The sequence below is a fragment of the SAR324 cluster bacterium genome, from assembly GCA_015232315.1.
In the GTDB taxonomy this organism is placed as follows: domain Bacteria; phylum SAR324; class SAR324; order SAR324; family NAC60-12; genus JADFZZ01.
Genome location: JADFZZ010000004.1, coordinates 1 through 57,671 on the forward strand (window position 1 = coordinate 1; position 57,671 = coordinate 57,671).

A 57,671-nucleotide genomic window follows, 5' to 3' on the forward strand; every position below is an offset into this window, starting at 1 on the left:
CTCCTGAAGTTTTTGGTATTCATTCATGAGCGTTTCCATCTGATTCAGTAGTTTACGTAACGATGTTGGGGAAACTCCGAACTGCTCTTCGACATGAATTCGCTTCAGAAAACTCGATATCCGTTCCGCTCCCTGACAACCCTTGATTCAAACTCATACAATACCGCCAGAAGCATTTTAACCTGCCATTCATCGCCGACCTGACTCGCCCAAAAAGAATACTCCGGATACTGATTTCTCTTGGACAAGGCGGTTTGTCCTCGTTGAACCTGTCCTACAGAAAGTCCGATCTCTGTGGCCATTTTCCGGATGGATGACGTGCCAAATTCCTTTATTCGTTCCAGGATACGCCAATCCTGTTGACGAACTTGCATGCTTTGTGTGCCCATGGTTACCTCTCTCAATTCCAAGTGTTTGAGAGAGGTTCAATATTCATTTTTTTATCCCGAAGGAAGTCCTTTTTTCAAAAAAGTGTATCGGCTTACGTTGATAGCCCATCCACGAAAGAAAAAAGGCGCAGGATGCCTTCTCAGTGAAATACCGCGATACACTTGATCCTGAAGCCCATCACTGGGAACGCTGCGCGGAGGTCCTTTCCAGAAGGAATATTATCAAGGTATTGAGTGAACTGTGGTAACAGGAGGTTATAATTTCTAAAATACACAGTTGATTGATTAAAATGGTAGTTTGCTTCATTGGAAGGGAAGATGTTGGAAGCATTTTCGCAGGCTCCAAATCTGGTCTGGAGCCTGAATGGTCTATGGTTCAGAAAGCCTGATTATTTCCCGGCTTTGGGATGCATTCCAGACTTGGGATGTGTTTCCGCATGAGTTTCTTCCAGGGCAGAGTCTTCAGCTTTGGAGGAAGCTTTGGCTTTGGTTGTTACAAGGATGACCCTGATTTCCGCGACGGTCAGGGTGTTGGTTTCCGCATCAAAGGCTCCTCTGGCAATCATGGTTTTTATATTGATGGCGTTTTCAAATTTCTGATTCAGCGCTTCAACGAAATTAGCGAAATCCGTGAAAGTTTGCAGAGTGCGCGCCTTACCGATCACAAACACACCTGTTCCACTGGCCGTCGGAACGATGGTGAACGTATTTCCATAGCTTGCCAGATCACTATTTGAGGGAAACAAATGATGATGTTTCCCGAATTCTTCAAGTGTCATATCTATTGCGATAGAACTGGCATCCGCGCTAACAAACGGTTGGTTACTGCCTTGTTCTTTCCAGTCAATTTTTGCGGTAATCGCGACATTGCTCACATCAATCAGGGTTTGAGCCGAAAAAATTTCTCCCGCATTGAAAAAGCCTTTGACACGAATCAAGCTTCCGTTTTCCAGGGCACTCACATCCAGATTGCTGGTATTGACCGTCAACGCATTGATTGAACTGATGTCATACACACTGCTTCGGCGTTGATTGATTTCTTTGGTATCAAGAACCAGACTTCCAGAAGCAACCCCCTGCACCGTTCCTGCTAAATAGGACATCTGAATTCGGGCGGTTTGAGGAGCGGACATGACAAAGCCGTCTGCCTTTTCTGCCAGCGTTCCACTGATCCACAACAGTGTCCCCGGGAGTATTTCATCTTTGGAAACGGTTTCCCTGCTCAACTGCTTGTTGACTTTGGTCAGATTGGTCAGATCAATCGTCACATGATCGTTGAAAACACAGGAACCATTACTGCGAACAATGGCCGCGCCCAAGACCACAATCTGGTCACCATCACGTTCAATCACACTACCCCGAACCACATCCAGGGTTCCATCTGGCACACTGCTTCCGACATAAACTTCTGCGGCCTGAATGGTTTTTGTTTCAATATCCATAGTGCCAACCACAATCACCCCTGTTGTTGAATCCTTTTCAGCAAGTGCCTGAAGTCCTGACTCAGCGTTGAATGCGATGCCATCAATTTCAAAGGTGGTTTCAGTCGAAGTATGAATCGTAATCTCGCCAAAATCACCTGACTTGACCCACAGTGGCCGAACCTGTAACTCAAACGTACCAGCGGCAGTATCAGCGGATTTGAACAACCCCCGTATCCGGTTGTCTTTCAGGTTGGTCGGATTGATTTCTGTGACCAGCATGGGTGTTACTGTGACCACAGGAGTTCCGGAAGAAAGATCAACCGCATTGGTTGCTTCCAGATCAAAATCGAGTTGCAGATGGGAGGGAACCCCTGGAACAATCACCAGAGGATGATCTCCGGACAGTTGCATTTCCATACTCAAATCACCATTCAGCGATGTGCCGTCGCTATTGAGCATTGTCGCTACCCGGGCAACGCCATTCAGTTCAACAAGGATCTCGGAATTAGAATAATCCAGAGTCATTTTTCCGCTGACATACTTTCCCGGAGGAACAGTTGCCGCAGTGAGTAACTCTGTCATATTGGTGTATTGAGCAAAATCAATCCGGCTGGAGAGTGGCAGAACTTCCACCTGTGCCCCATCGGCTTTGGTGAGTGACAAGGATTTTACATCCACAGTGTACGTTAAAAAATCACCATCCGCATCCGTCAATCCGACCAGCAACGTTCCAGTTTCATCGCTTGTGGAAATTTCCTTGTCTCCAGTTTTTGACGGTGCGTCTTCAGCCGTAACATTGAATGTTTCGCTGTTCATTTCACCACACCCCATGAGAAAGGCCAGCACCAGCATGACAACAATAAAAACATGTTTTTTTGTTCCCTTATTATTTTTCATAACGCCTCCGAATTAAATGATCAGGTGAACATCTGATTTAAACCTTAATTTGTTAAACTCATGCTTAACATGAGTAAAATACTATACATCTATGCATTAACAATAAATCCAAATCAATATTTGACATGATTTTTATGTTCACTATTGGTGAACACCATGATATACGGTTAGCACATCATTCTCTGAAAGATAAGTATGGTTTATGGAATCGTGTTCACTGAACCTGATATGAACATCAACGCGGGAATTCATCATGAACAGCCTGAAATATGAGGATCTCAATCTGGATATCTACCAGTACCAGGATTGCAGATCGTTGCTGAAAGATTATTTTGAAAAATGTCAGGAACTGGATAAACGTTATTCATTCCGGTATTTCAGCAAAACCCTTGGACTCAGCTCTCCCGGATACATTCAGGCAATGCTCCAGGGTAAAAAACCGGTTTCAGACAGGTTGATGGAAAACATGATCCATCTTCTCGGTTTGAAAAAAGAAACGAGGGCCTATTTTGAAATGCTGGTGCGACTGGACCGGGTGGACTTCAACAGTCCGCTATATCAGGAATATTATCAGGCCATTCAGACCATTCGTTCCAAACATCTACAGGTGAAATCTCTGGATGAGGCCCAATACAACTGCATTTCATCGTGGTACCATTGGGTGATTCGTGAAATGGCCATGATGCAAGGTGCCAGCCTCAAAGTTCAATGGCTGAAGCGTTGTCTCAATCGCTTTGTTCCTATCACTGGAAAACAAATCATGCGCATCGTCGAGGATTTGAAAGAGGCCAGACTGCTGGAAGAAACAGATGGAAGCCTTGTGGTCAAGGACCCTGTTGTGAATCTGGGTGATGAAACCAGTGCGATGATGTTGAAACGCTATCACATGGGCGCCATGGAGCAGGGTATTTTAAGCCTGAACAATAAAGCAAAAGACAGAGATTATGGTTCTGTTCTGGTTGCGACCAATCCTGAGAAAATTCAACTGGCCCGTGAAAAACTTAGAAAAACCCGCAGGGAAATCATGGAAATTTTACAGGCATCGCCAGAAGAAGCGTCCCTGGTGGTTTCCTGGTCCTATCAGTTTTTTCCTGTGGCAGAACTGGTCGAAAACGCTGATGAATAATCAAACCGGAGAGTTATGAATAGCTGGATTTTGTTGAAACTCAGGGCACCTCAACTGTTAATTTTTATGGTTCTGGCCGTATGGTTTTCGGGATGCGGCGTGGAATTTGGAAATCCGTCTGACGATGGTGGCGGAACCACAACAGCCTCTTTGCGTGGTATCGCGGCCCAGGGATCCGCTGTCGCAAACACCGCACTGAGCATTTGGGATTCCAGCGGAAATCTCTGGCAGAACACAACTTCCAAGGCCAGTGGTGAATACAGATTTTCCATTCCTGACAACGCGCAATTCCCGTTGCTGATGTGCATGTTCCCTGAAGAAAAATCACCCTTGTGCGGACTGCTGGAATCCTCACCGAATACAGGAGAAACAGCCACGCGACACATGAACCCTGTCACGAGTCAGTCCATTGAACAGTGGTTAGGTGTTGATCTTGAGGATTTACCAGACATGACCAGCACGGCGATTTCAGAAAAGCTTGCGGCAACACCCCCCCAAACCCTGATGGATGCGGGAAACAGTTTGAGTGGCAAAGTGTTGGGAGATGCTGTCGCTTTCAGCCTGTTTCATGAGGATCCGGAATTCACCGCGAAATCGGCTACAACAGCGCCTTCGGTCGCAGACTTGATGATCGATGGCTTGAATGATCTGGCGAATGAGCAAAATCAGAATCTTGACGCCTACCTGGATGATGTCCTGAAACAGGGAATCTCTGTCAAGGCGGCATCTTCAGCAGGATTTCAGGTAAGAATGATGCTCCATGCTCTTTCGGGAGGCATCTCGAAGGAGACCAGCGAACAAGTTCTTTCCCCCGTGTATAAAGATGCTGACGCACGCGGATTTTTGACAGAGATCCTGACAGCCCTCAAATCAGCTCAGGATTCCGTTGCGTTGAGTATTTCTGATGAGGAAAGCCGAACGCTGGCAATCGACAGCATGGCTGAAACACTGTCAATTGCGCTTGAACAGGAGCAAACCTGGAACACCCTCAAAAAAGAAACCGGCAGGAAATTGATCGAAAATGTGCTGAACATCACTCAAGGCAGTCTGATTGAGGCGACCCGGTCACAACAAACCAAACTGGATGTGTACCTCCGAAAGACCGCTCTCCAGAACGCGGCCCGTTTCGCCGGATATGTGATGGCCTATGTTGACGCAAAAGACAGTCTGAGTGAGCGGGCAAAAACGAAACTCACGCTCAAAACGCAGACTATGATCAGCCAGGTCAATCAACGAATTCTGGAAAAACTGGCCAACGATACAGACGCCGATGCCATGCTTGGTTCGCTTCAGACCGCTAAAACCGAAATCCATCAGATTTTTGAGACTGCCCTGGCAGAAATACTTTCCGACAACGATGTGAAAGCGCATTTAAAACCGGAGTCACATCGACCACAAAACCACCCGGGCTTGAAAGCTTCTGTTTCAGACAAACACAGTATGTCCCTGGATCAGGTTTCGGATATACCCTTTGAGGCCTCCAGCAAGGTGTTGACGGTTGACGCCATGAGTCATGAGATTACGATGCAGATCAATTTCACTTATCTGGAAGGACAAGGCGTGTTGGCATTGCAGGGAATAATGAATCCCCGCCGGTCGAATGCACTGGGAACCTTCACCCTTGAGTGGAGCAACACATCCGCCGCCAAAAACTTCAAGGGGCGTTGGAGTTCAGAATATTCAGGAAATGAATTGACTAAATTTATGTTGAAAGATCACCGTTTCCAGCCATTGCGGGAAATTGAGATTATAACAAAGATCACTGCCAAAACAAATGAACCAATTTCAGGTAAGATCATCATTTACAAAAAATTCAAATAACAACCCACATTGAGCAGGTGGCTATGATGTTTTAGAAGCCTTTTGGTAAAAAATAGTATATTTACCTTATGGCCGTTTAAGATACTGATAATTTTTTGGCACCTTTCAAAATCAGTCAATGGCTCCATCAATATATCTGCCAGCCAGGTTATCTCTATGAGTTTTGATGAAGCACTGCTGCCGGACGGGGTCAATCACAGCAATTTCATCATGAGTGATGGAGTGGGGAAGATCGAGGGAGCTTTGTTTTATTCCTGAAAAACGGTGACATTCACCCCTTATGAATCGCTTGCATCTGGACAAACCTACACAGTAACCTTAACAATCGGCATTATGGACATCTGCGGGAATCCTGTCGCCAGTGATTATTCCTGGAGTTTTACCACTTCAGCCAATTGATCGCATGAAAGAGTCTGTTTCAACTTCCGGTATCGTCCAGTCCGGCTTGCACCACTCACAGGCGACACGACGACTACGGCCCCAAAAGCATTACCTGTGCAGCACGACCCCACAGCCTTTAGTGTGTGTTCAGATGTCGTTAAGTTACTATTTTCTCACATACTATTTCAAATATGTCAAATAGTGGTTTGGCGGCAATATTGGACTCTCCTCATCTTGAATGACACAGGACATCCAATATGGTCCAGCATATTTCATGAATAGTTCGTATTGCTCTTCCGTGGAAGGTGCCTCAAAGTAATATAATTTGTTTATGACCATATTTTCTATGTGAACCTTAAATTCTTTGGGCCAACATTTTGGATGACCAAATGAAAAAATTTTCCCTCCAGTTTCAACAAGTCGTGTTAGAAATATTTCACCGCTCTCAAATTCAGGTATTGAATTTTCAATTTTTATGATTTTTCCCGTGAACAGTTCACGGAATGTTATTGTTTTTTTGGTGCTGGCTATTTCTTGATAAAGTCCTAACCGGGAAATTCTCATCTGATCTATAAAATATTTACAATCGTTGAATAGTTCTTTGTTTGTTAAAAATTCTTCAAAACAGTCCAAAACCGTTTTTTGATCAGCAAAGGGAAAATCACAAAAGATCCACGATTGCACAAAGACTTCATCATCAAACATTTCATCATGAATAAACAATCGGTCTAACTCTTCCCAACATTTCGATAATGAAGGAAACTCCTTTTCATATATTGTGATCATGGCAAATGATGTTAATAATCTAAAACTTCGAATTAAGTATTCCCACTCTTTTGGACCTCTAATAGGTGCATTTAAATAACGATCCACATCTTTGAAGGCTTTCAATTCTTTTAGACTTAATTGATCTATATCAATGTTCATTCCATTTAATGTTTCAATCCATGTAGGCGAAGCCTGTTTTTTCGTTCTGATTTTTTTCATTTTTTTCCTGATTCATTGTTTTTAATTTAAATCATGAGTCAGAGGAACCCGAAGACTCCATCCGCTCACAGGTTTTTGATCCGGAGTGAATGCGAAGGAACATCAATTTTCATGTCACACTTGGGGAATCCAAAAAGGGCCATCTTTAAAGTTGATCCTGTTTAATTCACTTTTTAATGTACTTCTCAACCACTGATGCATAGAATCAAATTTTCTTCGTTCATGCCATACTAAAGAAAAATTCAGTAGTTGGGCCTGAAATGGAAGTTCAAAATAGGCGATCTTTCCATGGGCTTTATAGGTTTGGGCTAAAATACTTGGAGCGGTTAAGATCAGGTCACTTTTAGAAGTGATGTCAAACGAAGTGGAAAAATTAGGTACCTTGATGGCTACCTGTCGCCGCAAACCTTTGTTCTCAATTCCCATATCGATCAATCCCTTGCCCGCACCGATCACCATAGTCAGGATATGCTGATAGCCCAGATAATCGTTTAACGCTAAATCAGAACTCAAAATCGGATGATCTTTTCTGACAATGCCGACCAAATGGTCTTGGAACAAATGCGTCTGGTAAATCCCGAGCGGCGAATTAAACAGGACGCCAATCGCAATATCAATGCTATTTTGCTCCAACTCTTTCAGTGTATGAACGGTCCAGTTCACAACTTCTATTTGAATTTGAGGAGCCATTGAATGCAGCTTGATGTAGATATCGGATAATATCGGAAAACTGGCGAAATCCATGGTTGCGATTTTGATTGTGCCCGTTGCGGTTGCAGGGGAAAAATTCGGTTGCTTAATGATTTTGTCTACAGATTGAAGCGTGTCTAATAATTGAACTCTTATTTCTTCAGCTCTGGGCGTTGGAATTAAGCCTTTGGACGCACGGATGAATAACGGATCATTCATTAATTCCCGCAGTCTGGCCAATGTCCTGCTCATGGCAGATTGACTGATTCCTAACTGTTTAGCGGCTTTACTGACATTTTGTTCTTCCAGGAGTACCTGTAAACTTACCAGTAAATTGAGGTCAATATTTCGAAGAGGATATTTCATAACCTGTGATATGCGTTAGATGCATGGTGAGTATGACTATTTTGAATTATGACCGATAACAAAACCATGTTACAGTCGCCTCCAGTGAATTAACTTCTGGAACAACAAACTTCAGCCTGAAAAGGAGTTTTATGAGCCATTCAGTATCGACAACCCAGACGGTTTCTCACCGAACCGCTTGCATTTTATGTCCGGAAAACTGTGGTTTGGTGATTGATACACTAGACGGAAAATTTGTCAAAGTTCTCGGGGATAAAAATCACCCGACATCCCAAGGATACATGTGTCAGAAACCCACCAGATTGAATTATTATCAAAACCATGAGGATCGCTTGACTCAGCCGTTAAAACGACAGGAAGATGGTTCTTTCGTGGAAATTTCATGGGATCAGGCTATCAGGGAAATCGCGGATAAACTAAACCACTTACGAGATACGTATACAGGTCGTTCATTGGCTTATTATGGTGGCGGTGGACAGGGAAATCATTTAGGGGGCGTTTATTCTACAGCCTTGCGAGCCGCCATGGACACCCGGTATCTCTATGGCTCTTTGGCTCAGGAAAAAACAGGTGGCTTCTGGGTCAATGGAAAACTGTTCGGGAGACAAAACATCCATCCCACTGAGGATGTGGAACATGCTGAAATTTCAATTTTCATTGGAACCAACCCCTGGCAATCTCATGGTTTCCATCATGCCAGAAAAACATTGAATGAAATTAAAAAAGATCCCACTCGAAAAATTGTCGTGATTGATCCAAGAAAAACAGAAACGGCTGAAATGGCGGATCTATTCATTCAGGTCAAACCGGGAAAAGACGCCTATCTCATGACCGCGTTATTAGCCATTTTAGTCCGTGACAATTTAGTAGATCATGATTTTATTAGAGAAAAAACAACTGGCTATGAAACGGTTGCCAAGTATCTGAGTACCGTTCCCATAGCCCGATTCGCAATTTATTCAGGAACCGATGAGGCAACATTATCTGGTTTGGCCAGGGATATCTCAACAGCATCCAGTGTGACAGTGAGAACCGATCTGGGCCTGGAACAGAGCCGACACAGCACTTTAAATGGTTATCTTTCCAGGTTGATATTTCTAATAACCGGAAATTTTGGAAGAAAAGGATGTCACAATCTCCACACTTCTTTTATTCCGGTGATTGGCCATTCAGATGAACCTGAGGTCAATAAAAAAGTATGGAAGACACAAGTCACAGGGATGAAGGAAATTGCCAAAATTTTTCCACCTAATATCCTACCCGCTGAGATCGACACAGACCATCCCAATCGAATACGGGGTCTGTTTGTGGATAGTTCCAATCCAGTGACAACAGCGGCAGATACTAACGCGTATCGCAAAGCTTTTAAAAAACTGGAACTGTTGGTGGTCATTGATGTTGCTTTAACAGAAACCGCAGAACTTGCTCATTATGTGCTTCCAGCGTCTTCCCAATTTGAAAAGTGGGAGGCTGCGTTTTTTAATTTAGGGTTTCCCACCAATCACTTTCATTTAAGAAAACCCATTGTTCCCGCAACGCCGGGAACGCTGCCAGAGCCGGAAATCTATAGAAGATTAGTTGTTGCAATGGGAAAAATTCCGGCTTCATTTCCCGAATTAAAGGCCATTGCCAAGCTGGATCGAAAATTTCCAAAACTTAAATTATTTCCCCTTGCACTGAAGGCCTTTCTAGCGCTAAAGCCCAAATTGCGGCCCTACTTCACGATCATTCTTGCGGAGACATTAGGGGAGGCTTTGCCGGATCAGGCAAAAGCCGCCGCGGTTTTCTGGGGTGCCGCACAGATCTATGCCAAACAACATAAAGAGGCAATTCAACGTGCTGGTATTATTGATCAGGGAAACGGCCTTGGAGACGCGCTGTTTGAAAAAATTCTTCATAGTCCGTCAGGCACAAATATCAGTGTTCATAACTACGAAGACCAATGGAAATGGATCAAGCATCCTGATGGTAAAATCCATCTATGCATTGAAGAAATGTTTGAAGAAATGGGACGCTTGGAAAATGAAATCCAATTAGACCTTCATTCCAAGAAAGACTTCCCTTTTCTGCTGAGTGCCGGAGGCCGTCGAACTTATAACGCAAACGCCATTTATCGAGATCCGGAATGGAGGAAAAGTGAAAAGGAAGGCGCTCTGTATATCCATAGTGATGACGCAAACATGTTGGGACTTAAAACAGGGGACCCTGTGATCTGTGAGTCGAAAGTAAACTCCATGACAGTCGTTGTTGAAGTGAATGATTCAACTCAGCCGGGATATGTGATGCTACCTCATGGCTATGGCTTGCGTTTTCCCCTCAAAGGAACAAAGCAACGCGGCTCTCAAGGTCCAGTGATTAATCATTTAACCTCCAGCGATCACTGTGACGAGTTAGCTAAAACCCCCTTTCATAAAAACGTTCCGGTTCGACTGAAGGCCGTGAGCAATCTTTAGCAGTTTGCAGATCAAAACATCGCCTTGCTGAATTGGCGCTGTTCTGTAAACGGGGTACTTTCTCCTCCAGTTTGATTGATTTCAAACCTCTTGTGTTTTCTCATGGTAGCTTCTAATTACAGTGATCCTGTCGAGTGGCTTGTGGATATTTCCCGCATCAATCGATATGGGATGTGACCCCTTATGATTTTCTTTTGGGAGAAACTATGGCAAAAATTGAAGAAATTCTGCAAACAGAAGTGCTGAAAAACCTGGAACTGGACAAAATTGTGAAGGTTCCCAAATCCATGTCGATGCGTGACACGATCACCAAGCTCAACGATTCCCGAATTCAGACAGCGCTGGTGACTGAAAATGACAAAACGGTTGGCATATTGACACAAAGCCATGTCGTTCAAAAAATGGCTTTGGGGAATGAGGCCTCGCTGTCTCAGTCTGTAGAAAGTGTGATGTTTCCCATCACAGGTAAATTGACGGCGAATTCAACGCTGGCTGAAGCGATGAGCCACTTGAAATCGCACCGGCAGAAATCGTTGCCGGTTATTGACGATCAGGGCAACACCGTTGGAGTTGTTTCATACAAAACACTGGTGCGTTTCATTGCCGCACGGTTCTCAGACAAGGTTTATAACCTGCCCCCCAATTTACATCAAACCAGTATGGCCAAAGAAGGGGCCTGAAATTGTTGATACACTTTAATTCCAAAGCACCTTGACCTAGAGGTTTCATGACAACCACCAATGTTAAACGTATCGAACTGGACACAGTGAATATCCGTTTTGCGGGAGACTCCGGAGATGGAATGCAACTCACTGGAAGTCAGTTCACCCACACTTCCGCACTTGTAGGCAATGACATCAATACCTTTCCTGATTATCCTGCTGAAATCCGTGCACCAGCCGGAACACTTCCCGGCGTTTCAGGGTATCAACTCAGTTTTTCAAATCGTGACATCAGAACCCCGGGCGATAAGGTCAATGTTCTGGTCGCCATGAATCCGGCCGCGTTAAAAGTCAACCTGGCAGATCTCGAACCGGGCGGGATTCTGATTGTCAACTCTGACAGTTTCAGTACCAACGATCTGCGAAAAGCGGCGTATGACACCAGCCCGCTGGAAACAGGAGAACTCAAGGGTTATCGAGTGATTCAGATTCCGATAACAACACTGACCATCAAGGCCGTTGAAAGTACGGGTATTTCACGAAAAAACGCGGGCCGCTGCAAAAATCTGTTTGCGTTGGGCGTGAGTTTCTGGCTGTTTGATCGTCCGCTCGAACATACCATGGAATGGCTCCAGGAAAAATTTGGCAAAAAACCTGACATTCTCAGCGCCAATGAAGCCGCGCTCAATGCCGGTTATAATTATGCGCTCACCGCGGAAATTTTTAATGATCATTACAAGGTTCAACCCGCGGTTCTACCTCCTGGACATTATCGTCAGATCACCGGAAATGAAGCGTTGGCTCTTGGTGCTGTGGCGGCATCGGTTCAGGCAAAACTTCCAATGGTGTATTCGAGTTATCCGATCACGCCGGCTTCAGATGTGCTCCATGAACTTTCGCATTACAAAAATTTTGGCATCAAAACGTTTCAGGCTGAAGATGAAATCGCCGCCATGTGTTCCACCATCGGTGTGGCTTTCGGCGGATCACTCGCTCTGACTGGTACGAGCGGTCCCGGAATGGATCTGAAAAATGAAGCGATGGGATTGGCTGTCATGACAGAACTTCCAATGGTCATCATCAACGTCCAGCGTGGCGGACCTTCCACAGGTTTGCCGACAAAAACCGAACAGGCTGATCTGCTGGCCGCCATGTATGGCCGCCATGGTGAATGTCCCATGCCGATTCTGGCCCCCGCGACTCCCGGTGAATGTTTCAACATCATGCTGGAAGCCTTCCGGATTGCGCTCAAATACATGACCCCTGTGATCGTGCTGAGTGATGGATACATTGCCAATGGTGCGGAACCATGGTTGTTGCCTGATGTTGATCAACTTCCTGAAATCAAATCTTCGTTCGCGACTGATCCTGAAAAATTCACGCCTTATACCCGTGATCCTGAAACATTGGGCCGATTATGGGCAATTCCGGGAACGCCCGGACTGGAGCATCGTCTCGGTGGTATTGAAAAAGACAGTAAAAGCGGGAATGTGAGCTATGACCCGATGAATCATCAAAAAATGATGGAGACCCGTGATGCCAAAATTCGAGGAATTGCCAAGGATATTCCGGATGTCGAAGTGCTTGGTTCAAAATCAGGAAAACTGCTGGTTTTGAGCTGGGGCAGTACCTATGGCGCGGTGGCCTCAGCGGTGGAAGATCTGCTGAAACAGGGACAATCGGTAGCAATGGTTCACTTGCGCCACATGTTTCCCTTCCCGGCCAATCTTGGAGAAGTTCTTAAAAATTACGAAACAGTACTGGTGCCTGAACTCAATCTCGGGCAATTGTCACGGCTCATCCGGTCTGATTATCTGATTGATACGGTTTCGTACAACAAGGTGCAGGGTAAACCGTTTCTGATTTCCGAAATCCGGAATAAAATTCTGGAAATTCTCGCTTAAAGGAGTGTTTATGAATATCCCAGTTGTTCCTGTCAGCTCAAAACCTCTCACCAAAGCTGATTTTGTCTCCAGCCAGACGGTACGTTGGTGTCCGGGTTGTGGTGATTATGCCATTTTGGCCAATGTCCAGAAATTGATGCCTGAACTCGGTATCCCCCGTGAAAACATTGTTTTTGTTTCCGGAATTGGTTGTTCCAGTCGATTTCCGTATTACATGAATACTTACGGATTCCACACGATCCATGGGCGAGCGCCGGCGTTGGCCAGTGGCTTGAAAATCGCACGGCCTGATCTCTCAGTATGGCTCGTGAGCGGAGACGGCGATAGCCTCAGTATTGGTGGCAACCATTTGCTGCATATTCTCCGGAGAAATCTCGATGTGAATATTTTGCTGTTCAATAATCAGATTTATGGTTTGACGAAAGGCCAGTATTCTCCCACTTCAGAAGTCGGCAAAAAAACCAAAAGCTCCCCCTTTGGCGCGATTGATCATCCGATCAATCCGCTGATGTTTGCGTTAACCTCTGAAGGAACGTTCATTGCCCGAACCCTGGATATTGATCCGAAAGGCTCAAGCGCTGTTCTGAAAGAAGCCGCGGCGCATAAAGGAACCTCCTTTGTAGAAATTCTGCAAAACTGTATTATTTTCAATGATGGAGCCTTTCAGCATGTCAGTGATACCTCCCAGCGTGAAGAGCGAACCATTCAGCTCAAACATGGTGAACCCCTGATTTTCGGTAAAAATAAAGACAAGGGGATCCGGTTGAAGGGCTTGAAACCTGAAGTGGTTGAGTTGGGAAATGGTGTGAGTGAAGCCGATCTGCTGGTTCATGACCAGACCGATCCGACACTGGCATACATTCTGTGTCAGATGAACACTCCGGAATTCCCCATGCCGATGGGTGTAATGCTCAACCGTCCCCGCAACACCTATGAAGACGCGGTTGAAGAACAAATCAGGCATGCCATTGAAAAGGAAGGACCTGGAACGTTGCACGATCTGCTTTATTCCGGCGAAGTATGGGAAATCAAACGGATGGTGACCAGCAAAGGTTTTGGTCAGATTCCTGAAGATGATTTCTATGACAATGAGCCTCAATCATACAAAAAGCAGGATCTGATGACCAGTCAGGTGGGTGAAGTCCCATTGCGGGAATCAGTGATCGTCAACGCCGATTCCAGTGTTGCGTCAACCATTCGTCTGATGCAGGAAAAACATGTCAGTTGTGTCATGATTGCCAAGGGTGAAAAACTTGAGGGAATTTTTACTGAAGGAGATGTGATTTTCAAAATCATGCCAGAATCTCGTGATTGGGAAAAGACCCCAATCTCAGAAGTCATGACAGCCAATCCTGTCACTGTTAATCATGATGACAAGGTTGTGCTGGCCTTCAATGTGATGACCGTTGGAGGGATCAATCACATTCCAGTCCTGAAAAATGGCAAACCCTTCAGCTATGTTTCATCAGAAACACTGATGGATTATATCAGCCAACATTCATGAGCGAGGTGCTTAACACAACTACAGGAGAATGACATGGGGCTGGATCAACGTTATCATCGGGACTGGGTTGCCATTTCCCGCTATATCCGCGAATTATTCCAGCACCATTGCGCTCGTTGCGGCAGGGATTGTTCCCTGCCCGTCTCTTCCAGTGAAGCACTTCAGGTGCATCACATCGATGAAAATCCCCAGAACAACGATCTTGAAAACCTGATTCCTGTCTGTGCCCGCTGTCATCTTCAAATTGAAAAAGAAGCACGAATTCATGCCCCGTGGCATCAGCATCAACAGGAAATGTTTGATGAAACCTACCTCAAGAGGATGAAGGCCATGAGACAGTCAGCCCTGACTCATTCCATCCATAATCAGGAATCGAAATTCCCTGCAACGGATGATTTTGAACTCAGGGAAATGGACTTCCAACCGGATGATTTTGATTATTAAGCCTATGCTTCACAAAAGTTCGCTATAGTTTGTTCAGCAGTGTTTTCATTCGTTGACAATAGTTCACCAGGTTTTTTTTGGTTTTCAGGTGTTTTTGCAGTGGTGTTTCCAAAGGCACATACAGAATGCCTGCCAGAAACGCATAGGTTGTCGCATCCAGCGTTCCCGGTTGAGTGCCATTAAAAAATTTCTTTGACGAAAGCAGGTCGGACAAGGCTGTCAGATCGGCTTTGCCAATATCATAAATCTCCTCCTCAGTATGTCTGCCGATTCCATGCCCATGAAGAGCTTGTGTGACCTTTCGTTTGAGATATTCCGGTAGTAAATCCCTGAGCACAGGTGGCAGCTCGCCAAAAGCCATTTTTTTAAAATCATTCCAGTATCGTGCATCAATCCAGCGGGAATAGACCACGCTCCAATAAAGGTTTTCTTCCACCATTCTCCGGATGGCAATACCCAGTGCGATTTCTGAGGCTGAAAGCTCTGAGTCCAACGGATTTCCAAACGTTTTCCAAAGATATTCAATAATAAAACCGGAATCTCCCATCCGAACACCATTGTGTTCAATAAACGGCATTTTCCCTTTTGGAGCCAATCTTAAATATTTGGGATGCTCCAGACGTTCATACGGAATGTGGGCCAGTTTGAGATAGGTTTCGAGCTTCATGCAAAATGGACTGCCACTGCTGACGCCCTCAATCGCAGGCAGTTGATAAAATTTAATCATAGCGTCTCCAGCTTTAGAGAATAATATTCATACCCCTTACGGAATACTTGAGCATGTGGCATTTTTAATATAAATAAACGAGGCAAAATCTATTCCCGTTATATTCTTATCCGGTTTTCGCCTAACATGAATTAATCTTGGCATTTATGAAGTTAAGATAGAGCATAATCCACATTTTTTTTAACCTTTTTCCATTCAATGAGCGACTATGAAAATATCCACCAAACTTTTATTATTAATCATCATCAATATCGTTGTGGTTCTGGGCATTGTGATCGAGGATTACTGGACTGTGAAAACGCTGGGTCAATATGGCCATCAAACTTTGAGTGAAGAGGTCGATCCCTTACTGAAAATCAATGAAGTGCAGGAAAAAACCACACGAATCATGCTGTTCACCATTCAGCATATTTCCAGCAGTTCCAGTCAGTTGCAGGATAAGTATGAAAACATGATCGCTGAAGAAAAATCTTCCATGCTCAAGGTCCTGCGTGACTATGAAGATATTCAGAAACGCTCAGTCCACAGTGAAGAACTTCAGATGATGACGCAGTTCAATACGGAATGGGATCGTTTTGAAAAAATGGTAATCAAGGCCCTTTCCATGAATCGGGAATATGATCAGGAGGGTGCCCTGAAAATGATGATGAACAGCGGTCAGGAACAGTTTCAGGCAATGAATGGGGTTCTTCAGAAAATGATCAAATCTCATCGGGATGAAATGACGGAATTGAGAGAAATCTCAACGGATCTGATTGACCGTGAAATGGCGATGCTCAGTGTGGTGTTTCTCGTTATTTTATTTGCTTATGGAATCCTGATGTTATTGCTGAGGCGAACCATCCTGAAACCCATGAGAATTGTAGTCAACGCGATTTCCGCACTGGGCCGGAACCAGCTTGATTTCAAAGTACAGGCTCAATACGCTTCTCAAAATGATGAGGTTGGTGATATTTTAAGGCATTATCAGGATTCTCAGAAAGCGTTGGCATCCGTTGTGTCTGAAATCCGACAAAGTTCAGAAAGTCTGAATGATTCCGCTCAATCCCTGAATGATTCCGCCAATGAAATGGTTGAACAATCGCGTCACATTGAAACAGAAACAGATGCCATGGCGAATCTGTCCTTGCAGATGTCGTCCAATGTGGACACGATGGCAGCCGCCAATGAAGAATCTTCTGCCAATCTGTCTTCCGTCACCACTGCGGTTTCTCAACTCAGTTCAAACATCAACAATGTGGCGGCCAGTGCGGAGCAGTCTTCATCCAGCATGCTGTCAATCAATCGAAACATTGACAAGGTGTCAACCGACATCAAAACCATGGCCAATTCCATTGAACAATTGTCAAACACACTGTCTGATTCTGCCACCCAGACACGTCAGGTCATGATGCTTTCCAACGATGCCAATGAAAACGCCCAGGCAAATCTGACCTCCATCCAGGAACTGGCAACGATTGCCCAGAATATTGGCAAAGTGGTCAATTTGATTGATTCCATTGCCAGCCAGACCAATATGTTGGCCTTGAACGCCACCATTGAGGCCGCCAGCGCAGGCGAAGCTGGCAAAGGCTTTGCTGTCGTTGCCGCGGAGGTCAAGGAACTTGCGCATCAGACATCAGACGCCAACAGCGAAATCGGTCAGCAGATTTCGATCATTCAGAAATACGCGGCCGACACTAAAATCAACACACAGAATGTTACAAATCTGATTGAAAAAGTCAGCACGCTCAATGAAACCATCAATCAAACCATTCAAAAGCAGAATCAGGAAGCCGAAAAACTGAGCACCGCCTCAGAAACCATTGTGGAATCCAATGCGGAATCTGTTGCCAGCCTTAAAGAAGCGACCGTGGGCATGCAGGAAATCAGTCGTAGCGTGAAAATAGCATCCGATGCCGCAAGAGAAGCGTCCACCTCTCTGCTGGAAGCGGTTTCGGGTGTGAGGGAAATTGCCAAATCAAGCAATCAAACAGCCCATAGTCTCAAAGAAGTCAACCAGAGAATCAGTGTGATTCAAAACAATATGAAAGAAATGACAGGACTCGTGGAAAACACACGGCGAACATCCAATAAACTGGCTGAAACCTCTCAGGGATTGCGGCAAATATCACTCAGTTTTAAAATTGAAGAAACACCCGTCAAAAAAACGATGTCACCCGTCAAAAATGTTGTGGTATCTCAAAAGCCTTTGTTGCCTCAACGAACCCGATAAAGCTGTTAACCCTTTTCTGAACCCTTGCCATGACCATTATCTACACGATCAAAGAAAGCATTTGCGAAATCAAGCTGGAGGATGCGCTGAATCATACTGAAGGGGAGGAACTCATTCAATTGTGTCAGGAACTCATTGACAAGGAAACATTTTCAAAGATTCGTTTCAATATGCAGAATTGTGAATCATTAAGTTCCAGTGGAATCGGGAGTCTGGTTTCGATTTCCAAGATGGGGCTTGAGAAGAACATCAATCTCGAATTGTACCAGTGTCAGGATAAAGTTAAAAAGCTCTTGAAAATAACAGGAGTGGATGGCGTGATTTCTGTCAGTTAGCCACAAACAATGACCATTACAATCCCAATGAGGCCAGCAGATCATCGACAAGTTCCTGTTGATGGTCTCCAACCTCACTCATCTGTCCGGGTTTGAGGTTTTCATTGGCTTCTTCCTGTTGATAAATATTTTTTAATTTGGTCAGGTTGATTAAAAATGTTTGTTGTCCAGGTTGCAATTCAGCAAACCATTCCATGGCTTTTGTGAAGGAGTTGCCCACCAGACTGATGGAATTTTTCCAGATCCCCATTCGTGTTTCACGATCTTCTTCTGAATCTCCATTAACTTGCAGCGCAATGGAATATGAGTCTTGCACCAATTCCGAAGCATTTTCCCAAAGCTCCATCTGTTTTTCCTGATTTTCATTATTCTGGTCAAAGATTTTTTGAAACTCCTGCACACTGAAAGTTACAATTTTTTTAATGGTTTCAATCTTCTGTCCCAGGTCATGTTTCTGACGTTCAAGCACAGCATTTGTTTCTTGCAGTTTTTTTTGAGTACTGAGTTTTTCCATGACTTCGGACACACGTTCCAGCATTTTGGCCACAGTATTTTCAATTTCTTCCCTGATATTCTTGTGTTTGTGTTGAAGGGCTTCATTGGGACAATCCAGTGAGGGATAATTTCGAACAAGGATGGCCAAACCATTGGGATCAGAACCGCTCTTTTCCAGATCCCAGAAAATTGCCCATGCCGCATTGACAGATAGACTGTCGGCCTCATGCCCCTCAGTGGTTTCAAGTCCATATTCTTCCAACGCCTGATTTAATAGTTTAAGCTCCAGACTTCCAAGGGTTTGTGCGGATTTCAGGATGGATTGCTCTATGTTTTCAGCATCCATAACTGTGATTTGATCAGTCATGCCAATCGCCTTCCCGTCATTCCTCGCCAAGATTGAAATCTTTAGAGGCCCCCATTTTTCAAAAGTCAGGCGTTTGATGGATTCAAAGAAAAATTGAGTCAATAATTCAGCGGTCTGGCAGTTTGAGCTGTTGACAATAAAATCAACGTAAGCATCCTTGTTTTGATCATTCAATCGGCCTTGTTTGATGACGTTGATAGCCCGTTTGATGATTTCACGAAATTCGATAGGATTGAAGGGTTTATGGATCAATCCCTGGGCACCTTTCTGGTAGCAGGCTTGTGCCACTGTGTTGCTGACCAGACTGGTAAGGATGAAGACCGAATAGGAATCTGCCGGACTCGGTTGCAGTGTTTCCAGAATGTTCAATCCGCCCATCCCCGGCATGTTTAAATCAAGGACAAGGATCGTCGGGGATTTTTCATAAAAAAGTTTCAACGCTTCCTCACCATCCTTCGCAAAAGCCAATTCATAAGGTTCCGCTTTGAGGATGTCTTTGATCGTGATCAGCAAAGAGGGATCATCGTCGGCAATCAGAATAACAGGTTTTTGACTCATGACATTTCGCTCTGGAATAAGTTCGGTTCTAGTTTGTTACCCTCTATTTTTGCCACAGAGACACAGAGGATTTTTCCACGCTTTAATAGTCCCTCGTACCGCACTCTGTCGGCTTAACACAGTCCAACTGTTAAGCCGTAGCACTTTAGCACTGCACTCAAGGTAAAAGTCACTTTCTGGATACGTTCGTCTGCGGGTTAATGCAAGGAGCGGAATTGCTCTGGAAAAAAAATAGTGGAAAATGAATGGAAAGTACAGATCAAAGACAGAATAACTCACTGCTGTGCTGAACATCAGGGCCTGTTTCTTTGGTCAATTCAGCTTACTCAGCAATTAACGGAACACTCCCAATTTTGGAAAGATCCTGAAACATGTTCCATAAATCGGAAGTGACAGGGCCCATGGGATGATCGTGTTTGCGCAAAACCTTGATTTCCAGTCGGGCTGGACTCGGGTAGTTCTCTATCTCAAGCTGCACAAGGCAGCCCTCACGTAATTCGGCTTGGATCAAATGTTCAGGAAGCCTGCCCCAGCCCATGCCAGAGAGGATGATTTGCTTTTTGGTATGGTGATCATTCACATACCAGCGGCGGATTTCCGGGATGACCCCGAATTGTTTGTCAGACGGCACAGGACTGCTGTCGCGAACAATGATCTGAACCTGCTCCTGTAAATCTTCAAAATGGAGTTTCCGCTCAATATGTGCCAGCGGATTGCTGGCAGATGACACCGCGATCAGGGTGGTGTGTGTAAAATCAATGGCATCCAGTTGCAGTTCTTCTGTAGGCCAGGGGCTAATGGCAATATCCACCTTATCCTGGACCAGCAACTCCACCGCACCAGACAGATTTTCAACCGAAAGATGAAACTGGGTGTAGGGATGCCGCTCTTCACATTGTTTCAGAATTCGCAGAAACAGTGGAATCGGACAGGCTCCTTCTATGGCTATCCGGATCTCGGGTTCCTGACCGGTGGATAACTGATGAGCCAGTTGTTCAAACGAATCAGATTGCCGCAACACCATTTTCGCTCTTTCATACAAGGCCAGGCCTGCTGGTGTCAAATTAGCCCGATACTGATCTCTGGAGAAAATCTTCAAAGCAAATTCCTCTTCGAGTTTTTTCATGGCGACACTCACAGTCGGCTGGGTTCGATACAGGGCCTCAGCCGCGGATATCACACTTCCCGTTTCAACAATCTTTACCAGCATTTTAAGTTGATCCAGCGTCATACTCACTCTTGATATAAATTTCCTATCAACATTATTGAAATAAAATATTTTTAATCTATCAAAAACGCAGGTAACCTTCGATCAGTTATTGAAAAAGAACAAACTTAAAGGTGTTCTCATTTTTCAAAAATGTTCGTGTTCATTTCCTTTTTAGTGGAGAAAAAATATGTTGAATAAAATTTTTGCAACCGGTTTGAGTTTCCTTGTCCTGTCAACCTCTGCCTTAGCCGCTCGTTATGATGTGGATCCGGTGCATTCACAGGTACATTTTACCATTCCTCACCTGGTCATGTTCAAGGTCAGGGGAACCTTCACGGATATGAGTGGTCAGGTTGAGGTGGACACCACCAAACAAACCATTACAGCCGTACAGGGAACCGTTAAATCCGCATCGATTGATACAAGGGAGTCCAAACGTGACGAACATTTAAGAAGTCCTGATTTTTTTGACACCGCCCAATATCCTGAAATTACTTTTGTCAGCAAGAAAATTACAGGCAAGGGAAGCAAAATCACAGTCGTTGGCGATTTAACCATCCATGGTGTTACAAAATCTGTTGAACTGAAAGGTTCTTATCTGGGTGCCAATAAAGACCCCTGGGGCAATGAACGAACCGGCTTTGAAGCTACGGGGAAAATCAACCGCAAAGATTTCGGACTCACCTGGAACAAAGCACTGGAAACAGGTGGATTTGTTGTCGGTGATGAAGTACAGATCGGTCTGGAAATTGAGGCCGTAAAACAAAAGTAATAAATCCGCTTTGAACCGCTGCTGGGGACCCGCCTCCGGAGGCTTGCCAATGAGCATTGGAAGGGCACCGGAGGTGTGTTATGGAACGGTTCAGACGAGACGTCCGCAACCAGATTAATCTTAAAAAACTTCCTACTGTAAATAATTTGGTGATGAAATCCTGTGGCCCGCCACGATGTCATCCCCGTGAAAACGGGGATCCAGGAGTGCGCCGATGGATTCCGTGTCAAGCACGGAATGACACCTTGCGATGGCTTGATTCGGTTGCCGTCACCAGAAAATTTACAGCAGGAAAAACTTCGGGTACTTGTCAATAAAAACATTCATCAACCTCAAGAGGATATCATGATTCTATTCAGTAAATTCAATTTAGGCCCTATAGAACTAAAAAATCGTTTGGTAATGGCACCCATGACACGCTCCAGAGCCATTGGCAATGTTCCCAATGAAATCATGGTGAAATACTATGAACTTCGAGCAGACGCAGGATTAATAATCACTGAAGGAACGGCTCCGTCCATCAATGGCCTTGGATATCCTCGTATTCCGGGAATTTATTCTGACGCACAGATTGAAGGGTGGGCACAAGTGACTAAAGCTGTGCATAAAAAGGGTGGTAAAATTTTTTTACAGATAATGCACACCGGACGTATTTCACACCCTGATAATATGGCTGAAGGTGCCAAAGTACTTGCTCCGTCGGCAATTAAAGCGGCTGGAGAGATGTATACTGATGCGAAGGGATTGCAGACACATCCGGTACCTAAAGAAATGACAACCGCCGATATTGAACAGACACAGCAGGAATTTGTCCAGGCGGCCAGGAATGCCATCAAGGCAGGTTTTGACGGTGTTGAACTTCATGGCGCTAACGGCTATCTGATAGACCAATTTATCAATTCAGGATCCAACATCCGGACAGATCGCTATGGAGGATCGATTGAAAACCGTTCTCGATTTGCGATTGAAACAGCCGCCAAAGTTGCCAGTGCTATTGGCGCCGAGCGAACAAGCATTCGTCTTTCCCCCTATGGTGTCTACAATGACATGGTCATCTTTGAGGACGTAGAACAGACCTATGAATATCTTGCTCTTGAATTGGGTAAGCTGAAATTGGCCTACATTCACATTGTTGATCATTCTTCACAGGGAGCACCTGCTGTTCCTGATTCCATCAAAAGCAAAATCAGGAACGTTTTTGGCAGAACCATCATTGCCAGTGGAGGATTGAATAAAGAAAAAGCGGAGCAAATCCTGGAACTCAATAAAGCGGAACTTACGGCATTCGGTCAATTATTCCTGTCTAACCCTGATTTGGTTCATCGGCTTAAAAACAATCTCGAATTGAACACAACGGATTACTCAACGCTGTTCACTCCCGGAGAAAAGGGATATCTGGATTACCCGTTATCGAAATAGGGGCAATTCCCTTTCTTTGCCGGTGTGCATCTTTTCGCGTCAGATGGTTTTCCAGGTGCGATTAGATGCTACGTGAGCAGCGATTCGAGAGAGACTAAGATATTACGTTTCCAGAGCGGCGTAAGTGGATTTCAACAAGTGCTGAAACGCCTCCAGAGCGGTTTGGGTGCGTTGAGAATCAGGATCATAACGCAAGGCAGTTTTCCAGGCGGGAATTATTTCCTGATAACGGTGTAATTGTGCCAGCAGTTTTCCCCGTAAAAGATGAAATTCTGCCTGAGCACTGAACCATTCAAGGGCCTGATCAACCAGACGCAGAGCTTCATGCCAGTGTTCCTGACGAGCCGCTATCACCGCCTGGTTATAAAAAAATACCGCGTTATTACGAATTTGAAGCAATGGTGTCAGATCACACTGGCAACGGGTGCAAACCGGTTTTCCCCGATAAGGCGCATGACACACGGGACACTTCATGTGTTGCCTTCCAGATAATATAACACGTCCGCGATCTCCTCACCCAAACGGTTTATTTCAGACTCATTTTGATCTTGAATCGCCTCAATCCATTCGTCCAACAGATCATCCAGATCGTTAGCCTCGGCATCATCCTGTATGCGTTCCAGTTGTAACCGGGCCCGATCATACAGTGTTTGTTGTGCTTCTGAAAATGGCATATCCGCTTCTTCATCCAGGCCCTCATCTTTGAGTTCTTCATCGCCATCGTAATGGTTTTCCCACAGTTCTTCGAGTTTTTCCTGCACGTTTTTCAGTTGTGGTGCTGAGATCTCACTGTTGTTTTTTGAAATGGAAAGCTTCTGTTGCTTGCCGGATGTCCGATCTTGAGCTGTTACAGTCAAAATCCCATTCACATCAAAATCAAAATGGACTTCAATCTGCAAAGTATGGGCTGGCGCGGGAGGCAAATCTTCAATCCACATTTCGCCCAGACAGATATTGTAATCCACAAGGAATTGCTCCCCCTGATAGATCGCAACCTCTATTCTGGACATATCATCATTCGGATTGGAATAAATCTGGGAACGAGAGACCGGCACCACCGTGTTGCGTGGAATAATCACGCTGAATAAATTGGGAATCATGAATCCCTCAGGTCCGAGTCCAATCGTTGCGACACCAAGGGAATAAGGGGTCACATCCACCAGAATGGAATCAATCTGATCCCCGGACAGAATACCCGCTTGATAGGCGGCGCCCATGGCCACACACAAATCCGGGTCAATTTCATCATAGAGCGTTTTGCCCAAATGCGCGGTCAACATGTCACGCAGTAACGGAATCCGTGTGGAACCGCCCGCCAGAATCACCCGATCCAGATCAGCCGCTTCCAGATTGGCGTCGGACATCGCCTGATCAACACATTCCAGCGTTGATTTGAGCAACGACTCAATCTGAGCGTCAAAATCCTTCCGGCTGATGGTTGTGGAAAGATGCAGGGCTTCATTCCCTTTTTTGGAAAGAAATTCCTCTTTCACATCGACAAACCCATAACTGGAAAGCTGGATTTTTGTTTTTTCTGCGGCACGCAGGAGCCGGGCCATGGCACGGGTGTCATTGCGCAAATCCACTTTATGTTTTTTCTCAAATTCCTGAACCAGCAAATTCTGAAGTTTACGGTCAAAATCATCGCCACCCAACATGTTATTGCCATGACTTGAGAGCACTTCGGTGATACCGCCTGAAATTTCTACAATGGAGACATCGAGCGTTCCTCCACCCAAATCGTAAACCAGAACTTTTTCCGGCACAGAGGATTGGAGGTTATAAACCAGGGCCGCGGCGGTGGGTTCATTGATGATGCGCAACACCTCAAACCCTGCCATCTCACCGGCCTGCTTGGTTGCCTGCCTCTGAGCATCACTGAAATAGGCCGGAACCGTAATGACGGCTTTATCCACAGGTTCCTTGAGCACTGTTTCGGCCCGTTCCTTGAGTTTTTTCAGAATGATCGCTGAAATTTCTGATGGTGAAAATGTTTTGTCATTCAAATGAAACTGATGATCGGTGCCCATTTTCCGTTTGACAGACATCACCGTCGCATCAGGGTTGATCACATATTGATTGTAAGCTTCTTTCCCAACCAGCAGATTTCCTTCCGCGGAAAGTCCCACCACCGAGGGTAACAATTTTTCTCCCGAGGCATCCGCCAGAACCTTGGCTTTTCCATCTTCCAAAACAGCGACAACCGAGTTAGTGGTTCCCAAATCAATTCCAATAATTTTTGCCATAAATCTATCCTTAATTCATTGTTTTTTGTTTAACAGTAACGACCACCTCACTCAGTCGAAAAATCTGACCTTTCCAGCGATATCCCCGCAAAACCCGGGAATAAACCTTGTTGGCCTCATCGTCATCCTGCACACTGTGCTGATCAACCGCAGTCATGGTTGAAGGATCAAATTTTTCTCCTACGGTTTCATAGGGTTCCACTTCATGGTTGGCCATCAGGTTCCACAGTCGTTCCCTGATCAGTTCCAGTCCATGTACTCCACTCTCAAGGATTTTCCCAATATTTTCATTTCCTCCGAAATGCCACCACTTGTGGTCCTCGTGACTGGACGTTTTCCAGTGATCAATCGCATAATCCAGACTATCCACAGCGGCTATGAGTTCCTTGAACAGTGTTTTGAATTCCTGCTCCTTCCTGGACTCCAGTTGCCCCGATAGTGTCTTTTCTAGTTCAACAAATTTTTGCTGGTGAGTGATTTCCTCCGCCTCCAGGCGTTGGCGCAGGGTATCCACCAGTTCAATTGATTTGTTAAGGGTTGACAGCGTAGTATTCTGAGCTTTAGTCTGTTGCTTGACTTCTTGTTTGAGCGCCAGCCATTCTCCGGTGATTTTGAAAAAATCAAATTTTTCCACTTCAATTTCAGGAATAGCGGCGTTGCTGTCAAATTCCATGAGCGCATCATTGATCTGAATCGCATCCTGAAAATTCTGAAAGGCCTCCAGATTCCCAACTGAAACCGTGTATGATTTTGGGGGCGTAGCTTCTTCCTGATGGAAAGGAAGAGCCTGTGGCGATTCCTCAACTGTAACGGTAGGGGGCGTTGAAGTTTCGGCCTCTTCAGGTTGCGATGGTGCTTGAGCGTGCGTGTCTTCCTGAATGAAAGGGAGTGCTTCGGGCGATGTCTCACCTTTAGAGAAAAATGACTTAAACAAAGATGTCACGGCTACTCGTTTAACACGAGTTTCTGTCGCTGACTTGATCCTCGCATCCGATTTCATCCGCGGAAAAGTTAAATGTTTATCCATAAAGCACAACCAAGGACCATTAAAAAAATAACTTTGAAAGGTACAACTTATTCTATTGCCGTTTCTAAAAGGTGAGTTGAATGAGTTTTTCCAGACTTAATTTTATCTGTTTTTGCTGTGCCTCACGTAAGGTGTCAAACGGAGATAGCAATGTAGGACCTTCAACTTTAAGTTGACGGAATTGTTTCTTTTGTCCGCCGCCCTGTTTGCTCATTTTGAGGGCTTCTTCGTAAGCTTTGCGGATTTCCTTAAATTTTTCAGGATGCTTATCCGGTGTGTAAATTTTGATTTTGTCAAAATAAGCCTGTTTAATTTTAGCGGCATCCGCATCGGTGCTGATTTCCAACAAGTCAAATGGATCTTGTTCCATAAAATTTCCTTAATCAAAAATTATTTTATTTTTTCTGGACTTTGAAAATTTCGAGGTATCATCTCGAAAGAATGTGAGAGATCTGTCGTAATATCAAAGAGTTAATATTTTTCCCATCGGCCGGAATGACACATCGTGAGATTAATAATCTCAGTGGCTTACGATAAAATGTTCAAAGTCCGGCTTTTTTATCCGCAATTAATCTTTCTATCATCCGGATCAATTGGCGAGGGGCTTTCAATTTGCGCACGGTCTTCAACGCTTCCTCAGGGTTTATCAGGATGCAGGCCATAAACGCTGTCATAAATTGATCATCATGAGTGACCTCATGATTTTCTGTGGCTTCCAAAAGCAGATTTTCCAAAGAAGGTAACTCGCCACCATACAGATTGCTGAGCAATTTACTGAAATTTTTTGCGGATAATTCATCCTCATAGGACATTTCATAATCGTCCTCATCGAAATCATCGTCGTCATCGTCGTCCTCATCGTCATCATAATCATCTTCATCGAAGTATTCCTCGAAATCGCGATAATCATCCTCAAGTTTCGACAAATCCTCCTCGCGGTGAATGAGTTCAATCGTTTTCTGATCCTGAAGCCTGCGTGCCAATTCCAAAGCACGTTCACGATATGGTGTTGTACTCTGAAATTGTTCAAAAGCGGTCGAACAAGCCCAGAGGAGTCCAGGATTTTCCGGATCTTTTTTTAATGCGTCACGCAAAAATTCATCCAACACAAAACCCCTCTCAAAAATCAGCCAGAAACTTTGCAGATCAATCAGTGTCTGGGTTTGATCATCACTTTGTGACAATAATTCCTGGACTTGTTCCAGCAATTTCTTTTCCTTATGAACGCCATGGATTTGTACTATCGCCAGTTTTGCCTGAAATTGTTGTTTGGCCTGCACCTTGAGTTGATCCCAAACAAATTTAACCAGTTTTTTATTTTGCGGTGTCTGTTTCAACAGTTTCAATCCGATTGTAAAATATTTCAGACATTCAATTTGCTGTTTTTCATCAGAAAGACCGGAAATAAACTTCCGAAGTGTGTCCACCGTTAACGAAGTTTGATTCTCATCATTCTCATCATAATCCATCGAGTCGTTGAGCAGTCTTGCCGCCTCAAGCAGAAAGTTCTGTTCTTCTGTCAGATCATCCAGTTGCAATTCGATATAATCCCAATTGCTGGTTGAAAGTCCAAAATAGAGTTTGGTCTGAATCTGAAATGGAGTCTGCAGGATATCCCCCATTACAGCACCAAATTTTTGCCGTAGTTTCAGAAGCTTATCCAATTGATTTGTCTTCTCATAGACCTCTTTCAGATCCTCATAAAACATATGCCCCGCTTCTTTATTCTCAACATTCGGCGCCATAAGCCTTTCTGCTTCCGGATAATCTTTATCATACAACGCAAATTTGGCTTTCAATGCGATCACATGCAAAGCGTCTCCGGCATGTGCCTCGGCTTTTTTTAACTCTTTCCTGGCTTTTGAAACAGAGTCAGTCAATAAATAATACAACCCCAGATATCCCGCAATTTCACTCCGGGTAAACTCCAACTGATCCTGTGGCCATGCTTCAGGTTGTTGTTTTGCGTCCTGTGCCAGCACCTGTAATGTCTGATTGACCCATTTGGGATAGGATTTATATCGAAGCGGTGTCGTTAAACTGATGACATTCCTGTGAAGGTTCCAGTCCTCCGGAGCCAATTCCAGAGCGGTATTCCATAATTCTTCAGCACACTCGAAATCCTTTTGATGGGTGGCCTCTGTCGCGGCCATTCGATATAATACTTTTTTAAATTCATTAAATCCTGAAACGTTCGCATAACGGGATGTTGGTTGATCCTCTATCAAATGAGCCGTCTGGTGCGGACCATGCTTCTGGTAATATTTTTCGAGTTCCTTTATTTCCGGTCCGGAATATACCACATCACGCAAAAGATCTTTGGTCTCTACAGGATCAGCAGGTTCATTCCGTTGATGCGACAGATGCAAAAACAACCAGCTTCTGACCGTGCCTTTTTTTAACAAAGCCAGTTGCTGAGGCTCTTCCAGGGGCGCCTGTTCCAGACTGCTGTAAACAATCCAGGCCAAGGCTTTCTGTTTTTGTGCTTCAGAGGTTGCCAAACTTTCCATACGCTGAAAACAGGAAACGGCTTCCGCATAGCGTTGATCCTTCAACGCGATCACGCCCTGAGTCCATGCCAGGTCATCCTCAGTCAATAATTCCGGTTCCTCAAGAATCAATTTCCGGACGGCTTCATGCCGTTCCTGCAACAGCATGATTTTCAAAACGTTGAAATTCTGTTGAGGCGGCAATTTTCTATCGGCAAAAACCGGTTCCAGAATCAATAAGGCTTCTTTCAGATTATTTTTCAGGACATAACAGTCAGCCAACCAGTAAGATACTTCCTGAAATTCGGGGTATTCCTGCTTTAATTTTTTGAAGATGTCGATGGCATCCCCATACAGGTGATGCTCCATTTTTTGTGTTCCGTCCAGAATCAGAACTTCCCGCTTTTCCTTCCTTAAATCAGCCTTGGGATTACACAACCGGATAAATTCCAGGTTCTGATATGCCTGTTTTACATTTCCGGCTTCCAAGTCCTTTTGAAACAACTGACGAAAATGAGGTTCCTGGTCTGGTCTGCACTTTTTCTGGACAAATTCCTTACGTTGTTTTTTAGTCTTTTTCATGAGAATCAGGGGGAAAATTATTGAAAGATGTGCTTAAGCGGAAAAAATTTTGAGGAAAATAGCATCGGAGATAAGAGTAGTCAAAAGTTTATTTAAGAATCTGAAACCCGTAAACAATGTAGGGGCGACCGGCTGGTCGCCCACGGTATTCCTGTTTTTTCCTGATTTATCCCAACGATTTTGAGACGGTTTCATACACATCCGGTGACAGCGGTTGCTTTTTCAGAATGCGCTCCAGTTGCTCCTTCATCAATTGCTGACGAACCGGTTCATGACGACGCCATTGGGTCAGCGGAGTCACCATGCGTGACGCGATTTGCGGATTGAATTCCTCGATTTTCAGGATCGCGTCCCCCAGAAATTCATATGATTTTCCGGTTTCCACATGAAAATGAAAGGGGTTGAGGTTGCAGAACGTTCCGATCAACGCCCGGACTTTGTTGGGATTGGTCCATTCAAAAGAGGGATGTTCCAAAAGTTTTCTCACGTCCATCGGCGTTGACGACAGATCCGACAGGGCTTGAACGGCCAGCCATTTGTCAATCACCAGACTGTCATGCCGGTAGGTCTCATAAAAATGTTTCAAGGCCGTGTCTCGCTCTACACAATCAATGTGGTTGAGCGTTTTCAGCGCGGCAAGTCGATCGGTCATCCCCCGGCTGTTCCTGTATTGAATCAATGCCAGATCGCGGATTTTTTGTGTTTCGATCCGACCGAGCCAGGACAGACACAGGTTTCTGAATTCACGACGGCTCATGGCCTGCTGATCGAGTGAATAAGCTCCGGTGTCCGCATGGGATTCATACGCTCGCAACCAATCCTGTTCCAGGGCTTCCGCAACAGTTTTCCCCAGAAACAGTCGTACTTGATGGACGGCTGGAATATCAGGAACCAGCATCTGATCGCCAAGATAGGTTTCAGACGGCAGGGTAAGCATTTGTGACAACAACGACCTTTCTGTAGCGGAATTCAACAGTTTCCGGATGTTTTCAGCAAATGACGGGTCCAGGTTCAACGCGATACCATGCTGAACCTTGTCCACCAGTTTCAGAATGTGCCTGATCATCCATTGCTGGCAGGCTTCCCAACGGTTGAAGCCGTCCTGTTCGTGCTGAATCAGAAATTCAAGATCCTGATCAGAATAATCATCAAGCAGTCTGACTGGAGCGGAAAAGCCTCGAAACAATGAGGGAACAGGCTGTGACGGAACCTGCCTGAAACAAAAAGTTTCCTTGGCCTGAGTCAGATGCAGGGTCCGGGTGGTTGCGCCATCCCCGGCGGATTCATGTTCCAGTATCAGCGGAATTTCCTTGCCGGTGGAATCAAGCAGGGCTGTGGTCATGGGAATATGCATGGGCGGTTTGTTGCTTTGTCCCGGTGTCGGTGGACAATACTGAGTGACGTTCAAAACATAGGTCTGCCGTTTCGCGTTGTATTGCCCTTTTGCGGTGATTCGGGGGGTTCCCGCCCGACTGTACCATAAGCGGAACTGATCCAGCCGGAGCTGATTGGCGTCTTCCATCGCTTTTACAAAATCATCGGTTGTCACAGCCTGGCCGTCATGCCGTTGGAAGTATAGATCCATGCCCTTGCGGAAGCCCTCCCTGCCGAGCATGTTGGACATCATGCGGATCACTTCCGCACCTTTGTTATACACGGTGACAGTGTAGAAATTGTTGATTTCCATGTATGATTCCGGACGAACTGGATGCGCCATCGGACCGGAATCTTCCCTGAACTGATGATTTCGCAGAAGATTGACATCCTGAATCCGTTTGACCGCGGAACCTGTCATCGCCAGTGTGAATTCCTGATCACGGAACACGGTGAGGCCTTCCTTCAGACTGAGCTGAAACCAGTCCCGGCAGGTCACACGGTTGCCGGTCCAGTTATGAAAATATTCATGGCCGATGACAGACTGGATGGCGATATAATCCTCATCGGTGGCAGTTTCGGGTTTTGCCAGCACATATTTGCAGTTGAACACGTTCAGTCCCTTGTTTTCCATGGCGCCCATATTGAAATGGCTCACGGCGACAATCATGTAACTATCCAGATCATATTCCAGACCAAAGGTGTCTTCATCCCATTTCATGGCTTGTTTCAAGGATCGCATCGCATGGTCACACTGATCCAGATTTTCCTGTTCCACATAAATTTCCAGGGCGACTTCCCGGCCTGAACGGGTGACAAACCGGTCCTTGACACATCCCAGATCTCCGGCGACCAGCGCGAACAGATAGCAAGGTTTGCGGAACGGATCGTTCCAGGTCACACGATGCCGGTTATCAGGCAGATTCTCATGGTTCACACAATTTCCGTTTGACAGCAGAACAGGATATTTTTGCGCGTCAGCCTCGATGGTTGTGGAAAACAACGCCATCACATCCGGACGATCAGGGAACCAGGTAATTCGCCGGAAACCTTCGGCTTCGCATTGGGTACAGAACATGGAATTGGATTGATACAAGCCTTCCAGCGAATGATTGATTTCCGGATGGATCCGGCTCTGGATGGTCAGTACAAAGGAATCTGGAACGGTGGCAATGGTCATGGTTTCCTCATCCACCACATAGGCCTCAGGGGGAAGTTCCAGTTCATTCAGCCTGAGCGAGACCAGTTCCATCTGTCGGCCATCGAGAACCAGGGCTCGTGAAGTTGAGCGGGTTTCAGGATTACGGTTCATCTTCATGGTTGAGGTAACAAGGGTGGCGTCTTCCCGTAAATCAAACACCAGATCAATGGTATCCACGAGCCAGGCGGGCGGGGCGTAATCCTTGAGAAGAAAAGTTTTGGGAGATGCTGAAGTCATAAAAACCCGTGAAATGAGAATGAATAAAACAGGAGCGATGATCCTGAGCTTTGACAAAAGAATTGTTCTTTTGCAAGGGATGACGCTACGCTTCTGACAGGGGATAGACGGAATAAATTTCCAGATGACAGAATGAGAAAAAAAATAAAGAAAGGAAAGGCATTTATGGGAAAAGTGGTGGTGAAAAATGTTCTTTTGAGGAATCAACGGGATGAAATTCTTCTGACAGAAGGCTTCGGCTCCAAAGTTCGTGAGTTAAGACTGGAGATGATCGCCGATACTGGTGCTGTCGCGGTGAGTTTGCCTCAATCGTTGGTGGATCAACTGGGATTACCTTTTGAGAGAGATGTCAATATCACCACGTCTCGAGGAGAGAAACACCCCACCAAACTTTACGGGGGCTTGATGGTGTATATCGGTGACCGCAAAGCCTATACCCAATGTCTTGCCAAACCGGAAGATGCTCCGTTAATTCTGGGGCAACTGGTGTTTGAACAAATTGATTACGTGGTAGATTGTAAAAATCAGATGATTTATCCCAACCCCAAAGAGACGGATGGCATCATGCTGTTTGAAGATTTTTCCTGCCAATAATCCGTAGAGACGTGTTTGAAACCCGTCTCTACATGATTTGCCAGGACATCATTCGGCCTCCAGATCGGCCAGTTCCCTGATTTGTTTGAATACTACATCCACCAGATCATTTCGCTGTTCAATTGTGTATTGCGAGGCATCCACCGGCGTTCCGATGTGGACTTCAACATGACGATCAGTTTCCACATTGATGGATTTTGCCGGCCACACCTCCCGACAACCACGTATTCCGACCGGAATGATGGTGGCTCCAGTCTGCAAGGCCAGAATAAACCCACCTTTTTTGAATTTCTGGAGTTTGCCTGAACGGGTACGGGTGCCTTCAGGCGCAACCCAGACGATGATCCCAGCCTTCATTTTTCCGCTGGCATATTCTAAATCTTTCCTGGCTTGCTCTCTGTTTTTTCGGTCAATCGGAATGATTTCACCGGCATACATCCCGCGTCCCCAAATAGGAATGCTGAACAATTCTTTTTTGGCCATCATCCTGATGCTTCCAGGCAAGGCCACAAACAACAACGGAATGTCAAAATGAGAGGCGTGGTTGCTCATGATGATATAAGACTTTCCCGGTTCATAGTTCACAGAGCCATACACGGTATAAGTCAACCGTACAAAATCAAGAATGCTTTGCGCCCATTGCCGGACCCTCCGGTCATTGGTCTCACGGTCAATGGGAACTTTCCAGGAGTTGATGATGGTGAGGATGGACACCCTGATTGTCACAAAAATCGTTTTGATCCAGACCAGCCACCATTGGAGTGTTTTATAATTTATTGTCATGCGGTTCCTTTTTGATGGTGTGAATCATGTAGGGGCGACCGGCGGGTCGCCCTTACGTTTGAAGGTGTGAGATTTTTAACATAAAAAAATAATTGATTCAATGCCGGTAACGCAAAGATTGAATTATTTAATTTTTTCAAAAAAAAATAGAAATGATCCCTTGACAATCCCGCATAAGGTTTGTCATACCACATATTGTGTACTCAACCTCACTTAATTGAATGGAGAAATTATGCTGAAAAACATGAAATTGGGACTCAAGATAGGCTTGGGATTTGGAATGGTGATCATGCTTTCCGTAGCACTCGGAGGCGTGGCGGTGTGGAACATGAACTCGGTAGTGGATCGCGCGCAGGTGCTGGCGGATGGTTATGCGCCCGAAGTTGCGGTGGCCAATCAGGTGGAACGAAACGCCTGGCAGACACGTATCACCATGCGGGAATACCTGCTGGGTTTTAACCCGGAATATCTGAAAAAAGCCAGAGACAACATCAGTCTGGTGTTCAAGAATCTGGATGAGGCCCAGGAACTTGCGAGGAAAGAAACCTACCTGGTCAAACTCAGGGAACAGGCAACGACCGCCTACAATGAAACCAAAAATTATGAAAACGGCATGAACGACGCTGAAAAAGCCATCAATACCATCCTCGAAGTCAGAACCCGGCAGGATGCCGCCGCCGCGGATTTCATGAAAAACTGCAACGACTATCTGGAAACCCAGAACACGGCGGCCTTTGCCTCCGCTAACAAAAACGACATGAACGATGTGACGGAACGTATCCGGAAAAACATTCATATCAACAATGTCATTGATCTGGGGAACGCTGTCCGGCTGGCGAACGCCAATGGGCAACTGATGGACAATGAAACGCTGATCACCAATGTCATGGGGAATTTCGACAAGATCGAAGACGAACTGCGCAAACTGGACCCCATCACCAGAAATACGGAAAACATCCGGCAAATCGCCAATATCCGCAAATCAGGCGCTGAATACAAAAAAGCTATGCAGGAATTGCTGGTGGCCATGGTCAAAGTGGATGAACTGCGAGACAGCATGATGCAGGAAGGAATCAAGGTGATCGGTGCCGCTTCCTCGACCTCCGATGCCGGGATTCATGAAACCAATAACATTGCTGATGAAGCCTATGCCAACCTGAAATCCGCCGCCAGCACAGTCATCATCGGTCTGGTGGTTGCGGTCATCATTGGCCTGCTGATCGCGATCTTCCTGACCCGTCTGGTCACTGTGCCCATCTTTGCCGGTGTCAAATTTGCCACCGATTTGTCCAAAGGGGATCTGACCACACAACTGGATGTGCATCAGGGCGATGAAATCGGACAACTGGCTGACGCGATGCGTGAAATGGCAACCCAGTTGAAAGATATTGTGGGGACAGTCAAATCCGCTTCCGATAATGTGTCTTCAGGCAGTCAGGAACTCAGTAGTTCAGCACAGGGACTGTCTCAGGGAGCCACGGAGCAGGCCGCGTCTGTGGAAGAAGTCTCTTCCTCCATGGAGCAGATGAGTGCCAACATTCAGCAAAACGCTGACAATGCCCAACAAACTGATAAAATTGCCACCAAAGCTTCGACTGATGCTCTGGAAAGTGGAAATGCCGTGACCAAAGCGGTGGGCGCCATGAAAGAAATCGCCAGCAAAATTTCCATCATTGAAGAAATCGCACGCCAAACCAACCTGCTGGCCTTGAACGCGGCCATTGAAGCGGCGCGGGCCGGTGAGCACGGAAAAGGTTTCGCGGTGGTCGCTTCGGAAGTCAGAAAACTGGCGGAACGCAGTCAGTCCGCGGCAGGAGAAATCACCAAACTGTCACAATCCAGCACAGCGATTTCAGAACAGGCTGGTGAAATGCTGACTCAATTGGTGCCAGACATTCAGAAAACAGCGGAACTGGTCCAGGAAATCAACGCTTCCAGCAATGAACAACGCTCTGGGGCGGAACAAATCAATCAGGCGATTCAGCAGTTGGACCGTGTGGTTCAGCAAAACGCTTCGGCGTCGGAACAAATGGCCTCCACCGCTGAAGAATTGTCTTCTCAGGCAGTTCAACTTCAGGAAGCCATGTCCTTTTTCAGACTGGATGAACGCGGGTCCAGAAAGCCCGCGGCCAAAACCGTCGCTAAAAAACCTCAAACGCAGATTGCGCATATTCCTCCCAAATCAAAACCGCTTGCCATTCCGGCTAAAACACACAAGGCGGCGCCACCCGCGGAGACTGGCGGTAGCAAGGGTAGTGGAATTCAACTGAATCTGCATGATGACACGGATGATCACGAATTTGAGCGCTTCTAAGGAGAGGATTATGACTGAAGATATAACACAAACACAATACCTGACGTTTGTTCTGGACAGTGAGGAATTCGCTCTGGAGATTGGCAAGGTCAGGGAAGTGCTGGAAGTGACCAGTATCACCAAAGTTCCGCAAATGCCGGGATTTATGTGCGGAGTGATCAATTTGCGCGGCAGTGTTGTGCCGGTGATCGACATGCGGATGAAATTTGGTCTGCATCAGACCGAAATGACGGTCAACACCTGCATCATCATTGTGGAAATCCTGATCGGAAAAGAACGAACCATCATTGGGGCCATGGTGGATTCGGTCAAGGAAGTGATGGAAATCGAACCGTCACAAATCCAGCCACCGCCGAAGATTGGCACAAAACTGGATACGGAGTTCATCAAGGGCATGGGCAAACACAACGAGGGCTTCCTGATTCTTCTGGATATCGACCGCGTCTTCTCAGTGGATGAACTCAGCATGGTTTCCGGACTCTCCGGCGCTGATGCTGAAATGGTGATGTAGTCCGATTCATGCTCATGATTTATTGTCACATCCCCCACCCCCCTTCAAAGGGGGATTTATTCTGAAAGCGACAATAAAATGTTCCTTTGAAAATTAAATTATTCTGGAAGTGACAACTTATTCCCCCTTTGAAGGGGGTTGGGGGATGTAAGGCTCAGAACCACATCCCCCTAACCCCCTTGAACCAAGGGGGAATCGATACTCTGTCCATTATTTCAGGCAATCGCCTCATGGGAAAAAACATTATTCCTTATAACCCCAAACTCAAAGAGTTCGCAAAGGAACTAAGAAAAAACAGTACTCTTTCCGAAGTGTTGTTGTGGAGTCGCCTGAAATCCAGACAAATGCGAGGTTATACCTTTAATCGTCAAAAACCATTGGATCAATACATTGTTGATTTTTATTGTAAACCATTGAATCTCGTCATTGAAATTGATGGATGGAGTCATGACGAAAAATACAACTCCGATATGAGACGACAGAAACACCTGGAATCTTTCGGGTTACATATTCTTCGATTTCATGATCATACTGTTAAAGAAAATATTGAGAATGTGTTAATGGCGATTGATGGATGGATTCAACAAACGGAAAAAACATCACACTAACGCCTAAAGGCAATTGATACTGTCTTTCAGTCTAATCCCCTTCAAGACAATGTTCATATCAAAAAAATCCAAGGAGCGAAATGCACAGATTTATCAGCCTGACTGTCGAGTCTGCCATGACGACAGATGTTCGAGGAATCACCCTTGAAACTTCATTGAAAGAAATTGGACAAATTTTTGAGGAAACAGGTTTTCATATGCTACCTGTCCTTGAAGGAAAGCATCTTTTAGGGGTGGTGAGTGAATATGACTTTTTAAGAGCGTTTATCTTTTCCAATCTCAGCCCTGTTCCGCATTATGAGCGTTTGCTGGATAAAACAACCGCCCATATTTATAACGCTGATCCCTTGACAGTGTCGCCCTCCCAACCGTTGAGCAGAGTGCTTCAGATGATTGTTGAATCTCAAGCACGGAGTTTTCCGGTGGTGAATGCGGACCAGGAAATTCTGGGCATCATTTCACGGCATGATGTGGTGGTGCGCCTGATGCCTGAATATCAGAATTTATCCCTGCTGTAAATAATTTGGTGATGAAATCCTGTGGCCCGCCACGATGTCATCCCCGTGAAAACGGGGATCCAGGAGTGCGCCGATGGATTCCGTGTCAAGCACGGAATGACACCGTGCGAGGACTTGAAGCGGTTGCCGTCACCAGAAAATTTACAGCAACAATTTATCCTGATCGGAGATTTTTGTGAAAACAGGCTTGTATCTGGATTCTGTGTTTTTGCGACATGAAACAGGATTATACCATCCGGAACGAGCCATGCGTCTTACCAGTGTGGAAGAACGACTGAAACAGGATCCGGGACTCAAAGGCTTTGAACTCAGAAAAGCGAGAAAAGCTGAACGCTGGGAAATCGCCCTGCTGCATGCGCCCCACTATATTGAACAATTCGCCTCCGCAACCTGGTGGGGACAGAAATGGTTTGGCAGTGAGGACTGTACTATTTCAGAAAACACCTATGAAGCGGCCTGCCATGCGGTAGGGTGTGTGATTGACGCTGTGACCGAAGTTGCGGCCAATCATCTCGATAACGCTTTTTGCGCGGTACGTCCACCCGGTCATCATGCGGAACGGAACAAGGCAATGGGTTTCTGTTTTTTTAACAATGTGGCCCTGGGAGCAGAATTTCTGGTCAGCCAACTGGGCTTCAAACGGGTGTTGATTTTTGATTTTGATGTGCATCATGGCAATGGCACCCAGCACTTGTTTGAAGAACGATCCGATGTGTTTTATGCCAGCATCCATCAGGACCCCAAAACATGCTATCCGGGAACAGGCTATGAAATTGAGCAGGGCAAGGGACCGGGGTTGGGATATACACTCAATTGTCCCATGCCACCGCATTCAGAGGATGTGGCGTATCTCGAAAAATTTGAAACGCGCCTGTTGCCGGCTTTTCATGAGTATAAACCCGATTTTGTCATGATTTCAGCGGGGTTTGATGCCCACAAGGATGATCCACTGGCCAACATAAACCTCAGTCGGCATTGTTTTGACACGTTTACGGTTGCCATGAAAAAAATCGCGGATCAATATGCAGGAGGAAAACTGGTGAGTGTGCTGGAAGGCGGATATTCGTTGAACGCACTGGCAGAATGTGTCAGTTCACATGTCACCATTCTCAAAGACGGTCCTTCCAGAATTCCCCATCCCAGTCTGAAAGAAATCATTCAGGAAGTCTGGAAACGCTGGCACACGCCTTCCAAAAAGAAAGCATGGATTTGAATCCCGTAGGGGCGACCCGCCGGTCGCCCGTACAACAATTCCGCCGATCACGCGAACAAATTTTGCAATAAAAATATAGATTTGAATTCCGTAGGGGCGACCCGCCGGTCGCCCGTACAACAATTCCGCCGATCGCCCGAACAAATTCTGCAATAAAAATATAGATTTGAATTCCGTAGGGGCGACCCGCCGGTCGCCCGTACAACAATTCCGCCGATCGCGCGAACAAATTTTGCAATAAAAATATAGATTTGAATTCCGTAGGGGCGACCCGCCGGTCGCCCGAACATCTAAGGTCAATATATCAACCGACCTGAGGATTGAGCGTGTAAGTTCCATGCCACTCCGCAATTTCCAGAACATGGCCCTTGGTCGCTTTTTCTGCGGTTTGTCCATTGAAGGCCCCAGACAATCCGAGGGAAGTGACATCCAGCGCATACACACGAAAAGTGTAATGATGAAGGCGTTCATCGTTCCATGGCGGGCATGGGCCGTCATAACCGCCATACACACCTTCCATATCATTGTCTCCGGTAAACCAGCCCGTGTAATCGTTAAATCCACAGACCCCATAGGGCGTTTTGCCAGTGTTTTTTCCACGGGCCGTGATGCCATTTGACACAGCACCTTCCGAGATTTCAGTGATATTGAGCGGGATATCGGCCAGAACCCAGTGATAAAAATCAACACGGGGAAGGTCTGCTGGAACGGTCATTCCTTCCTTGTTCACTTTGTCTCCCTGAGATGGAACATCCTTGTCCACCAGAATGAGCAGAAATGATTTAGTTCCCGCAGGAATTTCGGACCAATGGACTCCGGGATTCAGATTGTCTGACATTGCGACATGATTTTTCGGATCCTTGACACAAAACGCGAATTTACCGGGAATTGGTGAGCCATTGGCAAATCCTGAAACTTCAATTTTCATAAATGCTCCTGTTGGTGTGTGACGATTTTCATGAGATTCAAAACTATATGGAGGTGTTTTATTTGCCCCGGAGTCTGTGCTCTGAAAACAAATATGCGATCTTCTTTTATGAGGGAATTCAGGGATAAATGTCAATTGTTCAGCACATTTTTAAGCAGAATCCGTGGTCAGGCTTATAAAATGGAAAACAACTTGGAATATACTAAAATATTTTCTAGGATGCCATCCCTCATAACAAAGTTTTTCCTGCTGTAAATAATTTGGTGATGAAATCCTGTGGCCCTCCACGATGTCATCCCCGTGAAAACGGGGATCCAGGAGTGCGCCGATGGATTCCGTGTCAAGCACGGAATGACACCGTGCGATGGCTTGAATCGGTTGCCGTCACCAGAAAATTTACAGCAACAAGTTTTTAGAACCCGGAGGGGATTGTTCTTCCATTCATTGTTTGGCGTGTTCCTGATCACTGGCAATCCATTTATGAAATTTCTGCTCACTTGGCCCAGAGAGTTTTTATTCAGCAAAATCAGAATATCTATCCGGTTTCAATTACTGATCATGGTCACTCTGGTTGTCGTGATCACAGGATTCATTCTGGGGTGGGTGCTATTGCATCGAATTTATGGAGAATATTATGATCAGACCCTGCGCAACGGAAAACTCCTGCTGAATCATTATACGGAAAATGCCAAAGAACCGCTCTTGAATGATGATGTCCTCACCTTGAACACCTTGCTAAAAAACGCTGTGAACATTGAAGGCCTGCGGTATGCTGTCATTATTGACCGAAACAGGATCATTCGGGCCAAAGCCGGTATGATCGCTGAAGAGTTGGGGGCAAAACTTCCGGATGAAGAGATATTCAATGACTTCAAACAGGAAGGGGATCTGGAATATTATATCAAATCGTTGAAAGAGTTGCCTGTTCTGGCAATGTCCCAACCGGTCAAACTGAATAAAGTCAAGATCGGAGAAATTGCCCTGGGGCTGGATTTGCTGTGGATTCACCAGCAAATTGGTCAGTACACCATGGAATTGACAGGCATCGGTGTGTTGGGCCTGTGTCTGGGAGCACTCATGGCGTTCTGGGTTGCTGAACAGTTCTCAAGTCCGATCATCAAGCTTAAAAAAGTTGCCAACCGCATTGCTCATGGCAATTATGAAGTTGAGATCAACATCAGTGGAAGAGATGAGATTGGAAGTCTGGCACGCAGTTTTGATCAGATGCGACAGGCTGTCCAGTATAAAATCGAGGAACTTCAGACTCTGAATGAAGCTTACCAACGGTTTGTGCCTGAAGAATTTCTCAGGCTTCTGGGCCGCGAGAGCATTGTGAATGTATGGCTTGGCGATTGTATTGAAATGGATGTCACCATTGTTTTTACCGATATCCGATCTTTCACCAGCATGTCGGAGGGAATGACACCCCGGGAAAATTTCATGTTTCTTAATTCCTATCTGGCCATGATGGCACCGGAAATTCATAGACATCATGGGTTTATTGACAAATACATCGGCGACGCTATCATGGCCTTGTTTCCAGGCGGGGCGGATGATGCGGTTCAGGCGGTTCTGGCCATGAGAGCCGCCTTGAAAAATTGGAATCAGCATCGTCACAACCGGGGTTTGGTTCCCGTAGAAATCAGCACCGGGATTAATTCTGGAAAACTCATGCTGGGAACCATCGGCGAACCTCAAAGAATTGAAGGAACGGTTATTGGCGACGCGGTGAATCTGGCTTCTCGCATTGAAGGGATGAATCGAACGTTTCATACAAAAGTTTTATTGAGCGAATATACCTATGCTTCACTCACAGATTCTGCGTTCTGGTTGGTCCGCAGTGTGGACAAGGTGATCGTCCGTGGAAAAGAAAAACCTGTAAAATTGTTTGAGTTGTTTGAAGATGATCCTGTTGACATAAAAAAAATTAAAATTTTCACACTCAATACGTATGAGAAAGCAATTCAATTGTATGGCGAACAGGAATTTGAGTCAGCGTTGCAAATGTTTGAGGATTGCAACCGGAACTGCCCGGAAGATTCACTGTTCCCGATGTATATTGAACGTTGCCGATGGTTGATGGATCATCCTCCGGGACCAAACTGGAATGGCGTGTTTCTACATTAAATGACTTCATTCCAACTGAACTCTATAAAAAATATATAGGGTAGACATCAAAACAATTATTTGATACCCAATACCAGTGACCAATTGAATCATCTGGGGCAATATTTTAAAAAGGAGATTATGGCAGTTGATAATCTGGCAAAGAAAATTGGCGTTAACCTTGAAAATCTGATCACTGTGGACATCTTTGACAAGATCGCGGTTGAAGTCAAAAGTCGTCTGGACGCAGCACATAATACAAATTCCGGATTTTTAGGAAATCTGCTTAAAAAGAAAAACGTAAACAAAGCGGTGACAGGTGAATCTGTTGGAAATAACAGCGCCATGGGCAAAAGCCGGGTCGCGATCCTGACCAAAGACCCGCTGAACATGCAGGCCAGACTGGATCTGATTTCACCTTATGTACGGCAAGAGACAACTGTCACACGAGATACGCTGAAGGAAGTGTATATCAATGCCTTATTTTGCCTTTCACTGGGTAAAATCACGTCTGATTGTATCAATTTCGCCTTGATTGCCCAGAAAAACTATCTCACCAAACTCAAGATTGATATCACTGAAGAGGGCAAAAAGTTGATGGCCCGCATGGATGATTTCGGCCCTGGAAAACCTGAAGGTCAGATCTTGAGAAAACAATACAAGGAACGGGTAGAATGCATCAACTTTATCAATGACTGCCTGAGAATTCTTCCTAACAGACGGGTGGCCAACGATCTGAATTTTGATCTTACCCAGTTGATGACGGCCACAGAAGAGGAGCTTAAAAAACAAGCGGCCGCAACCAAAAAAGATCCGGCTCATGAAATCAATGAAGTGTTGAAAGGAACCGCTGTTCTGCCACCATTGGAAGACAAGATCCTGGAACTGACCAATATTGCCAGAGGCAAATTTCCCACTCGCCCGATTGGCTTTATTTATCAGGCTAAAATCTACCGGATCAATGCCTTGATCGCTGAGGCCGGTTTCATGAAAGAAAAAAAATCACCCAGCGGAGAAGTGAATCCGGATAAACTGCACCAGTCGGCAAAGTCAGAAATTAAAAAAGCCATGACCAGCATCACCAATGCTGTTGGAAAACTTCCGGATAACCCCAAAGACTTTATTGATCAGGCGTGTGTTGAAGAATACGCCATCCTGATTTTTGAGTTCAACCGAATGATTCCCAGTGCCAATATTCTGGAGCATTTGAAAAGAGCTGTGGTGTTGCTCAGTAAAATTATTTCCGCGGAAAACCGTTCCTCAGTTGAGGAACTGCAATCCAGAATGAATAAAATGATTGAAGACAGGAGTTCTTCTGGTTTGAAATTAAGTTCTGAGGGAGAAGAGGATAGCTCTGAGTAACTCAATGTTGCTCAGTTATTTCGGGACTCAATAAAGAATAAGGGCGAGACATTATTGAGGCGACCCATATCAACACAGCATTGCTGGAAGTGATGAAATCCCTTTTGGAAGCGATCGGACAATTCATAGCGGAGATTTTCCAGATAGAACAGGCAATCGTTCACAGTGGGGAAAATTCCAGAGAAATATGTCTCGGCAATCTCCTGATAATGCTGTCGGGAAAGTTCTCTGGATACAAGCAAAGTCTTCGCGATGTGATCCACGATTTCCGGGAACTCCTGATAAACCGTTCGCCGAACCACCCACAACGCAAACACAAAGGGCAAACCTGTCTTTTGTTTCCATAAATCAGAAAGATCATAGGCATAGCGGAATTCGGGATAGTAATATTTCCTGATGGCCGAATCTCCTATGAGAAGTTCTCCATCCAGCTCACTCGAAGGGGGCCGATTGCCTTCAATAAAAGTCAATGACTCCTCATGTTCTTTCAGCAGATACCGTGCCAGTTGAACCGATGTGTATGATTCTGAAGTCAGGTAGATCTTTCCCTGAATCTGATCCAGTGGATAATTGCTGAACAGGTAAATCGAATTCACAGGTCCGTCCGCACTGATACTTAAATCAGGAAAAACATAATACCGTGAAGGATTCAGAGCGTATTCAAAGGAGGAGATCACTGATATATCCAGTTCATCCTGATGGATTTTTTGATTCAGCGAGACAGGATTTCCATGAATCAACTGGCATGGCAGTGTGATTTTTCCCGATTTGATTCCATAATACACGGGTAGTGTGTTGAGATATTCGATGAATCCCATTCTTAGTTGCGTTGTTGTCATAACCCTTCTCTGATAAAAGTGGGCAGAACACCGATAATATCCACAGGCTTGAATCCTTCAGGTTCCTTCCAGCGACTTAAATCAAGATCCGGCAGTTCAGCTTCTGTGGGTATGGTCATCTTTTTCCTGATTTTTTCCAGGGGTGGAACGAGCGTTGCCGCATTGTCCATTTTTGGAGTTTCACGCAAAGCAGATACAGATGGCGTGATGATTGTCTCAGCAGTTTGAATGACTGGATTCGCTTGGCGTGATTCAGTGGATTGTGTCTCAAACGGATTGGTGGCCAATTCCAGAAAATCATCCAGTGATTCAGACTTCGTTTCCGAATCAGGTGTTAGCACGTTTTGATACTGATATAGTTTGAAATCCTCTGCGGAGGGTGTTTTTGTTTTACTGATTTTAATCAATGCCTGAAGTTTTCCGGCTATGGTTACCAGGGCCTGCGTCACAGGATGGCCCGCGTAAATCATATGCATGGGTTTAGCTCGCCGGATTGCATCCTGAACGGTGTTATCCTGGGGAATCATCCCCAGAATGTCCTCTTTCCCATTGATCTGCCGGATAAAGTTTTTTAAGGCTTCAGTCAGTTTTATGTTTTGAGATGAGCTTTGATTGATGATCAGGTATGGCCGGTGTGCCTTCATCACCTGGAGTGCGAGTTTTCTGGTTTCAGGATCAAGTTTTCCAGTATATTCCAGCAGATTCTTGACTGTTTCAAACTCCATGTTCTGCAAATCATGATGAATCAGATCATTTTGGATAAAAAATCTGGAAACATAATGCACAGTTGCCATTTTCACAAAGCGGGAAAGGTCAAAAATGGAGGTCGGCTCAGGGGTCCCGATGATGATCTGGATCTGTCCTTCCAAATAAAAATCAAGAATATCGCTGTGTGCTCCAGCACCAATATCCACCAGCACCACATCGGACTTGAGAGTGGTCAGGGCCTGGCAAATGCGAACCCTGTCAACAAATGACAATTGAGTGGTTGCCAGCGTTTTGCTGATGCCGGGAATCAGATTGAGTCTGGGGATATCCAGTAACTGGATCTCAAGAGCTTGAAGAGAACTGACCTGACCGGATAAAAAATCAGAGAGGGATTGGCGGGTTTTGTACAGTCCAAACATGATTTGCAGGTCTGATCCGCCGAGATCAAGATCAACCAGAGTGACCCTCAACCCGCCCTTGGCCAGCAGATAGGCCAGATTAGACAGGATGAAGGTTTTACCGACACCGCCTTTTCCTGAACCTACTGAAATGATGACTGGACCACGTTGTATCGACATATTTCAGCATAAGGCTGATGGTTGATGCTGGAATTGAGGCTCAACAAAATCCGCACAAGGCGGATTTTGAATCAGTTTCCTCCGGCAATGGAAGGAACAATCTGGATGCTATCGCCTTCAGTAACTTTAGTTTGGAGATTAGAAGCATAGCGAATGTCCTCATCATTGACATAAACATTGATAAAGCTTCGGATTTTACCATTCTCATCATACAGATGCTGTTTCAACGCACTATGTTTTTGACACAGTAGGTTGAAGGCTTCTTCAACGGTGGACGCACTCACTTCAATTTCATCGTGACTGTCCGTGTATTTCTGTAAAGCGGAAGGGATTTCAATAACTGCCATAATGACTCCTGTTAATAATGAAAAAAAGGGTGGGGGCGTACCAGTCTTTGCTCCTTGGAGAAAGACCCTTCATCCATGCGGACGAAACTTGAATATATTTAATAATCTTCCCAGAAACGTTCTTCCAGATATTTATCGCCATTGTCCGGAAAAATAGTCACAACCACATGCTCCGGATTTTCCATGGCCACACGATAGGCCGCATCCAGCGCCGCTCCGCAAGAAATACCAACCAGAATACCTTCCTCCCGGGCCAGTCGTTTGACACTGCGGTATGCGTCTTCGGTGCGGACAGTCATTTTTCTGTCAGCAAAGTTCTCATCATAAAACGCCGGGACAATGGAGCTTTCCATGTGTTTCATGCCTTCCAGTCCGTGAAACGGTGAATCTGGCTGAACTTCAATAACCTGAATGGCTGAATTTTGTGTCTTCAAATATCGGCTTGTTCCCATGAAAGTTCCTGAGGTGCCCAATCCCGCAAGAAAATGGGTGACTTGCCCCTTGGTTTGCTGGTAAATTTCAGGGCCTGTGCTTTTGAAATGCGCCTTCCAGTTGTTATCATTACAATATTGATTGGGAAAATAATAAATTTCAGGATTTTTTTCGTAAAGTTTCAGCGATTTTTCAATCGCACCATCGGAAGATTTTTGAGGGTCGGTCAAGATCAGTTCCGCACCATAAAATTTGATTATCTTTTGTCGGGACGGAGTTACATTCGAGGGCATGCAAAGCTTGACCCGATAATCGAGAGCCGCTCCAATCATGGCGTAGGCAATGCCAGTGTTGCCCGAAGTCGCGTCCATTATAATTTTTCCGGGAACCAGTTCTCCGGATTTGAGCGCTTCACTGATCATGTTATAGGCCGCCCTGTCTTTAACGGAGCGCCCGGGATTGTACCATTCAGCCTTGGCAAACAGGTTGCCGGCAGGACAATATTTTTTTAGTCGAAGTAACGGGGTATTGCCCACAAGTTCTAACAAATCGGAACCGAAATGCTGCACAGATTTCTCGCTATAAAAGGAAATGTGATATTAAAAAACAAACAGTTGTCAATTAATTCAGAGTTTGTTACCACTATTTCTAAAAGGTTAAAGCCAAATTCTTAGTAAATTCCTGTGGATGATATGGATATGATACGAAAAATTTTCGAAATGCGCTCGGAGGATGGTGCAGAATTCCCCCTTCCCACAAAACAGTGGATTGCTAAAATAATCGGCGGAAGTATCATTGCCGATGGTGTGGTTCACCGGAATGAACATGTCTATCTGGAAAACCTCTTCAGCATGATGAAAGATGAACCCCAGGCCCTGCTGATCATCAGAGACATTATCCGCAATGGTGAGATTCCTGAAATTGAGGCCATCAATATTGATCCCAGAATGGCAGAACGAGTTTTCAAGGGGGTGTTGGAAATTTGTGCCTGTGACCATGAAATCAGTCCGAGTGAAATCAAATATATCAATCAGGCAGGATCGGCGCTGAACATTGATATGCTGAGAGTTCACAAACTGATCAATTCCACTCTGAGAAAAGTTAAAATTGAATTTTTCAATCAACTGCTTGAAGAGTTGCAACCGGATGAAAAACGATGGTTGGCCATTATTATTTTAAAATGTGTCTATGCGGATGGCAAAGTGCATTACAGGGAAATTCCCTATTTGAACGATGTCTTTGAACTGGTGGATTCTGACCAGCAGGCATTGAGTCGAATCAAGCAGGATGCTGTTGACATACCACTGAATCAATTGCCCAAAGTGTATTTTGACGAGGAAATCAAACGGGATATCATGCGTTACATCCTTGAAATTGTCATGGGCGATGAAGATCTGGACGAAAGTGAAGAACTTCTTATTCACGGTATTGCGGATGCGATTGAGTTTGATCGGGAACAACTCTATTCGCTCATGGATACTGTCGAACAGGTCAAATTTTTTATTAGAGCCAGTGCGGAACTCATGGAATAACGCATGAGTTCCAAATTTTTTTCCATAATCAGGGATTACTATCAAAACAGTCCCGCTTATGAAGAGATTCGCCAGTTTATTGTCAATGAACCAGCCTTGTATCAAATTCCACGGCAGGAATTTTCCCATGATTTTCTGAACACACTGCTTCCCTTACTGGGCATCCCCTGGCGTCCTTCCTCTTCCCGAAGAGAATTGCAACCCGTTTATGGGGTGCTGGACACCATCAACCCGCATTATTTCAGGTCGGAACAGATCTTGTCAAAAACTAGGATTCTGACGCATCTGAAGGCATCTCAGCAGGAACTGATCGGAACATCCCTGATAAAATTTATTCAGATCATTCGTGCGACAGAACTACAGTCGCACAAGTTAGGAACAGCCGAAATGCAATCCCTGTGGATACAAATCTGGACACCGTCACAGGCCTGGGCTGGTTTCAGTTTTCTCCAGTCATGGAATATCCCGATCGTCGCCAGTTTGAAGGGAAATCGGTGTTGGCAACGGTTCAAACATGGCAAAAATCAGCATGATGGAACTCCTGATTTGTGGATGAAAACATGTACGGAGGAAGCAACGATGGATATTGTCAGCGCAGACCTCCTGTCAGGTGCGTTTTCCGGTGAATTGAAGCCTCTTGGTGTTCCTTCAATTTGTGAGGATATTCCCAACTGTGAATGCTGTCCGCTTAATCAGGAGTGCCTGTTTTTTGTGCAGAAAATATCTAATTCAACGGAAACCGCATCAAGAACGAAGACAGATCTACACAATAAATCAACAGCAGAATTGCTGATAGAAATAATACCGGAAGCGTCTATTGTTATTGACAGCCTGGGTGTCGAACCGGACACAGATTCTCTGCTACGACATCTTGACCAGAAAACACCCCGAGAATTATTTTTATTGGCACGGGATTCCTTGAAACTGACCGGAAAACTGACAATTCTGCTGGAATTGTGTAAACGCTACAATGAGCACAAACTTGTTCCCGGCAAGGCTTTTCAATCCAGTGTTGATGTGTTCCGGCATTTTCAGCACAGGTTGAGAGAATTAAAACAGGAAGTGTTTCTGGTGATTCTTCTGGACAACAAACATCAATATTTGACGGATTGCCAAATCACGCAAGGATTGCTCAACAAAAGCCTGGTGCATCCACGGGAGGTTTTTGCGTCAGCCATTGAACACAGGGCGGCGGCAATCATTGCGATTCATAATCATCCCTCGGGTGATCCACGCCCGTCACCTGAAGACATTCAAATCACACGACGATTGCAGGATACCGGCAAAATCGTTGGAATTCCCCTGCTTGATCATGTGATTATCGGCCGTGATCAATATTGCAGTCTCGCCGATGAAGGTTTAATGCAGGAGATCTCTTGAAAAAAGTAAAAGATCACTATTTTCATAAAGCGAAACAGGATGGCTATGTGGCACGTTCCGCATATAAACTGGAAGAAATTGAAAAAAAACACAGGTTGCTCAAAGGCGGCCAACGCATTCTTGATCTGGGCTGTTGTCCGGGTTCCTGGCTACAATATGTTTCCGGACGGTTGAAAGGCAATGGAAATATTGTGGGACTTGATCTTCAGCCTGTGACCGTAAAATTGCCTGACAATGTTCAGGTACTTCAACAGGATATTTTTGAGATTCCACTGGATGGAACATTTTTTAAGGAACCCTTCGATTTGATTTTAAGCGATATGGCGCCCAAAACGACAGGAATTAAAAATGTAGACAACCAACGATCGTATGATTTGTGTGTTCATGCGCTACGGGTGGCGGATATTTATCTGAAAAACGGGGGGAATTTACTCGTTAAATATTTTCAGGGACAGCATTTTCAGCAGTTAAAAATTGATTTTCAGAAACAGTATCAACAGGTTCATATTATTAAACCTCAAAGTTCAAGGAGTGAAAGCGTCGAAATATTTGTTCTGGGTATGAATAAAAAAATACAGGATCGTACAATACCCCAGGCTTGATCAGAATTCCTGCCACAACATAATGGCCCCTGCTCAAGGGCCAACACACAAGTCCGCACAGCGACGCAAGAGTATTCAGGCAGGATCATTGCATGTCCGGTTCCCAGGAGGCATGAATCTTTATTAAGCAAGGAGGGAACATGCAGGAAAGTCAACGATCCTATTATTGTTATCTCAATCATGGACAGGCAATGGTTCAGGAAATTCCACCTGAAAATTTTGAGGATCTTCCAGGACATTATATGACACGGTGTCCCACGACTCAAATTGCCAGGATGGTGTATGATGCGGAATTAAGAATCAGAAAATGGAGATTTCAGGGATAGCAGACTCCTGACTTACGCAGGAGTCTGAGGGGCGCATCAGAAAAGTTTTGATGCCATATCAATGAGGCTTGTTCCACCTGTGAGTAGGGGGCCAAGACTGGGGAGAGCCTTTCCTACAACAGAAACCAGAGAAGAAATTCCTTTGCACATTTCTGTATATTGTCCTTTTCCACCTGCGACTACCGCCAGATCAGAATCGCTCAATTCTCCATAAAAATCAGGATTTACCGGCATTACCAGATGCAATTGATTTGGAGTGTTGGCATAAATCCTCAATTCTCCGGGAAATCCCAATCCTAATGATTCCTGAACCGCCTCATGAGGGTTTGACAGCAAGCGTTCACGAAATGCCGCATCGTCAAGAGCCTTACGAGAGACTCTGCCAACCGGATCATCCCCCCACACCGCATCTTTGGCCTGTGCTTCATCAAGCAGTACAAAATTCATGGTATCCAGCGTATCCTGATGAATCTGGACTTCCATATTCTCAGGCAACGATTGCCCCATTTGTGCCAACGCCTCTTTCGGATTGCTGAACAACAGTTCTCTGAATGAAGTATCCGCCCAAGTTTTCTCAATAATTTGTTGATATAGTTCCATAATGCACCTGCTCAAGAAATGGTTAATGAAGAATACTCAAATATTATTAACCAGAATAATTGCGATTGTCCATGCTCCAATATTAATAATTCATGTCAGCGTCGTGAACTGTCACGAAGGCTCCATAAAAGACAGTCTGTATTTCAAGAGAAAAGCTGTTTTTATGTTGTTTTTAAGTAACTGAACAGGACTGTGCACTAAAAAACATCAATGTGGTAAAGTTGCGGATGGCTCATCGTGATGGCGTATAAAGGTATTTTGTGAAGTGACTCCAGATCCATTTGTCTGGCACATCATGATTCAACATTAACTTGAATCTATTATTTTGATTGTGCATGTGTATGAACATGAAACTGTTAAAACTTCTCAATCAGCGATGATCACGTTTAGACAAATCAATCCCATGATCCTCATGAATAGATTCAAACAGACCGTTTTTCAAATCGTTTTTCTGATGGGAATGGCACTGGCGTTTGGAAGGACAACATCACATGCCGCAGAAACACGAGGTTTTAAAACCGTCATAAAAAACGACAAAGGGCAGGATATTGGATTTTATTCAGGAAGTTATGCGCTTCTGATCGGTGTGAGCGATTATACTGCCGGTTGGCCTGATCTTGAAAGCATTTCATCAGAACTTGAAGAAGTAGCCGTCTCGCTGAAAGAAAAAGGGTTCAAGGTTGAATTGGTGTTGAATCCAGACAGTCGGCAACTTCCAAAGGCCTATGAGGACTTTATCAAGAAATATGGCTATGATGTGAATAACCAGTTATTGTTTTATTTTTCTGGTCATGGGTTTACCAGAAATAATGGTTCAAAAGGCTATCTGGTACCTGCTGACGCACCCAATCCCACTGAAAATGAAAAAGAGTTTTTGCAGAAGGCTCTCAACATGAGCCGGATTTTGAACTGGTCTCGAGAAATGGAAGCCAAACATGCTTTATTTCTGTTTGACAGTTGTTTTTCTGGAACCATCTTTAAAACAAGAGCGTTGCCCAAGGTTCCTCCCCACATTACTGAAGTCACTTCAAAACCCGTAAGACAGTTTATCACGGCAGGAAGCGCTGGCGAAGAAGTTCCGGCCCGCAGTGTTTTTACTCCGGCTTTTGTTCGCTCCTTGCGTGGAGAAGCTGATGTGAATCGTGATGGATATGTCACGGGAACAGAACTTGGTGTTTATTTGCGGGAAAAAGTCATGAGTTATCAAACCGGACAAACCCCGCAATATGGAAAAATACGTGATCCGGAACTGGATGAAGGGGATTTCGTGTTCATAGTGCAGAATGGGGAAATACCAACGACGGTGTCTGCCTCAACAGAATTTTCACTGGATGATCTGACTTCGCAGGAAAAGGCTAAATGGGAAAAATATCTCCATGAAATGAAACAGGCACTGGAACAGGTTCAGTTGTATGAACAGGAATCTGGGTCGCCAGAACTCAAGGTGATGGCCTGGCAACGGTTTATTGATGCTTATGACAGCAATCATCCATGGTCTGACGAAGATGAAAAGTGGCGAGAGCACGGAAACCAGCAAAAAATCTGGTGGCAACAACAAATCAGCAATGCTGAAATCACCCTCGCAAATGAAATCTGGACAGAGCCACAAACCGGCATGCGTTTCGTGAGGGTGGAAGGTGGACCTTTTTCAGAAAAAACATGGGTTGGGCAACATGAGGTTTCAGAATCACAATGGGAAGAAATTATGGGAAAACTGCCCGGTGATTCGCACGGAGCCATGCATCCCGTCCAGGTGAAAGACCTTGAATTGATCCATGAGTTTATCCATAAATTAAACCAGTCGCATCAACTGGAAGGTCCGTTTGAATTAATAAAACAGAAACAGTGGGAATACGTCTGCCGGGAAGGTGGAACCCAAACAGGAATGAGCAATTTCGCAAATCCAAAGAAAGTGAATTTCGGGAAAAACAAAGGAATGGTGATGCCCGTGGATTCATTTGAACCGAATGTTCTCAACTTATACAACATGCAGGGTAATGTCGCGGAATGGGTGGAAGAAGGACTCCTCATGGGTGGAGACTGGATGTCGGCACCCAACGAAGTCCGTTGCGATTCCATAAAAAAAATGAGCGGATTTTTTGAAATGCTGGCTTATGATGGTGGCGGATTCAGACTCATCCGAACGCCATAACATTAATCTACAGGCTAACCCCCTTTTGTCAGGCTCGTATGACATTCATGAAAAAATGTGTTTCACTGGTGTTTTTCGTGTTGCTTTCTGTTCAATCAGCAACAGCGCAGGACTCCTTGTATGACTTTCTGAAAAATATGGATTCATTTCTGGAAGATGTTCATTCAAATAGTTCAGGTTCTTCTTCGAGTGATTTTCAAACAAATGAGATGGATCAGTTTGAGAATGATTCCTCTGCTCCTGACAGCGTGTATGATTCTTATGCGCCAGCGACTCAACATAATCATGGGCAGTTCAAATTCATTAGCAATGTGAGTGGCCCCTTGACATTATCACAGGGACGGACTGAGCTGGAATTAACGCCCCAAATTATTGGGATTGGCGGCAATTATGTGTTTCCATCCAATCTGGGACTTGGGTTAACGTTACAAAATCTTAAAGCAAAAGAATCAGAGCTTGAAATGGAAACCAATACCCTGTCAATGGATCTTGGTTATTCCTGGTATTCACGGTCCATTCCCCTCACTGTTTTTGGAGGAGCAGGCCTGCTTTTGATGAACACGCTGGAGGTCACGTTGTCTGGTGCCAACAGTGAGACGGTCAGTAACGAATCCTCTGGTGAACTGGATGACATGCTGTTTTTTATCGGGGTGGGCTATGTTTTACAGAAATGGGAATTTCTACTGGAATATCGCCAGACATCTTTTAATTATGCCTATGACATCTCATTTATCGGAAATGATGTGGATTTTGGCGCGGAACTCACCAGTTTTGTTTTTGGTGCAGGAACTAAATATTAATATTTTGAGAGGAGGACTATGAGCAGGCAAACAGCAATGAAGACCAAAGACTGGATTAGCCAATTTCCATTATGGATGGTTTCGATCATTTTAATTACCGGATCCGTTGGGTGTACGACAGTTTTTCCGACTTTTGAAAACAGCAATCAGTTTTTTATGGAACGAACTGTTGACCAGATTGAGGTTGGCAACAAACTCAAACAAAAATTACCCGCAGGGAGCACTGTCGCGGTTCGATCCATTGAAAAAGACTTTACTTCAGACCGTCCCATTGTCGCGTTGATTGAAGACCAGATGATCAAATCCTTGTCTGAAAATGGTTACAAGGTGATGGAACGTGATGAGAACTCTGTGTTTCATCTGAGTCGGGAACGTATGACCAATGGCAATTTTTCAGTCATTTTACGCAAGGAGGATAAACTCCCTGTTCCTGCGGAAACCAGGGTGGGCGTGTTGAGTATCGGCGTTGTGAATGAGAAAGACGATAAAAAAGACAAATCAGAGGATGAATATTTCAAGGTCATTCCCACCAAATTAAAACCCGCTGATTATCTGCTGAGCTATCGGATTCAGGAACTGGGAATTGTGTATCAGCGAATTCCCAATAATGATGAAGAAAAGAAACGGCTTGGAATGATTCGTGTTCATATCAGGGTGCAGGATACCAACACCGGCGCGATTGTTTATGCGGATAACCTGCAGGGAGAATTGCAGGATATCATTCCGTCCGCGCTGGTTCGTCAGTTGAGAAATTTTCGCTACAGTCCATTTCCTCATACCTATCCTGAACAACCGGGAGGGCAGGACCGTGATATCAGGGAATACTCAGGTGAAGAAGACCGCGGATATTTTGTGGCAGTGGGATTTCCACAATTGGGCGGCGGTGCAACCATGCCACCGGCAATGCTTGAATTCGGTTATGATTTCCGTGGAAATGGACGGGTTGGCATCGAAATGTTCAACGGTTCAGAAAAATCAACCGACGCACGAATCGGCAAACCTGATTTGAACCGCAGCACCACCTTGATCACTTATGCCTATCCCATGATGAATCTGGGGTACAATTTTGTTAAATTTGTACCCTCCTTCGGACTGGGAAATATGACAGTGGATGTGGTGGAACACAAAAAAGTGGGTGGTGTCAGCACCATTGAAGTGAAGGAAAAAACAGGTATTGGCTTTAAAGGCTCAGCCGGCGTGGAAGGGTATCTCTTCTGGAATTTGGCTATTCGTGGTTTCTGGGATCTGAATATTGGTCCCGGGGCACTCGATGGCATGTTCCAGCAATTGGGTGTGAAAGTTATTTACCGCTGGTAACCATTTGATCGGGTACTTATTGATCCTTGGGGGGATAATGCTTGACTATCCATGCGGTATTCCCTAGATTTTTTCGAGTTTATTAACGATCTTGCCCTGTAAGTCAAATGATTGCAATGCTATCTTTGCCTGCTTTATCCTCACCCTGCGGCCACAAAATTTTGTGTGAGCTGTCATCCTCTAATCTCCTAATCACGAGGCCTTTATGAAACCATCAGGTGTAATGACCATTGAGCGCTACATTCTGGAAGCGGAACATAAATTTCCAGGTGCCACCGGTAAACTTTCAGCCGTGTTGCAAGACCTGACTCTTGCATTCAAGATTATTCACAGAGAAGTCAGCAAGGCTGGTCTGGTGAATATCCTTGGCGTGGCAGGTAAAGAAAATGTGCATGGAGAGGAGGTCAAAAAACTGGATGTGTTTGCTGATGAAGTCATTGCGATCACCATGGAAAACACAGGTCATTTGTGTGTGATGGCGTCTGAGGAAAACGAGGATGTAATCCACATTTCAGAAAAGTATCCCAAAGGTAAATATGTGCTGCTGTATGATCCACTGGATGGGTCGTCCAACATTGATGCCAACGCCAGTATCGGTACGATTTTTTCAATCTATAAACGTGTGACCCAGACAGAGGGCAAAGGCACTCTGGAAGACTGCCTGCAACCGGGATTTCAGCAGGTTGGCGCAGGATATTGTGTCTATGGTTCAAGCACGATGCTGGTTTATACGGCTGGCGATGGCGTGCATGGATTCACTTTGGATCCAAGCATTGGTGAGTTTCTCCTGTCTCACGAAAACATTCGAATCCCACAACGAGGAACCTATTACAGTGTGAATGAAGGGAACCGCCGCTATTGGGATGATTCCATCAAAAATTATGTGGATTTTCTCCAGGAAGAAGACAAGGCGTCCAAACGGCCCTACAAAAGCCGGTATATCGGCTCACTGGTTGCCGACTTTCACCGAACCCTGCTGTATGGTGGAATTTTCATGTATCCTGCGGACAGCCGTGCGCCTCATGGAAAACTTCGTCTGCTGTATGAAGCCAATCCGATGGCCATGCTGGTGGAACAAGCAGGTGGCGTTGCGACAGATGGTCAAAAAAGGATCCTCGATATTCAGCCAACAACACTGCATCAGCGCATCCCGTTGTATATCGGAAGCTATGATGATGTGCAACAATGCATGAGTTTCAAGTCCTGACCAACCTTCAGAGGGGAGCTGGTTTCTCCCCTTTTTCCAGCGGTCGCAAGGCCAAGCGCATCAATTTTCCTCTTCAAAGTCTGTTTCATCCTGATTCTCCAGCCAGCGAAGCACATATTTTTTGGCAGTCCGCCGGTCCAGTTGGGTTTTGCGGGCGACTTCCTCATAATTATTGAATTTTGTATACAACAAGGCGCAATACGCACTCAACACATCCCGTGCGGGTAAATCACCCGACTCAAACTCAAACAATAATCGCTGTCTCAAATCGCTGGCAACTCGCCGGGTATCCCCACGGTAAGTTTGAGTCATCAAAATCCTGCGAATCGCCTGTTCCACTTCACGGACATTGCCCGGCCAGTTGTAATCGGGGGGGAGTTGTTTTTTCAGAGTTCCCTTGACAAGATCAAACAGTTCCGGACTTTCCTCATGGGTCAGTTCCATCAGAAAATGCTGAATCAGGCTGTCCAGTTCATCAGGATGCTCTTTAATCCTGTCATACAGCGATGGCACAATGATCACATCCGAACTGAGCCGATAATAAAAATCATCGCGGAACAAGCCTTTTTCACGCAACTGATCCAGCGATTTGTTGGTTGCCACAATCACCCGGCCTGAGAAACGCTGTTTTTCGTGACTGCCCACTGGATAAAAAAACCGATCTTGCAACACATGCAACAATTTGATCTGGATCGGAATGCTCACCTCACCGATTTCATCCAGAAAAATAGCCCCAAACCGGTTGCAACGCTTGAACACGCCTTCGTGGGCTTCGATCGCACCAGTGAATGCGCCTTTTTTGTGACCGAACAATTCTGATTCAATCAACTGCTCATGAAACTGCGACAGATTGATGGCGGTGAAGACCTTGGAGAAACTTTCGACAAACGCGTTTTTTTTATCATCAAAGGGTATGAATCCCGAACGCCCGATCGCTACAGCCGCTGTTCCTTTACCGGTTCCGGTATCTCCAAGAATAATGGTCGAAAAATCTTCCATGCGATGATAGAGGTATTTTTCATACAAATGAATATCGTAGGTGAAGACGTTATTCCACAACTGGCGCCGTAATTGTTTCATCGAAGAACTTTTTCCCAGCAACGCACGATCAATGAAATAATACGCGCGCCGGATCTGGTAAAACAGTCCAAACAGACGTACTGCGCGTTCATGATCAATCCCGCGTCGTTCCAGTAACGTAAGGATATCCTCACCAAAATTAACCCGGCATGAGACATCACCCGCATGGATCTGTTCCTGAATCAAATGGTCAAATTTTTCAATGTTCCGGTAGTACGCTTCAAACAGATACACGCCTTCCATGACATCACGATCTTCTCCGGAAAAGGACTCCAATGTTCTGAATTGAGGTTGATCCATGACATACAGTCGATGCGTAACGGCATCATTCAGACCTTTGCGAACTTCCGGAGGTGGCGCACCACGGGAACAGCCTGAAATTTCAAGCACCAAAGCCCCCCACTCCTCGCTGAATGGGTTTCCGAAGGCGGCTGAGGACACCAGTCTGTAAAATCTGATCTCTTCTTCACTCAATTTATATTTTCTGATCATCACGCACCTTTCTGTTTGTTCATCACTCGCAATGACATTC

At 45.2% G+C, this 57,671-nt stretch carries 50 protein-coding genes (1 of these 50 running past the window's edge); 28 read left to right on the forward strand and 22 right to left on the reverse strand.

Going from position 1 to position 57,671, the window contains the following annotated elements:
* Nucleotides 1-104: 104 nt before the first annotated feature.
* Both HQM11_04415 and HQM11_04420 read right to left on the reverse strand, forming a co-directional pair.
* A complete protein-coding gene (locus HQM11_04415) occupies nucleotides 105-389 on the reverse strand; it encodes a hypothetical protein (GenBank protein ID MBF0350247.1) in 285 nt (94 codons plus the stop codon).
* A 389-nt stretch (nucleotides 390-778) separates the two neighbouring features.
* Nucleotides 779-2,710 (reverse strand): hypothetical protein, encoded by a 1,932-nt coding sequence (locus HQM11_04420; GenBank protein ID MBF0350248.1) that lies wholly within the window; start codon nucleotides 2,708-2,710, stop codon nucleotides 779-781.
* 253 nt (nucleotides 2,711-2,963) lie between these two features.
* On the opposite strand from HQM11_04420, the gene HQM11_04425 reads away from it, so the two are divergent.
* The 3 genes from HQM11_04425 (at nucleotide 2,964) to HQM11_04435 (ending at nucleotide 6,056) form a co-directional block, all read left to right on the forward strand.
* Complete coding sequence (locus HQM11_04425) at nucleotides 2,964-3,836, forward strand: TIGR02147 family protein (GenBank protein ID MBF0350249.1); 873 nt, start codon at nucleotides 2,964-2,966, stop codon at nucleotides 3,834-3,836.
* A 15-nt stretch (nucleotides 3,837-3,851) separates the two neighbouring features.
* Complete coding sequence (locus HQM11_04430; GenBank protein ID MBF0350250.1) at nucleotides 3,852-5,657, forward strand: hypothetical protein; 1,806 nt, start codon at nucleotides 3,852-3,854, stop codon at nucleotides 5,655-5,657.
* Between the two features lie 264 nt (nucleotides 5,658-5,921).
* Nucleotides 5,922-6,056 (forward strand): Ig-like domain-containing protein, encoded by a 135-nt coding sequence (locus HQM11_04435; GenBank protein MBF0350251.1) that lies wholly within the window; start codon nucleotides 5,922-5,924, stop codon nucleotides 6,054-6,056.
* Between the two features lie 162 nt (nucleotides 6,057-6,218).
* Here the strand turns inward: HQM11_04435 and HQM11_04440 are convergent, their stop codons facing one another.
* Nucleotides 6,219-7,025 carry a hypothetical protein gene (locus tag HQM11_04440; GenBank protein ID MBF0350252.1) on the reverse strand — a complete coding sequence of 269 codons (807 nt, stop codon included), beginning with the start codon at nucleotides 7,023-7,025 and terminating at the stop codon, nucleotides 6,219-6,221.
* A gap of 114 nt (nucleotides 7,026-7,139) precedes the next feature.
* On the reverse strand, nucleotides 7,140-8,081 hold the full coding sequence (locus HQM11_04445) for a LysR family transcriptional regulator (protein ID MBF0350253.1): 942 nt from the start codon (nucleotides 8,079-8,081) through the stop codon (nucleotides 7,140-7,142).
* 131 nt (nucleotides 8,082-8,212) lie between these two features.
* On the opposite strand from HQM11_04445, the gene HQM11_04450 reads away from it, so the two are divergent.
* The 5 genes from HQM11_04450 (at nucleotide 8,213) to HQM11_04470 (ending at nucleotide 15,048) form a co-directional block, all read left to right on the forward strand.
* A complete protein-coding gene (locus HQM11_04450; protein MBF0350254.1) occupies nucleotides 8,213-10,534 on the forward strand; it encodes a molybdopterin-dependent oxidoreductase in 2,322 nt (773 codons plus the stop codon).
* 206 nt (nucleotides 10,535-10,740) lie between these two features.
* A complete protein-coding gene (locus HQM11_04455; protein ID MBF0350255.1) occupies nucleotides 10,741-11,214 on the forward strand; it encodes a CBS domain-containing protein in 474 nt (157 codons plus the stop codon).
* A gap of 47 nt (nucleotides 11,215-11,261) precedes the next feature.
* Nucleotides 11,262-13,100 (forward strand): 2-oxoacid:acceptor oxidoreductase subunit alpha, encoded by a 1,839-nt coding sequence (locus tag HQM11_04460; protein ID MBF0350256.1) that lies wholly within the window; start codon nucleotides 11,262-11,264, stop codon nucleotides 13,098-13,100.
* 10 nt (nucleotides 13,101-13,110) lie between these two features.
* The gene (locus HQM11_04465; protein MBF0350257.1) at nucleotides 13,111-14,604 is read left to right on the forward strand and encodes a CBS domain-containing protein; all 1,494 of its coding nucleotides are present in this window, start codon (nucleotides 13,111-13,113) and stop codon (nucleotides 14,602-14,604) included.
* A gap of 33 nt (nucleotides 14,605-14,637) precedes the next feature.
* Nucleotides 14,638-15,048, forward strand: coding sequence for an HNH endonuclease (locus HQM11_04470; protein ID MBF0350258.1), 411 nt, complete (start codon nucleotides 14,638-14,640; stop codon nucleotides 15,046-15,048).
* 22 nt (nucleotides 15,049-15,070) lie between these two features.
* Here the strand turns inward: HQM11_04470 and HQM11_04475 are convergent, their stop codons facing one another.
* A complete protein-coding gene (locus tag HQM11_04475) occupies nucleotides 15,071-15,775 on the reverse strand; it encodes a glutathione S-transferase family protein (protein ID MBF0350259.1) in 705 nt (234 codons plus the stop codon).
* A 208-nt stretch (nucleotides 15,776-15,983) separates the two neighbouring features.
* On the opposite strand from HQM11_04475, the gene HQM11_04480 reads away from it, so the two are divergent.
* Together HQM11_04480 and HQM11_04485 are read left to right on the forward strand one after the other, a co-directional pair.
* Nucleotides 15,984-17,990 (forward strand): MCP four helix bundle domain-containing protein, encoded by a 2,007-nt coding sequence (locus HQM11_04480; GenBank protein MBF0350260.1) that lies wholly within the window; start codon nucleotides 15,984-15,986, stop codon nucleotides 17,988-17,990.
* 29 nt (nucleotides 17,991-18,019) lie between these two features.
* Nucleotides 18,020-18,325, forward strand: coding sequence for an STAS domain-containing protein (locus HQM11_04485; protein MBF0350261.1), 306 nt, complete (start codon nucleotides 18,020-18,022; stop codon nucleotides 18,323-18,325).
* Nucleotides 18,326-18,341: 16 nt separating this feature from the next.
* Here HQM11_04485 and HQM11_04490 read toward each other — a convergent pair whose 3' ends face one another.
* Both HQM11_04490 and HQM11_04495 read right to left on the reverse strand, forming a co-directional pair.
* Nucleotides 18,342-19,745, reverse strand: coding sequence for a response regulator (locus tag HQM11_04490; protein ID MBF0350262.1), 1,404 nt, complete (start codon nucleotides 19,743-19,745; stop codon nucleotides 18,342-18,344).
* Between the two features lie 322 nt (nucleotides 19,746-20,067).
* A complete protein-coding gene (locus HQM11_04495; GenBank protein ID MBF0350263.1) occupies nucleotides 20,068-20,976 on the reverse strand; it encodes a LysR family transcriptional regulator in 909 nt (302 codons plus the stop codon).
* A 166-nt stretch (nucleotides 20,977-21,142) separates the two neighbouring features.
* Between HQM11_04495 and HQM11_04500 the strand changes: the two genes are divergently transcribed.
* Entirely contained in the window at nucleotides 21,143-21,727 is a 585-nt protein-coding gene (locus HQM11_04500; protein ID MBF0350264.1) for a polyisoprenoid-binding protein, read from the forward strand.
* A 345-nt stretch (nucleotides 21,728-22,072) separates the two neighbouring features.
* Nucleotides 22,073-23,146, forward strand: coding sequence for an alkene reductase (locus tag HQM11_04505; protein MBF0350265.1), 1,074 nt, complete (start codon nucleotides 22,073-22,075; stop codon nucleotides 23,144-23,146).
* A 102-nt stretch (nucleotides 23,147-23,248) separates the two neighbouring features.
* On the opposite strand, the gene HQM11_04510 is transcribed toward HQM11_04505, so the two are convergent.
* From HQM11_04510 to pepN, 6 genes are all read right to left on the reverse strand, one after another.
* Nucleotides 23,249-23,620 (reverse strand): hypothetical protein, encoded by a 372-nt coding sequence (locus HQM11_04510; protein ID MBF0350266.1) that lies wholly within the window; start codon nucleotides 23,618-23,620, stop codon nucleotides 23,249-23,251.
* Nucleotides 23,617-25,392 (reverse strand): Hsp70 family protein, encoded by a 1,776-nt coding sequence (locus tag HQM11_04515; protein MBF0350267.1) that lies wholly within the window; start codon nucleotides 25,390-25,392, stop codon nucleotides 23,617-23,619. Before HQM11_04515 ends, HQM11_04510 begins: the two co-directional genes overlap by 4 nt.
* Nucleotides 25,393-25,402: 10 nt before the next feature.
* Nucleotides 25,403-26,335 (reverse strand): nucleotide exchange factor GrpE, encoded by a 933-nt coding sequence (gene grpE, locus HQM11_04520; GenBank protein ID MBF0350268.1) that lies wholly within the window; start codon nucleotides 26,333-26,335, stop codon nucleotides 25,403-25,405.
* A 148-nt stretch (nucleotides 26,336-26,483) separates the two neighbouring features.
* Nucleotides 26,484-26,789, reverse strand: a complete 306-nt coding sequence (locus HQM11_04525) for a DnaJ domain-containing protein (GenBank protein MBF0350269.1) — start codon at nucleotides 26,787-26,789, stop codon at nucleotides 26,484-26,486.
* A gap of 172 nt (nucleotides 26,790-26,961) precedes the next feature.
* The gene (locus tag HQM11_04530) at nucleotides 26,962-29,490 is read right to left on the reverse strand and encodes a tetratricopeptide repeat protein (GenBank protein ID MBF0350270.1); all 2,529 of its coding nucleotides are present in this window, start codon (nucleotides 29,488-29,490) and stop codon (nucleotides 26,962-26,964) included.
* A 166-nt stretch (nucleotides 29,491-29,656) separates the two neighbouring features.
* Nucleotides 29,657-32,302 (reverse strand): aminopeptidase N, encoded by a 2,646-nt coding sequence (gene pepN / locus HQM11_04535; protein MBF0350271.1) that lies wholly within the window; start codon nucleotides 32,300-32,302, stop codon nucleotides 29,657-29,659.
* Nucleotides 32,303-32,467: 165 nt separating this feature from the next.
* On the opposite strand from pepN, the gene HQM11_04540 reads away from it, so the two are divergent.
* On the forward strand, nucleotides 32,468-32,896 hold the full coding sequence (locus HQM11_04540) for a hypothetical protein (protein MBF0350272.1): 429 nt from the start codon (nucleotides 32,468-32,470) through the stop codon (nucleotides 32,894-32,896).
* Between the two features lie 48 nt (nucleotides 32,897-32,944).
* On the opposite strand, the gene HQM11_04545 is transcribed toward HQM11_04540, so the two are convergent.
* Nucleotides 32,945-33,679 (reverse strand): 1-acyl-sn-glycerol-3-phosphate acyltransferase, encoded by a 735-nt coding sequence (locus HQM11_04545; protein MBF0350273.1) that lies wholly within the window; start codon nucleotides 33,677-33,679, stop codon nucleotides 32,945-32,947.
* Nucleotides 33,680-33,914: 235 nt separating this feature from the next.
* On the opposite strand from HQM11_04545, the gene HQM11_04550 reads away from it, so the two are divergent.
* The 5 genes from HQM11_04550 (at nucleotide 33,915) to HQM11_04570 (ending at nucleotide 38,843) form a co-directional block, all read left to right on the forward strand.
* A complete protein-coding gene (locus HQM11_04550; protein MBF0350274.1) occupies nucleotides 33,915-35,993 on the forward strand; it encodes a HAMP domain-containing protein in 2,079 nt (692 codons plus the stop codon).
* 7 nt (nucleotides 35,994-36,000) lie between these two features.
* Nucleotides 36,001-36,504: a purine-binding chemotaxis protein CheW gene (locus tag HQM11_04555; protein ID MBF0350275.1), complete on the forward strand. Its 504-nt coding sequence runs from the start codon at nucleotides 36,001-36,003 to the stop codon at nucleotides 36,502-36,504.
* 230 nt (nucleotides 36,505-36,734) lie between these two features.
* Entirely contained in the window at nucleotides 36,735-37,112 is a 378-nt protein-coding gene (locus HQM11_04560) for an endonuclease domain-containing protein (GenBank protein ID MBF0350276.1), read from the forward strand.
* A gap of 80 nt (nucleotides 37,113-37,192) precedes the next feature.
* Nucleotides 37,193-37,630 carry a CBS domain-containing protein gene (locus HQM11_04565; protein ID MBF0350277.1) on the forward strand — a complete coding sequence of 146 codons (438 nt, stop codon included), beginning with the start codon at nucleotides 37,193-37,195 and terminating at the stop codon, nucleotides 37,628-37,630.
* Between the two features lie 175 nt (nucleotides 37,631-37,805).
* Nucleotides 37,806-38,843, forward strand: coding sequence for a histone deacetylase (locus HQM11_04570; protein ID MBF0350278.1), 1,038 nt, complete (start codon nucleotides 37,806-37,808; stop codon nucleotides 38,841-38,843).
* 304 nt (nucleotides 38,844-39,147) lie between these two features.
* On the opposite strand, the gene HQM11_04575 is transcribed toward HQM11_04570, so the two are convergent.
* On the reverse strand, nucleotides 39,148-39,771 hold the full coding sequence (locus HQM11_04575; GenBank protein ID MBF0350279.1) for a YbhB/YbcL family Raf kinase inhibitor-like protein: 624 nt from the start codon (nucleotides 39,769-39,771) through the stop codon (nucleotides 39,148-39,150).
* A 351-nt stretch (nucleotides 39,772-40,122) separates the two neighbouring features.
* On the opposite strand from HQM11_04575, the gene HQM11_04580 reads away from it, so the two are divergent.
* Nucleotides 40,123-41,898 carry a HAMP domain-containing protein gene (locus HQM11_04580; GenBank protein MBF0350280.1) on the forward strand — a complete coding sequence of 592 codons (1,776 nt, stop codon included), beginning with the start codon at nucleotides 40,123-40,125 and terminating at the stop codon, nucleotides 41,896-41,898.
* Nucleotides 41,899-42,018: 120 nt separating this feature from the next.
* Nucleotides 42,019-43,239, forward strand: a complete 1,221-nt coding sequence (locus HQM11_04585) for a hypothetical protein (protein ID MBF0350281.1) — start codon at nucleotides 42,019-42,021, stop codon at nucleotides 43,237-43,239.
* An 11-nt stretch (nucleotides 43,240-43,250) separates the two neighbouring features.
* On the opposite strand, the gene HQM11_04590 is transcribed toward HQM11_04585, so the two are convergent.
* The 4 genes from HQM11_04590 to HQM11_04605 form a co-directional block, all read right to left on the reverse strand.
* Complete coding sequence (locus HQM11_04590; GenBank protein ID MBF0350282.1) at nucleotides 43,251-44,078, reverse strand: menaquinone biosynthesis protein; 828 nt, start codon at nucleotides 44,076-44,078, stop codon at nucleotides 43,251-43,253.
* Entirely contained in the window at nucleotides 44,075-45,364 is a 1,290-nt protein-coding gene (locus HQM11_04595) for a P-loop NTPase (GenBank protein MBF0350283.1), read from the reverse strand. The genes HQM11_04590 and HQM11_04595 overlap by 4 nt, the downstream gene beginning before the upstream one ends.
* 71 nt (nucleotides 45,365-45,435) lie before the next feature.
* Nucleotides 45,436-45,714 carry a MoaD/ThiS family protein gene (locus HQM11_04600; GenBank protein MBF0350284.1) on the reverse strand — a complete coding sequence of 93 codons (279 nt, stop codon included), beginning with the start codon at nucleotides 45,712-45,714 and terminating at the stop codon, nucleotides 45,436-45,438.
* 95 nt (nucleotides 45,715-45,809) lie between these two features.
* Entirely contained in the window at nucleotides 45,810-46,712 is a 903-nt protein-coding gene (locus HQM11_04605) for a PLP-dependent cysteine synthase family protein (GenBank protein MBF0350285.1), read from the reverse strand.
* Between the two features lie 129 nt (nucleotides 46,713-46,841).
* Between HQM11_04605 and HQM11_04610 the strand changes: the two genes are divergently transcribed.
* The 4 genes from HQM11_04610 to HQM11_04625 all read left to right on the forward strand — a co-directional run bounded on the left by HQM11_04610 (nucleotide 46,842) and on the right by HQM11_04625 (nucleotide 49,983).
* A complete protein-coding gene (locus tag HQM11_04610; protein MBF0350286.1) occupies nucleotides 46,842-47,675 on the forward strand; it encodes a TerB family tellurite resistance protein in 834 nt (277 codons plus the stop codon).
* Nucleotides 47,676-47,678: 3 nt separating this feature from the next.
* Entirely contained in the window at nucleotides 47,679-49,055 is a 1,377-nt protein-coding gene (gene radC, locus HQM11_04615) for a DNA repair protein RadC (GenBank protein ID MBF0350287.1), read from the forward strand.
* Nucleotides 49,052-49,657, forward strand: a complete 606-nt coding sequence (locus HQM11_04620; GenBank protein MBF0350288.1) for an RlmE family RNA methyltransferase — start codon at nucleotides 49,052-49,054, stop codon at nucleotides 49,655-49,657. Before radC ends, HQM11_04620 begins: the two co-directional genes overlap by 4 nt.
* A 140-nt stretch (nucleotides 49,658-49,797) precedes the next feature.
* Nucleotides 49,798-49,983, forward strand: a complete 186-nt coding sequence (locus tag HQM11_04625; protein ID MBF0350289.1) for a hypothetical protein — start codon at nucleotides 49,798-49,800, stop codon at nucleotides 49,981-49,983.
* Nucleotides 49,984-50,019: 36 nt separating this feature from the next.
* Here the strand turns inward: HQM11_04625 and HQM11_04630 are convergent, their stop codons facing one another.
* Nucleotides 50,020-50,583 (reverse strand): NHLP leader peptide family RiPP precursor, encoded by a 564-nt coding sequence (locus HQM11_04630; protein ID MBF0350290.1) that lies wholly within the window; start codon nucleotides 50,581-50,583, stop codon nucleotides 50,020-50,022.
* A gap of 412 nt (nucleotides 50,584-50,995) precedes the next feature.
* Between HQM11_04630 and HQM11_04635 the strand changes: the two genes are divergently transcribed.
* From HQM11_04635 to fbp, 4 genes are all read left to right on the forward strand, one after another.
* The gene (locus HQM11_04635; GenBank protein MBF0350291.1) at nucleotides 50,996-52,735 is read left to right on the forward strand and encodes a caspase family protein; all 1,740 of its coding nucleotides are present in this window, start codon (nucleotides 50,996-50,998) and stop codon (nucleotides 52,733-52,735) included.
* 47 nt (nucleotides 52,736-52,782) lie between these two features.
* Nucleotides 52,783-53,535, forward strand: a complete 753-nt coding sequence (locus HQM11_04640; protein ID MBF0350292.1) for a hypothetical protein — start codon at nucleotides 52,783-52,785, stop codon at nucleotides 53,533-53,535.
* 18 nt (nucleotides 53,536-53,553) lie between these two features.
* Nucleotides 53,554-54,852: a hypothetical protein gene (locus HQM11_04645; GenBank protein ID MBF0350293.1), complete on the forward strand. Its 1,299-nt coding sequence runs from the start codon at nucleotides 53,554-53,556 to the stop codon at nucleotides 54,850-54,852.
* Between the two features lie 205 nt (nucleotides 54,853-55,057).
* Nucleotides 55,058-56,059 carry a class 1 fructose-bisphosphatase gene (fbp, locus tag HQM11_04650; protein MBF0350294.1) on the forward strand — a complete coding sequence of 334 codons (1,002 nt, stop codon included), beginning with the start codon at nucleotides 55,058-55,060 and terminating at the stop codon, nucleotides 56,057-56,059.
* A gap of 60 nt (nucleotides 56,060-56,119) precedes the next feature.
* On the opposite strand, the gene HQM11_04655 is transcribed toward fbp, so the two are convergent.
* Complete coding sequence (locus tag HQM11_04655) at nucleotides 56,120-57,631, reverse strand: sigma-54-dependent Fis family transcriptional regulator (protein ID MBF0350295.1); 1,512 nt, start codon at nucleotides 57,629-57,631, stop codon at nucleotides 56,120-56,122.
* Nucleotides 57,631-57,671: the final stretch of a 6-carboxytetrahydropterin synthase gene (locus tag HQM11_04660; protein MBF0350296.1), read on the reverse strand. It continues 970 nt past the right edge of the window; only the last 41 of its 1,011 coding nucleotides appear in the window; its start codon lies off the right edge, out of view; it ends in the stop codon at nucleotides 57,631-57,633. Before HQM11_04660 ends, HQM11_04655 begins: the two co-directional genes overlap by 1 nt.

Bases quoted from the DNA above. Each gene is read 5' to 3' on its own strand.
- HQM11_04415 (MBF0350247.1), bottom strand. From the start codon at position 389: ATGGGCACACAAAGCATGCAAGTTCGTCAACAGGATTGGCGTATCCTG.
- HQM11_04420 (MBF0350248.1), bottom strand. From the start codon at position 2,710: ATGAAAAATAATAAGGGAACAAAAAAACATGTTTTTATTGTTGTCATG.
- HQM11_04425 (MBF0350249.1), top strand. From the start codon at position 2,964: ATGAACAGCCTGAAATATGAGGATCTCAATCTGGATATCTACCAGTAC.
- HQM11_04430 (MBF0350250.1), top strand. From the start codon at position 3,852: ATGAATAGCTGGATTTTGTTGAAACTCAGGGCACCTCAACTGTTAATT.
- HQM11_04440 (MBF0350252.1), bottom strand. From the start codon at position 7,025: ATGAAAAAAATCAGAACGAAAAAACAGGCTTCGCCTACATGGATTGAA.
- HQM11_04445 (MBF0350253.1), bottom strand. From the start codon at position 8,081: ATGAAATATCCTCTTCGAAATATTGACCTCAATTTACTGGTAAGTTTA.
- HQM11_04450 (MBF0350254.1), top strand. From the start codon at position 8,213: ATGAGCCATTCAGTATCGACAACCCAGACGGTTTCTCACCGAACCGCT.
- HQM11_04455 (MBF0350255.1), top strand. From the start codon at position 10,741: ATGGCAAAAATTGAAGAAATTCTGCAAACAGAAGTGCTGAAAAACCTG.
- HQM11_04460 (MBF0350256.1), top strand. From the start codon at position 11,262: ATGACAACCACCAATGTTAAACGTATCGAACTGGACACAGTGAATATC.
- HQM11_04465 (MBF0350257.1), top strand. From the start codon at position 13,111: ATGAATATCCCAGTTGTTCCTGTCAGCTCAAAACCTCTCACCAAAGCT.
- HQM11_04470 (MBF0350258.1), top strand. From the start codon at position 14,638: ATGGGGCTGGATCAACGTTATCATCGGGACTGGGTTGCCATTTCCCGC.
- HQM11_04475 (MBF0350259.1), bottom strand. From the start codon at position 15,775: ATGATTAAATTTTATCAACTGCCTGCGATTGAGGGCGTCAGCAGTGGC.
- HQM11_04480 (MBF0350260.1), top strand. From the start codon at position 15,984: ATGAAAATATCCACCAAACTTTTATTATTAATCATCATCAATATCGTT.
- HQM11_04485 (MBF0350261.1), top strand. From the start codon at position 18,020: ATGACCATTATCTACACGATCAAAGAAAGCATTTGCGAAATCAAGCTG.
- HQM11_04490 (MBF0350262.1), bottom strand. From the start codon at position 19,745: ATGAGTCAAAAACCTGTTATTCTGATTGCCGACGATGATCCCTCTTTG.
- HQM11_04495 (MBF0350263.1), bottom strand. From the start codon at position 20,976: ATGACGCTGGATCAACTTAAAATGCTGGTAAAGATTGTTGAAACGGGA.
- HQM11_04500 (MBF0350264.1), top strand. From the start codon at position 21,143: ATGTTGAATAAAATTTTTGCAACCGGTTTGAGTTTCCTTGTCCTGTCA.
- HQM11_04505 (MBF0350265.1), top strand. From the start codon at position 22,073: ATGATTCTATTCAGTAAATTCAATTTAGGCCCTATAGAACTAAAAAAT.
- HQM11_04510 (MBF0350266.1), bottom strand. From the start codon at position 23,620: ATGAAGTGTCCCGTGTGTCATGCGCCTTATCGGGGAAAACCGGTTTGC.
- HQM11_04515 (MBF0350267.1), bottom strand. From the start codon at position 25,392: ATGGCAAAAATTATTGGAATTGATTTGGGAACCACTAACTCGGTTGTC.
- HQM11_04525 (MBF0350269.1), bottom strand. From the start codon at position 26,789: ATGGAACAAGATCCATTTGACTTGTTGGAAATCAGCACCGATGCGGAT.
- HQM11_04530 (MBF0350270.1), bottom strand. From the start codon at position 29,490: ATGAAAAAGACTAAAAAACAACGTAAGGAATTTGTCCAGAAAAAGTGC.
- pepN (MBF0350271.1), bottom strand. From the start codon at position 32,302: ATGACTTCAGCATCTCCCAAAACTTTTCTTCTCAAGGATTACGCCCCG.
- HQM11_04540 (MBF0350272.1), top strand. From the start codon at position 32,468: ATGGGAAAAGTGGTGGTGAAAAATGTTCTTTTGAGGAATCAACGGGAT.
- HQM11_04545 (MBF0350273.1), bottom strand. From the start codon at position 33,679: ATGACAATAAATTATAAAACACTCCAATGGTGGCTGGTCTGGATCAAA.
- HQM11_04560 (MBF0350276.1), top strand. From the start codon at position 36,735: ATGGGAAAAAACATTATTCCTTATAACCCCAAACTCAAAGAGTTCGCA.
- HQM11_04565 (MBF0350277.1), top strand. From the start codon at position 37,193: ATGCACAGATTTATCAGCCTGACTGTCGAGTCTGCCATGACGACAGAT.
- HQM11_04575 (MBF0350279.1), bottom strand. From the start codon at position 39,771: ATGAAAATTGAAGTTTCAGGATTTGCCAATGGCTCACCAATTCCCGGT.
- HQM11_04580 (MBF0350280.1), top strand. From the start codon at position 40,123: ATGACACCGTGCGATGGCTTGAATCGGTTGCCGTCACCAGAAAATTTA.
- HQM11_04585 (MBF0350281.1), top strand. From the start codon at position 42,019: ATGGCAGTTGATAATCTGGCAAAGAAAATTGGCGTTAACCTTGAAAAT.
- HQM11_04590 (MBF0350282.1), bottom strand. From the start codon at position 44,078: ATGACAACAACGCAACTAAGAATGGGATTCATCGAATATCTCAACACA.
- HQM11_04595 (MBF0350283.1), bottom strand. From the start codon at position 45,364: ATGTCGATACAACGTGGTCCAGTCATCATTTCAGTAGGTTCAGGAAAA.
- HQM11_04610 (MBF0350286.1), top strand. From the start codon at position 46,842: ATGATACGAAAAATTTTCGAAATGCGCTCGGAGGATGGTGCAGAATTC.
- radC (MBF0350287.1), top strand. From the start codon at position 47,679: ATGAGTTCCAAATTTTTTTCCATAATCAGGGATTACTATCAAAACAGT.
- HQM11_04625 (MBF0350289.1), top strand. From the start codon at position 49,798: ATGCAGGAAAGTCAACGATCCTATTATTGTTATCTCAATCATGGACAG.
- HQM11_04630 (MBF0350290.1), bottom strand. From the start codon at position 50,583: ATGGAACTATATCAACAAATTATTGAGAAAACTTGGGCGGATACTTCA.
- HQM11_04635 (MBF0350291.1), top strand. From the start codon at position 50,996: ATGAATAGATTCAAACAGACCGTTTTTCAAATCGTTTTTCTGATGGGA.
- HQM11_04640 (MBF0350292.1), top strand. From the start codon at position 52,783: ATGAAAAAATGTGTTTCACTGGTGTTTTTCGTGTTGCTTTCTGTTCAA.
- HQM11_04645 (MBF0350293.1), top strand. From the start codon at position 53,554: ATGAGCAGGCAAACAGCAATGAAGACCAAAGACTGGATTAGCCAATTT.
- fbp (MBF0350294.1), top strand. From the start codon at position 55,058: ATGAAACCATCAGGTGTAATGACCATTGAGCGCTACATTCTGGAAGCG.
- HQM11_04655 (MBF0350295.1), bottom strand. From the start codon at position 57,631: ATGATCAGAAAATATAAATTGAGTGAAGAAGAGATCAGATTTTACAGA.